Consider the following 57,671-nt stretch of genomic DNA (forward strand, 5'->3'; position numbering starts at 1 on the left):
TCCGAAAAACTAAGGTATAATATACCTTGGTTTAGAGGAGCCAGCCGCAGCATGGCCACTTTGTTAAGATCCACATTGAGAAAAGCAAATAAAACCCACTGCCACAGCGTCCAGGCCGCTTTCACTTGCGTGAAATGCTCTATGGACGCCTTCCTACATCCCATGTGGAAATTCCTCGATTTACTACGAAATTGAAAATAGGCCGTTAAGAGTAATGGAACTTAAACATCACTCAAAAGTGTAAGGTTCCACCAAAAAAACCGAATAAATCCATTCGTTTATATTTGCAAAAACTTTGGAATGGAAATAATTCTTCAACCTTGGCCGTGGTATGTCACCGGGCCATTGATCACTTTCGTTATGCTATTGCTGTTCTACTTCGGCAAATCGTTCGGTATGTCATCGAACCTTAGAACCTTATGTAGTATCGGTGGGGCGGGTAAATATGCCGATTTCTTTAAGTTCGATTGGAAGGCCCAACGTTGGAATTTAGTGGTCGTCCTCGGGGCCATCTTAGGGGGATTTATTGCCGTGAATTTCCTATCCGATGGGTCTAGCATTGCGCTATCGCCCGATACGATCAACGATTTGGAAACCATGGGGTTCCATAATGCCGGTGCAGCCATTTTGCCCCCGGAAATATATGATTGGAGTGCGGTTTTTACCGTTAAGGGGATGTCTGTCTTGATAATCGCAGGCTTTTTGGTCGGCTTCGGTACCCGCTATGCCGGAGGTTGTACCTCGGGCCATGCCATTTCGGGATTGAGCAATCTGCAAAAACCTTCCTTAGTGGCCGTTATCGGCTTTTTTATCGGTGGTCTGATCATGACACACTTTATCTTACCCCTAATATTCAAGGCATCATGAAATTATTGAAATATCTTATCGTCGGTATGGTTTTCGGAATCATATTGGTAAAGTCCGAAGCGGTTTCCTGGTACCGTATTTATGAAATGTTCAAATTCCAGTCCTTTCACATGTACGGCATCATAGGATCGGCCGTATTCTTGGGGGTCATCGGGGTAGCATTGATGAAACGCAGTGGACTCAAAAACATAGAGGGACATAAAATAAACATCAACCCCAAGGAAAAGGGGTTTACCCGTTATCTTCTGGGAGGTAGTATTTTCGGATTGGGATGGGCCCTGGCAGGTGCATGTCCAGGACCCATGTACATTTTGGTGGGAGCAGGCGTCTTCAGCATGCTCATTGTAATCGCTGCGGCCCTCCTTGGCACCTTCGTTTACGGGGTGATCAAGGATAAGCTACCGCATTAGATCATCCCATGATCACTTGTACCGAATGTTCTTTTCCAGCCTCTAATATGGGAACTATTTTCGAATCGATTTCCGAACCGTTCACCAAGATGCGTTTTACGCCTTTACTGATATGCTCGGGATTCTGTACTTCGATATTATAGGTGGCCCCACGATATTCCCGTGTCATTTTGAATCCGTCCCATTTTGAAGGGATACAGGGATCAATGACCAATCCGTCATAATCGGTTTTTACACCGAGGATGTATTGGGTGATCGCAAAGAAGTTCCACGAAGCTGTTCCCGACAACCAGGAATTTTTAGCCTCCCCGGGTTTGGATGCTTCCTTACCTGCGATCATTTGGCAATATACATAGGGCTCCACACGATGCAGTTCGGAAATATCCTCTAAGAAACTGGGGGCAATTTTGGTGTAGTATTCATAGGCTTGGTCTCCTCGGCCCAAAACGGTTTCCCCGATCATGATCCATGGGTTGTTATGACAGAAGATGCCCCCGTTTTCCTTATAACCGGCGGGATAGGTCGAAATCTCCCCATATTCAATATAGTATTTGGTGAAAGCGGGACTGTTCAATACGATTCCGTATTCACAGTCCAAATGCTCTTTTACCGCATTCAACGACTTTTCTACCATCCCTTCTTCCTGTCCGATTCCGGCCATGGTACACCATCCTTGTGATTCGATAAAGATCTTGCCTTCCTCGTTTTCGTTGGATCCTATTTTTTTACCGTAATAATCATAGGCCCTTAGGTACCAATCACCGTCCCAACCATCTTTCTTAACGGCTTCGATCATGGCATCTACATGCTTTTCGGCTTCTTGGGCCTCGGCATCCTTCCCTATGCGTTTGCACAGTTTTACATATTCCTTTCCGTAAACCACGAAAAGTCCGGCAATCATAAGTGATTCCGCTGTACTTCCCTTTTTATTACCTGTGGTCTGGAAAGATTCGTTGGGATCTTCAGAAAAACAATTCAGGTTTAAACAATCGTTCCAATCGGCACGCCCGATAAGCGGTAAGCCGTGTGGTCCCAAATTGTTCACCACATGGTAGAAAGAAGCTTTTAAATGGTCGAAATGCGGTTTGGCGCGTGATGCATCATTATCAAAAGGCACCATTTCATCCAATAGGGAAAAATCCCCTGTTTCCTTAATATATTCGGTAGTGGATAAGATCAACCATAAAGGATCGTCGTTAAAATCGCCCCCAATGGCCGAATTCCCTTTTTTGGTCAAGGGTTGGTATTGGTGGTAGCACGAACCGTCCTCGAACTGTGTAGATGCGATATCAAAGATACGTTCCCTGGCACGTTCAGGAATTTGGTGTACAAAGCCGATCAAATCCTGGTTGGAGTCCCTAAAGCCCATACCACGACCGATTCCCGATTCAAAGAAGGAAGCCGAGCGCGACATATTGAAGGTGACCATACATTGGTATTGGTTCCAGATATTCACCATACGATCCAAGCGATCATCCCCGGAATCTATATTGATCTTGCCTAGAAGTCGGTCCCAATAGGCACGCAATTCCCCATAGGCCGCATCGATTTTTTCAACCGTATCGAATTTTTCCATCATTTCCTTGGCAGGTTTCTTATTGATGACCGCCTTGCTTTCCCATTTGTCTTCGGGAGCTACCTCAACATAGCCCAACATAAAGATAAAATCGCGGGATTCGCCCGGTTGCAATTCCACCTCAATATAGTGCGATGCGATAGGCGACCAACCATGGGCCACGGTGTTCTTTGGAGTTCCGTCGTTAACGACATCGGGATTATCAAACCCGTTATACAATCCCAAAAACGATTCGCGATCGGTATCATACCCATCTATAGGGGCGTTCACGTTATAAAAAGCATAGTGGTTACGTCTTTCCTTGAATTCGGTCTTGTGGTAAATGGTTGAATCCTGGATTTCTACTTCCCCGGTGGAAAAGTTACGTTGGAAGTTCGTCATATCGTCCTCGGCATTCCACAGGCACCATTCGATAAATGAGAACAGTTTCAGTTTTTTGATTTCCGAAGAAGTGTTCTTCAAGGATACTTTTTGAAGCTCTCCCCAAAATCCCAAAGGAATAAATTGAAGAATCTGTGCCTCTACCCCATTCTTTGAACTATTGAATTTGGTATAGCTCATCCCATGACGGCATTCATAGCTATCCAAAGGTGTTTTCATGGGTTTCCAACCAGGTGACCAAGTGGTATTCCCGTCTTTAATGTAAAAATATTTCCCCCCATCATCGATAGGTACATTATTATATCTGTATCGTGTTAACCGCCTAAATTTGGCATCCTTATAAAAAGTATATCCACCACCGGTATTGGAAGTCAAGGAAAAGAAATCCTCATTACCCAAATAATTGATCCATGGGTAAGGGGTCTGTGGGTTCGTAATCACATACTCCCTGTTCGCATCGTCAAAATGACCGTATTTCATATGTTTATATTAAAGTTAATGACTGTGTTTCTGTTCTACCTCGAGATAATATCCCCCTTATCGCTTTTGTAATGAAACATTACGATTCGGGCGATTGGCCCGTTAAATTATTGTTCTATTATTTTTTCTTCTTGAAGTCTTCTGTTTTGAAGCTCCAGGGTAATCTCATCCAGCTTTTTCTGGGTCAAGGGGTATAAGAGCATTAATCCTGCTGCCAGCACGGTGATCAATGCAGGCACCCAACTCATCAACATGATAATACCGGGAATGGCCCCTTCAATAGAACTGGCATCTTGTCCGCTATAATGAAATGCACCCAAGATCATACCGATAATCGCCCCGGCAATACCACCACCGAATTTGGTAGCGAACGAGCCTGCGGAATAGATAAGTCCCGTTGCCCTTCGCCCATTTTTGAACTCGGAATAATCCGCGGCATCGCCCAACATGGCAAAAAACAAGGTCGGGAAGATGGCAGCAGCGAATTCGGAGATAATACCAATAGTAAATATCGCGGTAATATCTTCGGGTCCGCAAAAGAACAATAGGGCATTTACCCCACCGGAAAACAGTAAGGCATAAATAAACAGGTTGCGTTTACCGAATTTCTTGCCCAAGGGAGATGTTGCCATGGCCCCAAGTACCGAGGCGATCATAAGACCGATCAAGAAAGAGGCACCCAAAAGTTGATTATTCAAATAATGCGTAAAGTAAATAATGACAATCCCTTGTTTTATGGAATTATAGACGTTGAACAACAGTCCGATCACCAATAACACCAACCATGGTTTGTTGGCTATAAGATCCTTGAAATCCTGTTTCAGGTTGTTTTTTTGTTCTTTGGGTGGTTGTATTCTCTCTTTGGTGGAATAGAAGGTCAGGAACATTAAAATGGCCAAAAAGACCGACATGAGGTACATAGAATTACTATACCCTCTTTTTTGGTCGATGATGGTGATCTTGTCCTTGGTCAGGTTTTGTTCCCCCTCAACAATAAAAGTATAGTCCTCATTGGCCTTCATAGAGAAACTTTTACCATGGGTAGGTGCATTTTCCCCAGAGACCATTTGCCTATCGTCCCATGTGAAATTGGCGATTCCATCTTCCGTTTTTATGTTCACGTTCTCAACATCGGTATGGGTTGAAACAACAACCTTGTATGTATCATCTTCCAGTTGATCAATGGAGATGGTAGGATCAACGTTGCCATAATAAGCAACCAAGAACAATAAGGCCCCTTGGACCAACATGCCACCACCGAAAGCACCGACCATACGATAAGACCCCAAACTGGTACGCTCCTTGTCATCCCCGGTCATAACGGCCATCAGAGCTCCGTAAGGAACATTGTTCGCCGTATAGATCAAGGTAAAAAAGATATAGGTAATATAGGCATAGACGATCTTACCGGTCTCGCCCAAATCCGGACTTGTGAACAAGAGGGACAGGATAGCGGCCAATGGAATGGCCGTCCATAAAATCCAAGGACGGAATTTGCCATATTTAGAGGTCGTACGGTCCCCGATAATCCCCATAAGCACATCGCTGATACCATCGCTAAAACGGGCCACCAGCATTAACACCCCAACGGTAACAGGGCTCAATCCGAACACATCGGTATAAAAAATGAACAGGAAAGTGGCTACTCCACGCCATGCGATATTCGCGGCGCCATCCCCTAAGGCATACCCTATTTTTTCCTTAATGGAAATTCTCTCAAATGTAGCCATGCTCTTTTTGAATTGATTAAGTGATAAAAATAATCAATCGTGAAAGCCCCTACTAATGCAAAATAATCTTTTAGTGCGCTAAAATGTAAGCACTTTGGATAAAAGGCGTGATAAGACCAAGAAAGTATATAAAACCCTCTGTCTTAGTTTTTTGAAGTATTTTTTTCTATACGATCTCTGCACTTAAACCTGCCTGAAGCAACCGACTACAACGCGGTTCAAGATCTTTATATTCACCGGTTTTTACGGTGCATTTCCCATTATAGTGAACAATCAAAGAGCATTGTTCTGCCTGTTCGGGTGTGTGCTCACAAACATCGATCAAGGTATCGATAACGTGATCGAACGTATTTACCTCGTCATTAAAAAGTACAATTTCGTTTTGCTTTACTGTTTCTTCTTCTAGCAGTAATTCTTCCGAAATTTTTTCTTTAGTGCTCATAATTCAAATTTTTAATATCGGAATAACACTCCCTAAAGTACATATTTTACGGCAACCCAATTATTTTTTTGAAGATTTTTTTCAAAATTGAGTCCGTATTCACTGCACTTTTTGGAGATTAAGGGAATATCTTCCTTATAAAATCCACTTAAAAACAGCTGCCCTCCCTTAGTCAGGCATTTTGCATATTCCGGAATATCGGCAAGTAGTATGTTCCTATTTATATTGGCGATGATCACATCGTACTTTTGGTCTTTCAACAAAGAGGCATCACCCTCATACACTTTGATTTGCTTACAATTATTGCGCTCCACATTCTCTATGGCGTTCAGATAACACCAATTATCGATATCTATGGCATCTACGGACATTGCCCCCCTCATTTCGGCAAGAATGGCCAAAACCCCTGTACCACTGCCCATATCAAGAACCGTTTTTCCTTTGAAATCATGCGCTAGAATAAATTGCAGCATCATATGGGTGGTTTCATGATGGCCCGTACCGAAACTCATTTTTGGCTCAATGACTATATCATACGTTACATCGGATTTTTCATGAAACGGCGCACGTACCTCACATTCATTGTCAACGGTAATCGGGTTGAAATTGCGTTCCCAAGTGGCGTTCCAATTTTCTTGTTCTATCTCTTTGAAACCATATGAAATACTAAAGTCCGGATTTGTAAGTATCCCGACTTCTTGCAACATATCGGCTTGCCAATCCTCTTTTTGAATATAGGCCTGGATACCGGTTTCGTGCTCTACGAAACTCTCAAAACCGATTGCACCCAATTCGGCGATCAATATATCCGATGTGGGTTGCAAAGGGGCAATCTCAAAATTATATTCAATATAAACGGTGTTTGACATAGGTACGGATTTATAGGAACAGAATGCCCCTTAAAAACAAATTTAAGGGGCATATAAAATGGTATTTTTAAAAACTTAGATCGCTTTAACGATAGCAATGAAATCATCGGCTACCAATGCAGCACCACCGATCAAACCACCATCAACATCTGGTTTGGAGAAAATTTCCTCAGCGTTGGAAGGCTTAACACTACCACCATAAAGAATGGAAACATTATCGGCGATATTCTGATCAAAGGCCGCAGCAATGGTCTTACGAACAAAAGCATGCATTTCTTGCGCCTGCTCAGGTGAAGCTGTTTCACCCGTACCAATGGCCCAAACAGGTTCGTAAGCCAAAATAATGCTGCTCCAAGCACTGGCATCCAGTCCAAAAAGTGCATTTTTCAATTGGCTTTCAACAACCTTGAAATGGTTGTCCGATTTACGATCGGCCAATTCCTCACCAAAGCAGAACATTACTTTCATGTTCTTGGCCAAGGCTGCTTTTACTTTTTTCTCAAGGATCTCATCGGTTTCCCCGAAATAGGCCCTACGCTCTGAATGACCCAATATAACGGTATTGATACCGATGTTCAATAACATATCGGCTGAAATTTCACCCGTATAGGCACCACTTTCGGCAAAATGCATGTTTTGGGCGATAACCTCTATGGTTGAATCCTCCAACTGGTTTACGGCACTAGCCAAATTTACGAAAGTCGGGGCTACCATTACCTTCGCAGTAGTGTCCGGTAATTTCGCCGAAACCTCTGCCAAAAGGGCTTCGGTCTCTTCCATGTTCTTATTCATTTTCCAGTTTCCTGCTACTATTTTACTTCTCATGACTTACTGTTTCTTAATTGTTCTACAATCGCTTTATCACTTGCCTTTATGGCTTTATATAATTTAATATTACCTTCTGCGTCCAGGACCATATATCTTGGAATCCAATCCAAATCAATATCTTGGAACAATTCCGATTTCCATCCATCGTTCGCCCAATAATGTGACCCTTCCGTTATTTTAAATCTTTCTATTCCCTTTTTCCAGCTTGCTTCATTCTTATCCAAGGAAATGAATACGACCGCAACATCGGGAAATTCTTTTTGTAAATCTTTTACCGTTGGCATACCTACTACACAATCTTTACACCAAGAGGCCCAAATGTCCAAAAGCACGGTTTTGCCTTTATTCGCTTCTATTATGGACTGAAAAGAGACCTCATCCCCTTTCAAATCCAAAAAAACATCGTTCAATGCGGCCTTCGAAAAAGTATGTTCCTGGGCCTGCATCGCCATAAACGAAAACAGGGCCAAAAGCACGTACAGTTTGTTTATTTTCTTTCTTATCGTTGTTGCTGTCATGTATCTATATCCGTATTAAAATACCAAATCGTCCATATCGTTAAAATGCACTTTCTGGGTAATGGTTCCTTTTTCCAAAGTAAGTAATCCCGGATTGGAGCGTACTACGGTTTTCAATGCCGTCTCATCTGTAAAATAAAACTCGGTATCCAAGTTATATTTTTTTATTAGGGCTGCGGTTTCTTCCGGACTTGAAGCCGACATGCCAATTACCTTATAACCCTTATCCTTTGCTTTGGGTATCAACTGGGCCAGTGCGGTAAACGCTTCCAAATCGCTGTTATCCAAGTTATAGGAAATAATCATCATCAATTTAGGTTCTGCCAATAACTCAGGTGCGTAATCTACCCCTTCTTGTTCTATCGTGAAATCATGTATCGGTGGTTCATATCCTTTTACGATTTCCGTGGTTTCAACATCAATGAACTCCCCATCGACTGAAGGATAATCCCCATTGGTAACCACAACCTCTTCTTCTTCGTTCACATTGAATTTCCAAGCATACTCAAAAACAGGTTTCTGCGCATCCTCGGGCATTACCATACCTTCTTGAATATTGGCGCCGATCTTATACGGCCTATAATCGATTACCGGAAGATGGTTCAGAACATGGTAGGCAAAGAGGACACAAAACACCAAGGCCAAAGCCGTAATGACCCTTCTCGAATTGGGCCCGAAAATGGGTTTTATAAATCTTTTCCCTAGAATCAGTATAACGATGAAGACCAAGAGCACCATATCCTTTGTAAAAGAACCCCATGGTGACAAGTTCACGGCATCGCCAAAACAACCACAATCGGTCACTTTATTGAAATACGCCGAATAGAAGGTTAAAAACCCGAAAAATACGATCATCAAAAACAAACTCCATAAAGTAAACCTGATCCTGAACCCCAACAATAACATTACGCCCAATAAGATTTCCAAGACCACAACAAGAAGTGCGAAACCAAGGGCATATGGCAATAAAAAAGTGAGGTTAAGAACGGCCTCACTAAAATATTCCTCCAATTTAAAGGTAAAACCTACAGGGTCGTTGAGTTTTACAAAACCACTGAAAATGAATAAAAACCCGACGAACAATCTACTAAAACCAACTAAATATTTCATTTTGAACCTTCTTTTAAATGAATCATGGCGAAAACGGCATAATTTACCATGTCCTGATAATTGGCATCGATACCTTCACTGACCAAGGTTGCCCCTTTGTTATCCTCGATCTGTTTAACACGTAAAAGTTTTTGAAGGATAAGATCGGTCAAGGAACTTACACGCATATCTCGCCAAGCCTCCCCGTAGTCGTGATTCTTATCTTCCATCAAGGATTTAGTGATCTTTGTATGCTTATCGTACAACTCCACAGCTTCCTTCTCGGATAAATCGGGCTGGTCCACAACACCTTTTTCCAACTGGATCAAGGCCATAATCGAATAGTTGATGATCCCGATAAACTCGGAACGCTCATCCTCGTCAACCTTTCGCACTTCATTTTCCTGAAGCCCACGAATACGTTGTGCCTTTATGAAAATCTGATCGGTCAAGGAAGGTAATCTAAGAATACGCCAAGCACTGCCGTAATCTTTCATCTTTTTCTGGAATAAATCCCTACATATCTTTATTACGGCGTCGTATTGTTCGGAAGTTTGCTGCATGTATTATCACTAATTTGCGTAAATTTCGCCTAAAATATTTGAAACATCAAAGTTCGTGTTTTAAAGTTGGTTTATCAAACTTTATAGCGGCAACTTTGCCACTAATCTTTGTAGTATGACCTTGAATTGCAATGGAAAGCTTATAGATTTATCCACACCCAAAATAATGGGCATACTTAACCTTACACCCGATTCATTTTATGATGGGGGAAAATACAGGAATGAAAAGGAAATTTTGGGCCAGGTCGAAAAAATGCTGAACGACGGAGCTACTTTTATAGATATTGGCGCATATAGCTCCAGACCGGGAGCAGATGCAGTACCCTTGGAAGAAGAATTGTCAAGGATCGTCCCCATAATACAAAAGGTAACGAAGACCTTTCCTGATATCATAGTATCCGTTGACACCTTCCGCAGTGAAGTCGCAAAAAACTGTTTAGGTGAAGGCGCAGCTATTATCAATGATATTTCAGCAGGCCAATTAGATGGTAAAATGTTTCAAACAGTTGCAGAACATGGAGCCCCGTACATTATGATGCATATGAAAGGTACGCCCCAAAACATGCAACGGCATACCGATTACGTGAATTTAGTAAAGGAAATGTTATCGTATTTTTCAGAACGGATCGCTAAGGCGAGGGAATTCCACATCAACGATATCATCATTGATCCAGGATTCGGATTCAGCAAAACGCTAGAGCAGAATTACCACCTGTTAAAAAAAATGGACCTCTTACGGATATTGGAACTACCCCTCTTGGTTGGGCTCAGTAGAAAATCGATGATATACAAAGTACTTGCAAACACACCACAAGAAGCCTTGAACGGCACAACAGCACTACATATGGTTGCCCTGCAAAAAGGGGCTCAAATACTTAGGGTGCACGATGTGGCAGCGGCTGTGGAGTGTGTTAAATTGAACGAACAACTGAACTAAACCCTTGAAAGGATTTTTGTTCGTCAAATTTTGCTAATTTTACAAAAAAGGCTAGGATTGGATTTTTTGAATTTTCTCGACTTTAAGATTACCGATATTCTCGACATTATCTTAGTCGCCGTACTTCTTTATTATATCTACAAACTCGTTCGGGGTTCTGTAGCCATAAATATTTTCATAGGTATCGTTATTATTTGGGGTTTTTGGAAACTCACCGAATTGCTGGATATGGAAATGATCAGTAGTATGGTCGGCGGCTTTATGCAAGTGGGTCTTATAGCACTTATCATCGTTTTTCAACAAGAGATCCGAAAATTCCTTCTTATGATCGGGTCAACAAATTTTGCCAACAAACGAAACTTTATACGTCGCTTTCGTTTTTTAAAACCTGACGGAGATACGACCAGTACCGATATAAACGCCATCCTGGAAGCATGTGAGATCATGGGGCGGTCCAAGACCGGTGCCATTATCGTTATAAAACGGAACAATTCGCTCGATTTCATAAAGTCATCTGGGGACACGATGCACGCAGAGGTAAACCAACCCCTATTACGAAGTATTTTCTTTAAAAACAGTCCCTTACATGATGGTGCCGCCGTTATTGAAGATAATTATATTGTAGCTACCCGTGTCATACTTCCCGTATCGAACGAACGCAGTATTCCTTTACGGTTCGGGCTTCGCCATAGGGCCGCCGTAGGAATAACAGAAAGAACGGATGCCCTTGCACTTGTGGTCAGTGAGGAAACAGGAAACATTTCCTATATCAAAAATGGGGAATTCGCCCTTTTTAATGATATTACCGAATTGGGCAATATGATAAAGGAAGACCTGACCTAAGCCGCTTCCTCTTCCATAAACTGGGCTTCATACAGCTTGTTATAATAGCCGCCTTTCTTAAGCAGTTCATTATGGGTGCCGGACTCAACGATTTTACCGGCTTCCATGACCAAGATCTTATCGGCCTTTTTAATGGTCGCCAAACGATGGGCAATAATTATGGATGTTCTACCCTCGGTAATCTTATCGGTGGCACGCTGGATCAAGCGTTCGGAGTAACTATCGACAGATGATGTTGCCTCGTCTAAGATCAAGATACTGGGATTACTCACAAATGCCCTTAGAAAGGCTATCAATTGACGTTGCCCACTGGATAACATGGAGCCCCTTTCCTTTACATTGAACTCATAACCACCCGGTAGACTTTCAATAAACTCATGTACACCTATCTGAATGGCCGCCTCCTCAACATCCTTTAGGTCAACATTTTCATTTTTCAAGGTGATGTTGTTTACGATGGTATCGGCAAAAAGAAAAACATCTTGCAGTACTACGGCAATATGTGAACGTAGTGCTGCCAATTTATAATCCTTACTATCAATACCATCAATCAAGATCTGACCCGAATTGATCTCGTAAAAGCGGTTCAATAAATTTATGATGGTTGATTTACCGGCTCCTGTTGCACCAACTATGGCAATGGTCTCACCTGCCTTGGCATCGAATGAAATACCATGAAGCACTTCCTCTCCTTTTAGATAACCGAAATGAACATCGGTAAACTTAATATCTCCCCTAACTTGGGTATCTCCATACGTTCCGGAATCATCCATTTTACTATCAGTGTCCAAAATCAAAAATACCCTATTGGCCGCTACCATTCCCATTTGTAAGGTATTGAACTTATCCGCAATTTGCCGTAATGGCCTAAAAAGCATCTCAATACAAAGAATATAAGCAAATATAGTACCCGCTTCACTATCCGAAATATTTGCGACGTTCATGAGTCCGCCATACCAAACGACCAAACCAATGGCCAAAGAACCTACGATTTCTGCAATGGGAAAGAATATGGAGTTGTACCAAACCGTTTTCAACCAGGCCTGCTTATGCTTTTCGTTGATTTCCCGAAATTTATCACTCTCAATCTTTTCCCGCGTAAACAATTGTACGATTTTCATTCCCGCGATCCTTTCCTGTACAAAAGAATTCAGGTTAGCCACCTGCGCCCTTACTTCGATAAATGCAACCTTCATCGCCTTTTGAAACAATCTCGTGGCATAAAGGATGACCGGTAATAATGAAAAAACGATCAAGGCCAATTTCCAGTTCAAATAAACCATCAATGCGGCAGCGGCCAGCATTTTCAACAAATCGGCAATGATAACGAAAAAACCTTGGCTAAAGATTTCCCCTATACGCTGCATATCAGCCACTGCCCTTGTGACCAATACCCCTAGTGAGGAGTTGTCAAAATAAGTCATTTTAAATCCCAACATATGTCGAAACAAACGAATACGAACATCCTTGATCACGGATTCCCCCAACCAATTCGCATAGTAATTAAAGAGCAATTGAAAAGTAACCTGCGCTAGCAACACCAATAACATGATCACCGACAGATTAAGTAATTTGTCGGCCTTGGCAGGAATAATGGCCTCATCGATCAACATTCGTAATAAATAAGGGGTCATTACCGCAAAAACAGAAAGTAAAATAGCGGAAAGTGCTACCCCATAAAAGGTTAGCCTATAAGGTTTCGTAAACGTCATTAAACGCTTGAACAAACCGGTATCAAATGCTTTTCCTGATTCTTTACTCATATTTTTTCGTATGGCTCTGGGTATATAATCTTGGTCAAATATAATCCTTTTGCAGGCACTGAAGCCCCTGCCTTTGACCTGTCCTTACCGTTTAAAACTTCATTCACATGCCCCAAACCAGTTTTCCCGATACCTACATCAAGAAGCGTTCCCACTACGGCCCTAACCATATTGCGAAGAAAACGATCTGCGGTTATCGTAAATACCAATTTATCGGACTCCACGGCCCATTCCGCTTTTTTTACATCGCACAAATAGGTATGCACATCGGTATTCGATTTTGAAAAACACTCAAAATCATCATGGTCCAATAATAATTTGGCCGCTTGGTTCATTGCATTGACATCCAAAGGATGTTTTACATAATAGGCCGAATGCATATGAAAAGGGTCTTTTTGTTGAACGATCCAATATTCATAGGTGCGTTCAATGGCATCAAACCTGGCATGGGCATTTTTTTCTACTGGAAACAATTTGGAAACAGCGATATCCTCCGGCAAAAAGGCATTCAATCGATAAACCAATACATCACTGTCCACTTCCCCATCAAAATCAAAATGGGCATACATTTGTTTGGCATGCACCCCGGCATCCGTTCTACCGGCACCGACCAAAGCTATTTTTTCACGCAACAATTTAGACATCGCTTCTTCAAAAACTTCTTGTACCGTAATGGCATTAGGTTGGTTTTGCCAACCATGGTACGACTTTCCGAAGTATGAAAAAACGATGAAATATCTCAAGTGAATCGCCTATTTTTGTGGAGTCCAAAGATACTTCGTTCCTTCTAAAAAGAGTTCCTAATCCCATATTTTTAAGCTTAATTTAAGTTTTATGACCAAAATACTTTTGCTTTCCGACACCCATAGCCATATTGATGATGCCATTTTAAAATATGTGCGGCAAGCTGATGAAGTATGGCATGCGGGGGATATCGGTAGTTTAAAAGTTACCGATCCAATTGCGGCATTGAAGCCTTTGAGAGGGGTTCATGGGAATATAGATGACCATATAATTCAAAAGGAATTCCCTTTGCACCAACGTTTCATGTGCGAGGAAGTTGATGTTTGGATCACCCATATCGGAGGCTACCCCCCCAAATACAACAGCTTGGTATCAAAAGAAATAAAAGCGAATCCGCCAAAAATTTTCATAAGCGGCCATTCTCATATTTTAAAGGTCATGATGGACAAGAAACTTGGGGTTCTACATATGAACCCAGGTGCATGTGGCAAACATGGTTTTCACCAAGTACGTACCATGTTGCGCTTTGTAATCGACGGAAAAGAAATCAAGGATCTGGAGGTAATAGAACTGGGAAAACGATAATACCGCAAATAATCCCGAACCCGGAATAACGGAAAATAAAAAACCCTGATGCTTCCATCAGGGTTTACGCACTAATACTACTAAGATGTTAGGCTTAACGCAAACGATCAACAGATTTTACAAGATCTTCATCCTTCTTAATAGCCCTATTGGCAAGGACCAAAAAAACGATAGAAAATACAGGAATCAACATCCCAATACCCTTCTCAGAAACCAAGGTCTCTCCGGATAAGTTTAGCGATCGGTAAACGAAAAATCCTAGTAAAAAAAGATTTAATATCATATTCAACCTGTTCAACACAAATTGATTTTGTCTCTTCTTATATAAAAAAATGGCTACCAAAGCCAATGCCCCCGTCAAATATAAAGCCACGGAGACCATAATGTCGTTTTGGGCAAAAAATTCCTTGCCATTGGCATCTAACCAAAGATAAACCAAAAAAGGAGCCACACCACCCAATAAGGCGACAAGGACTAGATAAATGGTCTGAATTCTTTGAATCATTGCTCTAAAAACGATTTTGAAGAGCAAAAATACATGTCTTTTGAAAAATATCCCTGTATTAATGAAAATAATTTGTAATATTGTTTCGTTATTCGTTATATCACTTACCAAAACGGGGATTCTTCCCCTTGTAAACCCAAATAACAATACACTTCTTAATTGTCTAAAGACGTATAATTTATATCACACTTAATGTTTGAGATTTCAGATTTAAAATCGAAAAAGCTTCCTGAACTCCAGGAAATAGCAAAAGGATTGAAAGTACCTAAGTTCAAATCCTTGAAAAAATTGGACCTTGTTTATCAAATTTTGGATGTGCAAGCCGCAAATCCAAAGGCTGCCGAAGGAATTGCTTCAGTTCCTACCGAAAGTAATGCTGTAGAGAAAAAACCTGCAGAGAAAAAACCAGTTGCACGCAAACCAGCGGATAGACCAAAAAGATCCCGCGTCGCAGCGGTCAAAAAAACGGAAGGGCCCCAATCGGAAAACACTAAACCAGAGGCCAACAAGGCTCCTGAGGCCGCTGAAGCCAGTGAAACCATTTCTAAAAAACCGCAGCCCGAAAACAAAAGACCCAACCCAAGGCCCAATACTGGCCAAAATACCAAAAAAGGTCCTCAACAACATAAAAACCAAAATACAAAAAAGCCTCCCCATCAAAAAGGTGGACAGGACAAACGCAACAGCAATTTTGATAAAGATTTAAAGAACAGGTACAAAGAGCCCGAATTTGAATTTGACAGTATCATTGCCAGCGAGGGAGTCCTTGACATTATGCAAGACGGCTATGGCTTCTTACGTTCTTCCGATTACAATTACCTATCATCCCCTGATGACATTTATGTATCACAATCACAAATTAGATTGTTCGGCCTTAAAACCGGGGATACTGTTTTAGGAAATGTACGTCCACCTAAAGAAGGTGAAAAATACTTTCCACTGATAAAGGTGAACAAAATCAATGGTATTGATCCACAAGTTGTACGCGACCGTGTATCTTTTGAACATTTGACCCCTTTGTTCCCGGATGAAAAATTTAATCTGTCTGATCGCCAGAGTAGTATTTCTACACGAATCATCGATTTGTTCTCCCCTATCGGGAAAGGACAAAGAGGTATGATCGTCTCCCAGCCCAAAACAGGTAAGACGATGCTTTTGAAAGATGTGGCCAACGCCATTGCCGCAAACCACCCAGAAGTTTACTTGATCGTTTTGCTAATTGATGAAAGACCTGAAGAGGTAACCGATATGCAACGTAACGTCCAGGGAGAAGTAATCGCTTCCACCTTTGATAAAGAGGCAACGGAACACGTACGTGTAGCGAACATCGTTTTGGAAAAAGCCAAACGTTTGGTTGAATGTGGCCATGATGTTGTTATCCTATTGGACTCAATTACCAGATTGGCAAGGGCGTACAATACGGTACAACCTGCTTCCGGTAAGGTATTGAGTGGTGGTGTAGACGCCAATGCACTTCATAAACCAAAACGTTTCTTTGGAGCTGCCCGTAATATTGAAGGCGGTGGTTCTTTATCTATCATTGCTACGGCCTTGACGGATACAGGTTCAAAAATGGATGAGGTTATTTTCGAGGAATTCAAAGGTACCGGTAACATGGAGCTTCAGTTAGATCGTAAAATCAGTAACCGAAGAATATTCCCTGCAATCGACCTTACATCATCCAGTACCCGTAGGGATGACCTACTATTGGACGAAAGCACGATTCAACGTATGTGGATCTTACGTAAATACCTTGCGGATATGAATCCTATAGAAGCCATGGAATTCATAGAACAACGCATTAAACAGACCAAGAACAACGAAGAGTTCTTAATGACGATGAACCAATAGTCCATCATAAAAACACAATACGTTTAAAATCCCATTGGCTGTTTGCCAATGGGATTTTTTTATGAATACATCCCAGCAACAAATCCCGTGCATCAAAAGAGAAAGTGCGGCATGTTGACGTTAGTTTAATTTTAATATCTTTATAAAGCAAAATTCGTTCTCCCCCAACCTTTTTGCATGGACATTTTACAACCTAAACCTTCTACATATGATTATTATCTACAAGTATCAGATGCGAATTCTTGCGCTTTCGGCATTGCTTTTAACCCTTGCAAGCTGTAATGAAAAAAAGAAACCAAAGCAAGAAAAAGACCTTATCAAAAAAGAGGTAAAAGCCCCTAAGGACATAATCTCATTAAATGAGGCAAGTTCTATTTATAACAACTATACCAAACATAGAATTTCGGTAATTGAGAATTATGAGCTGGAACAGAGAGCCCCTGAAAAGGAATTTATACCGGCAAGGTTCGTTGATTTCGATTACCAAACGATTAAAAACTACATTGCTTATGTAGACCAAGAAGCCTCAAAAGCCGGAGTGAAAGAAGTAACCAAACTTCGCCTATATTTTGCCAATTATCCGAATAAAGGGAAATTTGCAGATGGAAAAAAAGTGGTTCATCCCAGACAGAACTCCATATTTATGGTTCCAACCTTGGATAAAAACGGAGAGAATCACGGATTTTATATTGGTGAAGACGGTAAGGCCAAATTAATTAGTGATTGGAAACATAACAATAAAATGGAGATGGGAGCAAATTCTTTGAACCCAAATATAAAATCCCATGCAAGTATGATTCCTAGTTTTACCCTTAATTCCAGTTTATTGGCAGGTACGAGCCTGGTATTGAATCGCGGAAACGGTGGCCCGCCTCCTAAGTCAGAGTTTTAAATTATGTCTCAATTGTTGTTGGATTTATTTCATCGTAGTTATTTCCTCATTGTTTACGGAATTGCCTTAATGATTTCCGTAAAGACATATAGGAAGTATTTTGAAACGGTCTTCAAATATCTTCCACTGATTATTGCGTACACTTTTTTGAATGAGCTGCTTGGCTACTTTATAAAGTACTACCCGGATTTTTCACTCTTCAATGATATTAAATACAGTAACATCAATGAAATAATATATAATCTCTATGATATTGTATTTTTCCCTTATTTCTATTATGCCTATTGGAAACTTTCTACCAATAGCGAAAACAAGAAAAGGATTGCTTGGGCCTCCTCTTTCGCTATATTAGCCTACCTTATAAGTTGTATCTTTCAAAACCCTATGGACACTATGCTTTATTATGCTTATTTCGTAGCTTCTTTTGTTTTGGTTTATTGTATTGCAACAAATTTCATTGAAAAAAAGCAAAACAACATAGACGTGGTCAATACGTACAATCTTGTTTTTTGGATAAATATGGCACTCATTATATTTTATGCCATTTCCCCTTTTTTGTTGTTTATCGGTTATACCAAAATCGAAATATGGAACCAATTTCATTTTGCATTGATCTTGAAAATTTTAATTATAATCATGTACAGTATTTTGACCATAGGTCTTTTATTGAACAGAAAGCTCGCATTTAGGTGACACACACATGTTCAAGATTCTATTGAAATAGGATCATATTACGGCCCGTGGATTGCACCAGACCTTTAATCGTTATGAATTTTATTACCCATTGGAGTATTAATACTTTTAAAACCCATTGTTATGATCAAAATAAAAAAGTTATTATCGCCATGTATTACTCTTATCATTATCCTTTTCTCCTTCTCAAGTTGTGAAGAAAAAGACGAAAAGGAACCACCGACCGTATTGGCACCCGAACAAATTGTAGAAGTAGACCAAGCCAAAGAAATGTACGATCGTTATACCGATCGTCGCGTTCCTTTGATACAACACTACGAAGACTCTATAGATAGGGCCCTTTACGATTCAAAAATACTTCAGCACAAAAAAGCAAAATCAAAAACGATAGACTCCAATACGGATAAAAAGTTTGATGTGGCCCGTTATGTTTCTTACGATTACAAAACCATAAAACAATACTTGGCCTATATAGAACAAGAAGCGAAAAAGGCCAACGTTGAGATTTCTAGCCTGCGATTCTATTTTTCGAATTACCCGGACAAATCTTTTTTCGATAATAAAGATTCGGTCTTACATCCTAGACAGAACTCACTGTTGCTTTCACCGACCTTAAAAAAAGGGGACCGGGAATATTTATTTTATATCGGAGGTACTAAAACCGAGGAGCAAGCCATATTACTTACAGATAATTTCGGCGAAATAAATAACCAGGAAATAGGCGCCACTGACCGCATGGGAGATAAAGCACATGCCTCTATTCTTCCAAACCTAACAAATACCACGACAAACCCCGCTTTAAATACATCTTTCTATTCAGGAACAAGTTTAACCATGAACAAAGGAACGGGCGCCCCACCGCCATGGAACGAAAATTAAGCCCTCTTAAACATGGTCGATTTTTTAAAAGACAACTATTTCATTCTCCTCTATGGAGTTACATTGATCATAGCATTACTTCGCTACAAACGGTATTATAGTAGTATTGTGAAGTACTTTCCTATAATCATTATTTATACGATAGTATCTGAAGTACTAGGATACTTTATTCGGGATTTCGAAGATTTTCAGATTGTCTATGAAAATAAATACCAATATGCCAACTACATCATTTTCAACGTATATGACTTGGTATTTTTCTTCTATTTCTATTTTCTATTTTGGAAAACGATGAAAAACAAAGAACATAAAGCTATTATAAAATATGGTTCTTTGGTTTACCTTGTATCCGCATTGATCAATCCTTTTTTTCAAAATGTATATATCTACCCACAACTTTATGCTTCAACAATAGGGTCTATTGTACTGATTATAGCCGTTTATTTATATTTTCGTCAGAATTGGAACCAAAAAGGGAAAAAACATGATTTGATCTTGTGGATCGGTGGGGGACTATTGGTTTTCAATATCTTTTTCCCGATAATTTCAATAATTTCATTTTTTGATTACCCCAGTTATGAAAAATTCAAGCTAAGACAAGTACATTATGTTCTGATTGTAGCGATGTATATGTGTTTTATAATGGGCTTTATTTTTATGAAACCATATAGACCCGTTGAAAATTCTTGAAATTTGAAATAAATGGCCTTGACCCTCGATGCTTTTTTGTCGGAATATTATTTTTTGCTCTTTTGCGCCATGGCCTTATCAGTGTCGGTCTATACATATCGATGGTATTACCATAGTGTTTTAAAATACTTGCCTATATTGATAGGCTATACCTTTCTTACCGAAATACTTGGGCTGATAATTTTCGAGTTCGAAAATATACAGATAGTCTTAAGGGATGGGTATTCTAATTACAACAACTTGATTTACAATGTTTTTGATATCTTGTTCTTTCTATACTTCTATTATATTTTTTGGAAGACCTTTACAGATCGGAAAATGAAGTCAATTGTACTTATAGGTGGATTATTGTTTATACTTACCAGCCTGATCAATCCTTTTTTTCAGGATTTTATACTTTATGCCCAATTATGGGCATCATCAATAGGCTCACTTGTATTGATACTATGTATTTTGTTATTCTATACCCAAACAAAAACAAGCACATCAAAAAACAATAAATTTTCGGTACTGCTAAGATGGATCAGTCTAGGTTTACTGGTCTTTTACATTTTCTACCCCATCATTCTAATTATAGGTCATTTAGATTATTCACTGTATCAAAAATTGCATATAAGACAGCTACAACACTTTTTGATTGCCGTGATGTATCTTGGCTTTATTTTAGGTTTCTTACGAATGCGCAGGTACCCGACGAAAAATATATAAACAAAAAAAAGCCCAGATGGTCTACCATCTGGGCTTTTTAAATAGATTGGATAATAAAGTCTACAAAGCAGCAACGTGCTTTGCCAACTTACTCTTTAAGTTCGCCGCTTTATTCGTATGTATGATATTACGCTTTGCAAGCCTATCGATCATACTAACTACTTCCGGATACATTTTCACAGCATCTTCCTTGTTCTCTTCACCACGTAATTTTTTAATTGCATTACGGGTTGTTTTGTGTTGATACCTGTTACGTAAACGAACAGCTTCATTTCTTCTGATTCTCTTTAATGCTGACTTGTGATTTGCCATCTTCTCTTTAAATTATGTTTTTAAGACAATTGTCTTTTTACTTGGTAGTCCGTAGGGGAATCGAACCCCTGTTACCAGGATGAAAACCTGGCGTCCTAACCCCTAGACGAACGGACCTTAATATTAGGAAAAAACTCGATTATCGCTTTTACCCCAATTCTTTTCAAATAACCTTGTAGTCCGTAGGGGAATCGAACCCCTGTTACCAGGATGAAAACCTGGCGTCCTAACCCCTAGACGAACGGACCATTACTCTGCACAAAATGCGGATGCAAAAATACAATTATTTTTAACTATCGCAACACCTGCACATATTTTTTTTACATAATCTCAAATATATGTATTTCTTCATTAAAAAATACATGCTATGGTAAACTTAAATACGGGTAAACGAGTTGCTTAAAAATACATGCAATTAATAAGCCTTGGCAAATAGTACCCTTCTGGCAGATGGCTCACCTGTAACCATACATCGGCCTTCTGTCTTATCACCTTCAATCGGTATACAACGAATTGTTGCCTTGGTCTCTTCTTTCACTTTATCTTCCGTGGCGGTTGTGCCATCCCAATGGGCAGAAATGAAACCTCCTTTTTCTTCCAATACTTTTTTGAACTCTTCATAGGTTTCTACCTCGGTAATATGCTCCTCTCGGTAATCCAAGGCCTTGGTATAGATATTATTCTGAATGTCATCCATCAGGAATTCGATTTTGGCTATTACCTCATCCATAGGAACTGTTTCCTTTTCAAGCGTATCGCGCCTAGCCACCTCATAGGTTCCGTTTTCCATATCGCGTTGGCCAATGGCCAAACGAACGGGAACCCCTTTCAATTCATATTCATTGAACTTGAACCCTGGTTTATAGGTATCCCTATTATCATATTTGACCGAAATACCCTTGGCCCTTAACTCCTTCACCAATGGATTTACCCTTTCCGATATGGCATCCAACTGATCAAGCCCTTTGTATATAGGAACGATAACCACTTGAATAGGTGCTAATTTAGGTGGTAATACCAGTCCGTTGTCATCACTGTGCGTCATGACCAAAGCCCCCATTAAACGAGTGGAAACACCCCATGAAGTTGCCCAAACAAATTCCTGTTTACCTTCTTTGGATGCGAATTTCACATCAAAGGCCTTGGCAAAATTCTGTCCAAGAAAATGCGATGTCCCTGCCTGCAAAGCCTTTCCATCTTGCATCAAAGCCTCGATACAATACGTTTCCACAGCGCCGGCAAAACGTTCACTTTCTGTTTTCAAGCCTTTTACTACCGGTACGGCCATATGATCTTGGGCAAATTCGGCATAAACATTCATCATACGTTCAGCTTCTTCAACAGCCTCTTTTTCCGTCTCATGGGCCGTATGCCCCTCTTGCCATAAAAATTCCGCCGTTCTTAAAAAGAGACGTGTACGCATTTCCCAACGAACCACGTTAGCCCATTGATTGATCAATAAGGGCAGATCCCTATAGGATTGTATCCACTTTCTATATGTGTCCCAAATAATGGTCTCGGATGTAGGCCTTACGATTAATTCTTCTTCTAATTTAGCATCCTCATCTACGATAATACCGCTGCCATCTTCCGCATTTTTCAGTCTATAATGGGTAACAACCGCACATTCCTTGGCAAAACCCTCAACGTGACTGGCTTCTTTACTTAAATATGATTTTGGAATGAACAAAGGAAAATACGCATTTTCATGTCCGGTCTCCTTGAACATTTTGTCCAATGCCGCCTGCATTTTTTCCCAGATGGCAAAACCGTATGGCTTTATGACCATACACCCTCTAACCCCGGAATTTTCAGCTAAATCAGCCTTAACAACGAGTTCATTATACCATTTGGAATAGTCCTCACTTCTCTTAGTCAATTTTTTACCCATTACACGTAGTTTGGCACAAATCTTGTGTTATTATTATCAAAATAGTTCGGTAAAACTAACTATTTTTAACATGTTCAACAATAAAAATCGATACCATGATACATTCTCTACCACTCTCAAGAATCCGCAGTGCGTCCCTTCTTGTCCTTTTGGGCATTTTGGCAGTTTCCTGTGGTTCGTACCAGCAAGCCTCTTATTATGATAATGATGGCATTTATGAAGATGAAGATGTTAGGGTGGTCGAAAGAGCTCCACAACAAGTTCAACAACGAAAAAACAACGACCCATATCAAGATTACTTTGGGCAAAAAGCCGATGAATATGGTGAAATACTCGACAGCGAAGTGTTTACCGATATCGATGGGTATTCCAGTGAATCGGAATATGACAGCATTCCTCAAAGCGAAGCCTTAACCGATTATTATCAACCCGAAAATGACTACGCAGGTTATGGTGGCTGGGGTGACAATTCTACAGATGTAAGTATCAATATTTACGGCAACAATTGGAATACTTGGGGTTATGGTGGATTCTATGGTAATTATGGCTGGGGATGGAATGACCCATGGCTGTGGAACAACTGGGGCTATGGTGGATATTACGGATGGGGAGGATTTTATAACCCATGGGGTTGGAACAACTGGGGTTGGGGTTGGAACAACTGGGGCTGGGGAGGCCGTTACGGTTATGGATGGAATTCCCCTTACTACCGTTACGGATATGGTTACGGTTATGGATATAACAATAGGCCTTATTCAAGATATAGGAATTATGCATTGAACAGGAGTAGAAGGGGCTATTACAATACCAACTCCATTGCAAACAACAATTCTGCCCGCAGTTTAAGAGCAAGATCAAATGTAAATACACGCGGTACGTCTCCAAGATACAGGAGCAGTAGTACAACAGCTAGGACAAGTGGTGTTCGAAGCAGTACAGGAACACGAAGTTCCAGCACATACAGAAGCAGTTCAACAGCACGAAGAACCGTTGGTGTAGACCAAAACAGGGCATACCGCACCAGTAGGAGCACAAGGGCCACACCACGATATAACTCATCTTCTAGGAGCAGTAGCAGCAGATACTATAACAGTTCTAGCCCAAGAAGCAGCACTTCAAGAGCCACAACACCAAGAACCTCTACATATAGAAGTTCAGGTAGTCGTACAGGAACGTCACGTACGTATAGAAGCTCTGGAAGCAGTACAAGAAGTTCACAATCGTACCGAAGCTCAGCTCCAAGATCAAGTAGTTACAGGTCGTCCGGTAGTTCTAGTGGCCGAAGCAGCAGCTATAAATCATCGGGCAGTAGTTCCCGAAGCAGCAGCAGCTATAGAAGTTCTGGCTCTTCAAGTTCTTCCAGATCATCATCCGGGCGTTCATCCAGTTCATCACGTAGTAGTAGTGGAAGAAGAAATTAATGCTGACATTTATTATACCGAGATAAAAAACCATATACGATGAAAAGATATTTAACTTTCATAGTGCTACTGGCCTGCACGGTTGCAAGTGCACAGAATTTAAACGATGTATTACGATACAGTCAGGAAAACCTGCAAGGGACTGCCCGTTTTCAAGGTATGGGTGGTGCTTTCGGGGCTTTGGGAGGCGACCTCTCGGCCTTGAACATCAATCCTGCCGGATCTGCCGTTTTCAATAATAGCCAGTTTACCGTTTCAGGATCTAATTACCATACGGATAACACCGCAACATATTTCGGTACCGGCAGAAGTGCAAATGAAAACAATTTCAACCTGAACCAAGTGGGAGGTGTTTTCGTTTTTAAAAGCAGGAATGATTCCGATTGGAAAAAAATGGCCCTTGCCATTAATTATGATATGGTACAGAGTTTTGATGACGAGTATAGGATATCAGGCACAAGTGACCAAGGTATAGATAACTACTTTTTGAATTATGCTGATGGTGTAGTACCATTTAACTCTATATTAATACAAGATGGGGAATATATAGAAAATGCATATTTGGATATTGGCGCATATCAAGGATTTACCGATCAACAGGCGTTTTTAGGGTATTATGGCGGTATTATTGATCCCGTGGGTGAAGATGATACTACTACCGACTATATTAGAAATGCTTCATATAGTAACGTTAATCAAGATTATGCTAGATACACTTCTGGTTACAACAGTAAATTCAATTTAAATTTCGCCACCCAATACCAAAATAACCTTTACTTAGGTGCTTCCTTGAATTTCCATACGGTTTTCTATGATCAATTCGACGAAATCAGGGAAACCGGTTATGATTCGGGATCTGCCATTCAACGAACGGATTTTTCAAACTTTTTACATACAGAAGGCTCTGGATTCTCATTTAATTTGGGGGCAATTGCCAAAGTAAACCAGAATATCCGGGTCGGTGGTAGCTACCAGTCCCCTACTTGGTATCGATTAACCGATGATTTATCGCAACGGATCAATTCTGATTTGGCGGATAGTGAAATCAACTTTATCAACCATGACATCATTAATCTTTTTGAAGAATATACCATTAAGACGCCAGCTAAATTAACAGGTAGTGTGGCTTTAATTTTCGGTAGGGACGGACTTCTTAGTTTTGATTACGACTACCAAGACATGTCCCAAGCCGAATTGCGCCCTACCAGCGATTCCAGTTTTTCAACGGTAAATTCAGAAATCGCCAATAACCTCGACGGGGTTTCCTCTTTTAGGCTGGGTGGTGAATATCGCATAGAACGTGTTAGCCTTAGAGCTGGCTACCGTTTTGAACAGAGTCCGTATGCCGACGGCAACAATATCGGTGATTTAAATGCTTACTCAGGAGGTATTGGTTATAATTTCGGAGGCAGTCGTTTAGACCTTGCTTATAATAGGACCGAACGTGATTATAATCTACAGTTGTTCGATACCGGCTTACCCACCCCGGCCCTTATCAACAAACAAAATACAAATATCACCTTAAGTTACACTTTGAATTTTTAGCCAAGCATAAATTAAGACACTATCAAACAAAAATGCCCTGACGTAACGTCAGGGCATTTTTTATATCCGTATAAAAGCGTTTTATCTTTTCAATGTAAAATGCGTACGCAAGGTCCTAGCCACAATAACACCTTCCTCATCCCGTGAATAATCCATTTTAAACCAATAATCGGATGAAGGCATGGGTTTACCATTAAAAGTTCCGTCCCATCCTATGGTCGACGCATCTAACTGTTTTATCAATTTACCATAACGATCGAATATATGTACAACCGGGTCTATAAGTGTCTCTATCCCCTTAACATTCCAATAATCATTATACGTATCGTTATTTGGCGTAAAGAATTTAGGATAACCTACAACTAAAAAATCAATCGGTTCGGTAGTTCCACAACCATTTACATCATTTATAATCACCGAATTAATTCCTGGGGGTACGTCATTGAAAACAGGGTTTTCTTGAAATTCACCACCGTTTATCGCATATTCATAGTCACCGTCACCAATAACAACGATCTCTACATTATTACTATCGGCCAAATCATCAAGTATGATTACTTCATCCAAAACTGGGGTGCCATAATAAGTAATCAATATATCATCGGTTATGACCGTTGCCAAAGAGGTTTGGATTTCAACGAAATAACGTCCGGAATTAGGGCTTGTAACCGTTAGTTCCGTTTCCGAAGGGCCATCTGCCAAAGTAGCATCCACCACACCATCATCTTCATAATCCACAGTCCATGTCACATTGGTGATATCTGGCCCAGCCGGGGAATTAAGGGCACTCAAGGTTATATCCGGATCACCCTCACAGGCAACGATATCCAATCCCAAAAATTCATCCCGAAGGGTACAGTCCAGTGCGTTGTCTTGATCTGCATACACAGAACTACCCGTAAAGGTCAATGAAAACTGTTCGGGATCACCATCAAAATTTGTATTGAAATTATTGATAAGAATATAATAGATTTCACCTGGAATCACATCCAACCATTCATCATAGGTATTCTGGCTACCTTTTACAAAGGGTCCTCCGGCAACGCCGTTTTCGGGATTAACCCCTATACCCGTAAAATTGGTATTGTTTACTTCGTAGTTACATCGAATTGGTTGGGCCGTACCATTACTGATACTTGCACAATCAACATCAGGACCATAAACGGCAAAATCCCACTCAGCAGTAGGTGTTCCCGTTCCTCCAATGGGCAAAGCTTCGATATCAAAACCGACTTGACCACCGGTACCGGCCCTAAAAACAAACCATGAAGTGTTGTTTTCAATATTGGCAGAACTGACACTTCCTTTTTCCAAACAACCACTTTGCCGAATCACATCGGGATCAAAATCATCGATATCACCACTACCATCCACAAAAGGCATTATAGGTTCCCCATCCGCACAAACGGGAATGGCGCTTCTACAATCCGGGGAGTTTTGGGCGTTTAAACCCGTATAAGACAGGAATAAACCACAGAAAACAAAAATGAGTGTTCGCATAGAAAATGGGGCTAACATTGTACCAGTAACAACTAGTATAACTCTAGCACCCCTATTTTATTATATTTTGACGGAATTTTATGTCGTTAATCGATAAAATACAGGGATATTATCATTTAACAAGCATCTACCTTTTAAGAGAAAAGTGATTATTGATATATTTTGCGAAGGACCGTTCCCCACTAGAATCCGTATAACTCAATTTAAACCAATAATCAGATGAGGGCAGTGCTTTCCCATTGTATGTACCATCCCACCCTATGGTATTTGCATTAAGCACTTTCACCAATTTACCAAAGCGGTCGTAGATACTCACAATAGGGTTTTCTAGTTCCGAAATCTCCAATATATTCCAATAATCGTTTTTACCATCGCCGTTTGGAGTAAAGAATTTCTGAAATCCGACCACAACAATCTCCTCGGAAACCATTCCACAGCCATTAATATCATTAATGGTTATCGTATGCGGACCAGGTAAAACATCGACAAAAACATTAGATGTTTGAAAATCCCCCTCATCTAACTGAAACTCTATATTTTCAGTGACATTCGTTAAAACTGTTACTTTATTATTGGCTTGCAAATCTTCGATCAACACATTGGTTATTACAGGTGTTACCGACCTAGCAACTACAATAGTCCTAGAATCACTACAGGACAATCCTCCCTGTGAATTAGTTGCCGTTAGCAAATAAGTCCCTTCTTGAGAAACCTCAAGACTGGATGAAGTCTCCCCTGTATCCCACAAATAGGTATAGTTTGGGTCTGGAGGTGTGGTTTCCCCTATAACGATACTTGGGTTTCCATCACACAGAAAAACCTCTGTATCAAAATCCATCACAGGGGATTCAAGATTGGTCAACTGAAAATATTGTGACGCATCGTAACATTTGGGATTGCTTAAAGAGGTGACCCGCACATAAATGGTCTGTGAACTATTATCTGTTTCCAAGGATTTAGGCAAAAAATCAATGCCATTAACGGCATCAGCCAAGGTCGTGTGGTAACTCACAATAAACGCTGAAGGATCCTGGGTTCCCAAAACCTCAACATCCTTTTGTGAAAGGTCATAGGTCGTTGCCCCTGAGCATGATGAATCGTCGGCTACGGGAAACGCAACAGGATTGGCCGAAAAGCTCACTTGCACATCACTGACAATTGTGCTACCGTCTGAAAGTGCAGCATTGACCCTATATGTACCATTAGAAACTACCTCTAGCAAAGAACCATGTTCACCTACAATAGCCTTGAAACCACTACCTACATCTTGAAACCAATCGTAGTTAACCGCCGTTGCGGCAGAAGCGTCCAAAGTAATGATATCATTTTCACAGGCAGCCACGGGAGGCCCCAATAAGTTACTGATTATGGAACAATCCAAAGCATCATAAGGATTCGTTACAAAAATACTACCGGAAAACTGGATTGAAAACCCTGAATTGTTATTACTGAAATTATTGATCATTAAATAGTAGTCCTCCCCCGCTTCTACCTGGAGCCAATCCTCATACTGGAGATTTGCTACGGAACCGGTTGGATCCTCCCCCACGCCCATAAAGGAATCTTCATCTTTATTATCAAAAAAATTACAACGAACGGGTTCACCCAAAGCATTACAATCATTCGTTTTATACAAGGCAAAATCCCAGTCTTCCGAATCATCAAAGCCAATATTAAAACCCAACTGGCCCGAGGCCCCAGTCCTAAAACGATACCAAGCAGAATTCGATTCTATAGCCCCAGTAGTAGTTGCTTCAAGGCATCCGGTCTTTCTGGCCCCATTAAAATCATCGACCCCAAATCCTTGAGTACCCCCATTTATAGGAGTACTATTACAAATAGGCACGGCGTTGCCACAATCGGGAGCTACCTGCGCCAAAGCACAGGAAATCCCCAACATGAAGGTTAAACAAATCCAAATACCCTTATGCTTCATACATCGTTTAAGCTACTAGAACATAAAAATAACCGGCAATTTCCCTTAACACTAATTTATGTTGTGTATTAGGTCTATACAACTATAAAGTGCCATATAATGTATATCTTTGCCGTTCTTTAAAGTTTTTTAAATGAAAATTGACAGCACATTGGAAGAGCAATATGAGGAAATGGGAAACGACCATGTTTCTTCTGCCGAGGACACTCCACTACGTGAGGATGCGTTTGTATTGAGTGATGATGAAAAGATGGAAAGAATAAGGACCAACGTACGAGAGATAATGCTCACTTTAGGCCTTGATCTGGAAGACGATAGTCTAATGGGCACCCCTAACCGGGTAGCCAAAATGTTTGTAAAGGAAATTTTCAGTGGGCTAGACCCGAAGAAAAAACCCAACTCCTCTACCTTTGACAATAAATATAAGTATGGTGAAATGTTGGTTGAAAAGAACATTACACTGTATTCTACTTGTGAACACCATTTATTGCCCATAGTCGGTAGGGCGCATGTAGCCTACATCAGTAATGGCAATGTTGTTGGACTTTCAAAAATGAACCGTATTGTAGACTATTATGCAAAACGGCCGCAAGTACAGGAACGTCTTACCATTCAGATAGTTCGGGAACTCCAAAGGGTTTTGAATACTGAAGACGTGGCCTGCGTTATCGATGCCAAACATTTATGTGTAAATTCCAGAGGAATCAGGGATATAGAAAGTAGTACCGTAACCGCGGAATACGGAGGTAAATTCAAAAACGAAGCCCTTCGAAGCGAATTTTTGGAATACTTGAATCTAGAAACAAAGTTTTAATCTTCTTTCGCCAAAATGCAATTGTACCAGGAACAAACCCTAAAGATCACCAATTCACTTAGTGGTAAAAAGGAAATATTCAAACCCATAAACGAAGGTCATGTAGGCATGTATGTCTGTGGCCCAACGGTTTATAGTAATGTACATTTGGGCAACTGCCGAACTTTTATGTCCTTCGACATGATTTTCAGGTATTTGCGTCATTTAGGCTATAAGGTCCGCTATGTTCGTAACATTACCGACGCAGGTCATTTGGTAGATGATGCGGATGAAGGTGAGGATAAGATTGCAAAAAAGGCAAGATTGGAGAAAATTGAACCGATGGAAGTCGTACAACGTTATACCGTTGACTTTCATTACATCTTGGATCAATTCAATTTTTTACCACCAAGTATCGAACCCACGGCAACCGGCCACATTATAGAACAGTTGGAAATCATAAAAGAAATCCTTGAAAAAGGATATGCCTATGAGATCAACGGTTCCGTTTATTTTGATGTGAAAAAATTCAATGACACATTTGAATATGGAAAATTGAGTGGCAGGAAATTGGAAGACATGATTGCCAATACCCGGGAATTGGCCGCACAGAGCGAGAAAAAAAATCCTCAGGATTTTGCCCTTTGGAAAAAAGCCGAGCCGCAACATATTATGCGCTGGCCTTCCCCATGGGGAGACGGTTTTCCAGGATGGCATTTGGAATGTACGGCAATGAGCACAAAATATCTTGGGGAAACCTTCGATATCCATGGTGGTGGAATGGATTTGAAATTCCCACATCACGAATGCGAAATTGCCCAGGCCGAAGCCAGTAATGGCCATTCTCCCGTCAACTATTGGTTACATGCCAATATGCTGACCATGAACGGAAAGAAAATGGCAAAATCCACGGGGAACAATATACTACCTGGGGAAATTTTCTCAGGGGAAAACACCATATTAAGTAAACCTTTCTCGCCCTCCGTAGTCCGGTTTTTCATGATGCAGGCCCACTATACCAGTATTTTGGACTTAAGCAATGATGCGCTATTAGCCTCCGAGAAAGGATACCATAGATTAATGGATGCTTTTGACAACCTTAAGAATCTTGAAACCGACACAATATCCGATTTCGATGTTCCCGGATGGAGACAGAAATGTTATGACGCCATGAATGACGATTTTAATACCCCTATTCTAATCGCTCATTTATTCGAGGGGGTAAAACACATCAATCTTATCAAAGAAGGAAAAGAAAAGATAACCTCAACTGACAAAGACCTTTTACAACAAACCATGAGCGATTTCATATTTGATGTATTGGGCTTGGAACATAAAACGGAAAGTAACCAAGATTCGAACAAACTACAAGGTGTTGTTGAATTATTGATCGAACTACGAAACGAAGCCCGAAGCAATAGGGATTTTGCGACTTCCGATAAAATACGTGACCAGTTGTCGGCCATGGGAATTCAGTTGAAAGACGGTAAAGAAGGGACTACGTTCAGCGTATCCTGAACACTTAACAAGGAATAAATCCGATTTCATAAGGATATGGCATCGAAAATTACTTTAAAAAAAATTCTGATTGCCCCTTTTATATTATTGGTGAGATTTTACCAATATGCCATATCCCCTTATACTCCGGCAACATGCCGATACTCCCCTACCTGTTCCCAATACACCGTAGAAGCCTTACAAAAGCATGGTTTGTTCAAAGGTGGATGGCTGGCATTAAAACGAATCTTCAGTTGTCACCCATGGGGCGGTAAAGGTTACGACCCCGTACCATAAAAAGACAAATCCCAAAATCAAGTTCCAAGTACCAATATGAAAACCCTGAATTACCTTCTCCTTCTGAGAACAACCTAATAAAGTGACTCGATTTATTTTGAGTACTTAATTGAAAACAATTAGAACTCTCATAACAAAAATGGAAAAAATTTTATATGATAATATCAGTCTTATATCTATTTTCTAAAAGCGTAGCGGTCTAGCCCATCTATTTTATTATCTTAGCCTTTCAAATTTTACATATGCACTTTTTAGGCCTCATTTGGAATCCGAACGATACTTTGTTCAAAATCGGTTTCCTTCAGATAAAATATTACAATTTATTATGGATTATCGCCTTTGCAGTGGGGTGGTTCATCATGAAACGTATTTTCTCCAACGAAAAAAAGTCCGTTGAACAGCTTGATTCGCTTTTCATACATACCGTTTTGGCCACAATGCTCGGTGCGCGTTTAGGGCACGTTTTTTTCTACGATTGGCCATATTATAAAAATCATATAGCGGAAATACTTTTACCCATTCGAGAAAGTGCAGGCAGCACCCTGTTCGGGATCATAAATGGTTATGAATTTACTGGTTTCACAGGATTGGCAAGCCATGGGGCTGCAATAGGGGTTATCATAGGTATGTACTTGTACACGAGAAAATTTCCTGAATTCAAATTACTTTGGATTTTGGACCGATTGGTAATACCCGTATCCATCGGAGCTTTTTTTGTTCGTTTGGGCAACTTTTTCAATTCAGAGATCAATGGCAAAGTTACTGATGAATCCTTCATTTTCGCCACCAAGTTCATTCGGGATTCCGATGACATGCACCCGCAGAAAGCCATGGCCGTTACCAAAGAAAAAACGGTGAATGCCGCTTATGACGCCATTGCACATAAAGCTGAATTTGCGGAGTACCTAAATCAGATTCCGTATAGACATCCTGCCCAATTGTACGAAGGGGTGTGTTATATTTTCCTCTTTATCCTATTATACTTCCTTTATTGGAAAACCGATAAAAAGGATAAATTGGGATATCTTTTTGGACTGTTCCTGGTTATACTATGGACCATAAGGTTCTTTGTAGAATTTGTTAAGAAAAGTCAGGGTGGTTTTGAAGAAACACTAGGCCTATTATCCACAGGGCAATGGTTAAGCATTCCTTTCATTATAATCGGTCTTTATTTTATGTTGAGACCTAGTGCCAAAAATTCATAGTCGATATTCAACCTGGTCTTTACAAACATTGTATGATGAAAAAACATAGCCTCTTATTACTGCTTTTCTTAAGTATCTCGGTATTTTTCGTTTCCTGCAAGGAAGAAACCAAAAAAACCATTAAAACAGAAAAAATCTCTTTTACCAAAGAGGGTACGTTGACCATTTACAAAGCGCAGACCGATTCTGTCCTAACCAATTTGGACATAGAAATCGCCGAAACGGATTATGAGACCGAAACCGGTCTCATGTACCGAAAAAGTATGGCCAAAAACCATGGAATGTTATTTATATTTCCTGATGTGAGACAACATTACTTTCATATGAAAAACACCGAAATCGGTTTGGATATCATATTTATCGGTGAGAATATGAAGATTGCCAGTTTTCAGGAAAATGCCCAACCTTTTGACGAAAAAACCTTGCCATCCCAGGTGCCCGTAAAATATGCATTGGAAATCAATGCCGGTCTTGCGGAAGAATGGTTATTAGAGGTTGGCGATAGGGTCGAGTTCACGAAAGATTAAACTAATGGATTATCTTTTGCATGGAGAGAAATCTGAAAGACTTACCTATAGAAAGTTATTACCTTCCGATTTTGACCATTGGCTCCCATTCTATTCAGACCCATCAAGTTTTCAATATTGGTCCGAAGAAATAAAGAACCCCGTGCAGGCCTGTGAAAATTGGTTTGAGAAAGCCTTCTATCGTTACAGGAACAATCTAGGAGGCATGAACGCGCTTATCCTAAAAGATAATGGAACTTTTATTGGGCAATGCGGCCTCCTTACACAAACCGTTGATGATATTGAAGAGCTAGAAATCGGGTATTCTTTACTCCGACCTTTTAGAAACATGGGCTATGCGACCGAGGCCGCAATAAAATGCAAATCTTTCGCCTTTGAGCATAACTTGGCCAAGTCATTGATATCGATCATTCATATAGATAACAAGCCATCCCAACAAGTAGCACTTAAAAACGGCATGTTATTGGACAAGACAACCACCTACAAAGACAATCCCGTTCATATATACAGGGTAATCGTAGAAAAAGCTTAATTGCTTCGATATTTAAAGAATAATCCAGCCATTGATCAACCGGTATTTCGATTGGCGCCTGCTATGGCATTGATAGTCAACATCAGTTCTATCTGGGTCTTTTGGGCCGCTTCCGGGTTTTCAGTTTTTTCTACCCTCCATTTGCCTAAAAGCTCTATCTGCTTTTTATGCAACCTATCCATCAAAGGAGCCCTTAGGTGATTGGAATAGTAAAGATCCTTTCTCCTTTCCTCTATTGGTTTACCCGTAAGGTCATCCATATAAAAATGCATCAATTTCAACTCTGCCAAGAATTTTGATAAAAACTTATTCTTTAATTCCGCATTGGGCACCAATTCCGAATACATTTCCATCGTTTTCTCATCGGTTGCAACAAGACTACTGTCAACATTCGTAAATACATATTTAAGAAATGCATCTGTTTCCAGGGCTTTTTTAAGCTCTTCATATTCTGATGGCTTTGTGGTCTTCAATTTTTCCAAGGCCGACCCCAATCCGTACCAACTCGTCATATGGTAGCTCGCCTGGCTCCAAGAAAACACCCAAGGTATGGCCCTTAAATCTGCCAAGGTATTGGCGCCGGTCCTTTTTGATGGCCTAGAACCGATTTTACTGGTTTCAATAGCATCTATAGGTGTGGCGGTCCTAAAATATTCTATAAAACCTTCAGAATTTATAAGATTTGCATATTGGTTTTTACTCTCTTGGGCCAACCACTCGATAATAGTTGCATTTTCATGATAGCTACGCTCACTATTATTATCCATTAATGTTTTAGTCAATGTATTTGCTACCAACAACTCCAAATTGAAGGCCGCATTCATCTTGTGCGCATATTTCTGGGCAATGGTCTCCCCTTGCTCTGTCAGTCGCATATTACCATTTGGCGATTTAAAAGGAAGTGCCTTGATAAAATAATGCGTAGGACCCGAACCCCTACTTATAGATCCACCCTTACCATGAAAGAACCGAATGTCTATATTATACTCTTCCCCTAACTGTGCTAATTTGTATTGGGCTTTGTACAACTGCCAATTACTGGACATGATACCTCCATCCTTATTACTGTCACTATAGCCTATCATGATCTGTTGCATAGGTCTAGACAGTCCTTGTTGCTCTTGTTGGTATTTTAGAGAACGCTGAACAATCGGGTTCAAAAAGTATTCCGCCAGAATAACGGGACCGTTCTTTAAATCTTCTATCGTTTCCAAAAGCGGCACCACGTGCATTTTAGAAACCAATCCATCGTCTGACATAAATGTGAGTCCGGCTTCCTTGGCCAAGAGATAAACGGTCATTAGATCAGAGAAAGAACGCGTCATACTTACGATAAACGACCCTATACAGTTAAAACCATAAGTTGCCGTATGCTCCTCAATGGTTCTATAACATTCCATAACCGCTTTGGCCTCCTTATCCAATGGGGTTTTAAAGTGTACAAACGGCCTGGCATGCTGTAGCTCCTTTAACAAAAAGGCAGTCCTCTTTTCTTCATTCCATTCACTAAAAGAACTTTGCTCCCAATGGGCCGCTTTCAGTAACTGCTCTATGGCCTTATCATGAAATGTACTGTTTTGACGTATATCCAATGCAGCAAGATGAAAACCGAAAACCTCGACAATACGCAAAGCGGAAGTCACATCTTCATATGCGACTGATTTAGCCCCATAACTTAACAATTCATTTTGCAACAACCCTAGATCGGATCTTAACTGGGAAGAATGTATATAGGCCCCTTTGGTATTGGATAATTTGGTCGCATGGCCACGTTCTGTGTCTACTGGCAATTTCGCCAACATCAAAGAAATAATTTGCCTAAACGCTTCCCCTGTATTTCTTCCCAAAACCCTATTTCCTCTTTCGTCTCCCAATTCAGAAACCATCTCTAGGACACGGGTTTGGTAAGGTTTGGAGCAACCCTCCAAAGGAATACTAAAACTAAGTCGCCTAACCAACTCGTTTAGTTTTCTGCTTATGACCACAAAAGCATTGAGCCGTAAGTGCAGTAAAGTATTCTGGGTTACATCTGCTGTCACCAAAGGATGGCCGTCACGATCACCACCCACCCAGTTACCAAAAGTAATCTTAGGATAGGCATGGCTGCTTTGTATTGCTCCCTTATTCATGTCCAATATCTGAGCAGCCTGTACTAATCGCTGATCAATGATGGGAATGACCTCGGGAAACACATTGACCAAATAATGTACAATATTTCTCAATTCCGATTCTACATCGGGTTTTTCCAAATATATCTCACCTGTCTTCCAAAGACGGTATAAACTAAGTTTTATGGTATTCCTGATATTGGCTTTCTCATACTGGGAATACATGGTATTCTCCATTTTCACCAAAAGAAGGTAAAGCTCACGATGATGTTCCAATACCGTAGCCCTCTTAGCCTCGGTAGGATGCGCAGTTAGAACCGGTTCAACTGAGATTTCCTTCAAAATAGGTATGATCTCGTTTTCCCCTATACCCGCTTCTTTTAAAGATTTAAGGTTTGAAGCCCATAGACCATTAACGCCTGCTAGATCGCTTTCTTCCAAAGCCCTTCGCTTCTGCACGGCATTATTGATCTCGACCATATTCACCAATTGAAATATCAAGGAATACAATTGAAGGGTTTTAGGGGTAATGGGTACTTCCTGAAGCTGCCCCTCATTGATCCATGGAATTGATTTCGCAATTTCACGTTCACCGTTCTCAACCAATACTTCGTGTAAGGCCTCTAGTAAAAACCTAAGCCCCTTAAAAGCCTTACCCATTTCCTTCTCTACGCTCTTAAGTGTTATTGCTTCTTCCATTTCGATTCAATTTTAATCAGCTTTTTCAAGCACTGAAAATACCTCATAATATTCGAAAAACAAAGAGCATCTACAATAGAAAACATAAAATAATATTTTGATGACAATTGAAGTTATTATTAAGGGGCACAACCTTTCCGACCGGCCAACAACCTTTTATATGCCTTCTTTTCAGCGTATCTTTGATTAAAATTTCCTTTTAGAAATGAAAAAAGCAAAACATTGGGCCGTTTTCATCACGAACGAATCCAGAACAACGGATTTCATCAATGAAATTCTGGATGGAAAAGCCACGAAATATTTCGACGGACTGAAAGGCTTACAAGGTGCCCTTTTTTCAAAAATTGCCTTAACGAAACTAATTGACGAGGAAAGTAGACACGGTGATAGCGGACTAACCCTTAACCGTCCGCAAAGCCTACAATCCATGTCGAGTGGAGAACAGAAAAAAGCCTTACTCCACCACCTATTGAAATCAAAACCGGATTATATAATCCTAGACAATCCTTTTGACAATCTTGACAAACAGTACCAGACAGTATTAAGGGAAGAGCTTACAAACATTGCCAAAGACATAATCCTAATCCAAATTATAAGTAGAAAGGAAGACCTCTTACCCTTCATTCCCAACTTTATTGAACTTGTTGGAAATTCAATTATGGAACTACCCAACATAAAATCAATAACCTCGGTACATCATCAAAAACTAACCGGAGATATTCCCCCTCCCATAAAAGAAGCAGAATATAACCAAGATAATTTGATTTCATTAAAAGGAATTAATGTCAGTTATAACAATAGACCCATTTTAAACAATATCACATGGAAAATAGATAAAGGTCAATTTTGGGAACTCAGTGGCGAAAACGGTAGTGGAAAGACCACGATTCTTTCTATGATCACTGGGGAAAATCCAAAAGGTTACGGACAGGAACTTTTTCTTTTTGGGCAAAAAAAAGGAAGTGGGGAGAGTATCTGGGACATTAAAAAGAACATAGGGTACTTTACACCATCAATGACCGACAAATTCACAGGCTACCACTCGTTGGAACATATGATGATCTCTGGCATTTTAGATTCCATAGGATTATATGTATTACCTACCGAGGCACAGTTAAGACTTGCCAAGGAATGGCTTCAACTCATAGGGATGTGGCATTTAAAAAATACCCTTTTTCATGATTTGACCCTAGGCCAAAAGCGATTGGTGATGACCACAAGGGCCATGATAAAACATCCCTTATTGTTGATATTGGATGAACCGACAGCAGGTCTTGATGATGAATCTGCAGCACTATTGGTTTCTTTAGTCAATAAAATGGCCAACGAAACCCAGACTACCATCATATTTGTATCCCATCGTGAAGAAGCGGGTTTAAAACCACAGTATAAGTTTGTACTAAAAAGTAGTGACGAAGGCTCTTCAGGTAAAGTTGTTATTCCTTAACAATACACTTTTTTGGATAGACAACTGACGTTAATTTATTATTTTTCAACATATTACGCATTTGAAAAATAATTGAAATGCCTGTAGAATTAACCCCCCGACTACAAAAGGACCATTTAAAAATAGTACTAACTGGCCAAAGAACCTTAGGGCAAGAAGGTCAGGAAGGCATACGAATATGGACAGAGATTACCCGTCTGTGCGAGGTAAGTAATATGAATCGGATATTGGTTCGTTCAAAGATAGAAGGTCGTATACCACCAAGCAGCATGTTCGAAGTAGCCGAGGCCATAGATAAACTTTCTTTTGGCAAAGATTTTAAAATTGCCGGTGTAGGATCAAATCAAATCGAATATGCCAATTTATCTTTTTTTGAGAACTGCGCTTCCCGCCTGAATTATAAAATAAAATTATTCCTATCAGAATCTGAAGCCTTAAAATGGTTATTGAAAAAATCATGTTAAGCATATAGGTTCTTAAACTACGATCAGTGTAGTTTTTTTCTATGGTTTCCTTGTAAATAAAAACACATTATTTCAATTAATAGTTGAAAATTCGCTTTAACTGAAGTAAATTTGAACTTTTATTTTTTGTCCGTTTCAATGATGGATACGCGAACTGTTTTTTAACAGGGCTCTTTGAATTATTTTAATGTTTGCATCTAGTTTATACGAGATGTTTAGGAGGTCATATGGAAATGAATAAACAAAGGAGCAATATAAACCCACTGTGTACTCTTATTATATTCTTTTGAAAGAAACTTAGGTTATTTCAACGCCTATCCATATTTCCCCAATTCCTTTTTAAACCTGACAACTTTATTAAATATCATTATCCGTCAGTTTTGTACAAGAAACTGGAACATTAACTAATTCTGACTTTTAATGAAGATTGACAATGCATGGATTCAAATAAACCAAATCATATCAAAAACAACTGATTATGCCTATTACATTACGCTTAAAAGTACATGACGACTTTGTTGAAGCCGAATTTACCGGAACGCGGGATATCGATAATGAATTAGAGGAAACCCTCAACGCATGGTCAGAAATACCCCCGTTATGCAAAAAGCATGGATTAAATAAAATAATGGCGGTCACCCATTTAGACAAAAGGCTTAAACTTGACCATTCCTTTGCTCTTGCCGACAAACTCGTCGCAATAGGGTTTATGCCCGATTATAAACTTACTGCTGTTATCCCAAACGACAAGCTGCGCCTGGAATACGAGGTTTTGGCCACGTTTATCCGCAACTTTGGCTATGAGTGCGAAATATTCGCAACAGAGAAGGAGGCTAAAAAATGGTTGTTACACTCCTAAAAGATATAAAAAAAGGCCGCTGATCAGCGGCCTTTTTTTTTGCTTCTTTCAAATATTTCTTATGCCTTTTCCTCAGGACCACTAATCTTATTCTTTAAGGTATCGAACATTACGGGAGTTGCAATGAATACAGATGAGTACGTACCTACTACAACACCAACGATCATCGCGAACATAAAGCCTCGTAAAGATTCGCCCCCAAATATGAATATGGCCAATAACACTACCAATGTAGTTAACGAAGTATTCAAGGTACGACCTAAAGTACTATTTACTGCATTGTTGATATTGACACCACCATGCCAGCCACGCTCTCCGGTTATTTCACGAATACGGTCAAAAACAACCACGGTATCATTCAATGAGTAACCGATAACCGTTAGTATTGCCGCTATAAAAGCTTGATCAATTTCCATATTGAACGGCATTATCTTTCCGGTCAAAGAGAAGATACCCAACACGATCATAACATCATGGAATACCGCTACGACCGCTCCTAAAGAAAATTGCCATTTTCTAAAACGCAATAGGATATATAGGAACACCACAGCTAAAGACCCGATAATGGCCAAAAACGCATTCTTTTTAATATCATCCGCAATAGTAGGCCCTACTTTCACAGATTGCATAATACCTACGGCCTTATCCTCGCTCCCTAGAATAAAATCATCTTTCGACAATCCATCAGGAAGATATTTTTGAAGCGACGTATACAATTTAGTCTGAATCTCATCATCAACCTCCACACCTTCGACATCAACCTTATAAGGTGTTGTGATTTTTATCTGATTGGCCTCTCCATAAGTTTTAACATTGGTACCACTTCCGAAAACGGTATTAAGTTCAGAGGCAATCTCAGAAGGACTAACCTCATGCTCAAAACGTACTTGGTACGAACGTCCACCGATAAAGTCTACACCTTGTTGTAACCCTTGTCCAAAGAACAAGGAAAATATACTTACGGCGACCAAAATCAATGAGATCACATATGCTATTTTTCTCTTGCTCAAGAAATCGATGTTCAAATTTTTGAACAAGTTCTTCGTAAGTCCGGTTGAAAAATCCAAAGTTCTTCCTTTTCCACTTAAATACCAATCCACTAAGAGTCTAGTAATGAATATTGCGGTGAACAATGAAGTAACGATACCTATTAATAAGGTCGTTGCAAAACCTTTTATCGGACCAGTACCGAACAAGAATAAAATCAAGGCCGTTAAACCTGTGGTGATATTCGCATCCAAAATAGAAGAAAGTGCATTACCGAAACCATCGGCAACCGCTTGGGACCTTCCTTTGCCCCTATCCAATTCTTCTTTGATCCGTTCAAAGATCAGTACGTTCGCATCTACCGACATACCAATGGTCAAAACAATACCGGCAATACCAGGTAACGTAAGAACAGCACTTAAACTAGTTAAAACACCGAATATCAAAAGAATGTTCAACAACAATGCGATATCGGCGAAAAGACCTGCTTTACCATAGTAAAACACCATCCACACCAATACGATAGCCATTGCGATCAAGAAAGACATAAAACCGCTATTGATGGCCTCATGACCCAATGAAGGACCAACAACATTGGATTGAATGATCTCAGCTTTTGCCGGTAATTTACCAGCTCGCAATACATTAGCGATATCCTTTGTTTCCTCTACGGTAAAACTACCTGTGATTTCGGTACCACCACCGGAAATACCACCAACAACCGAACAACCCGGAGCTGTATATACTTTATTGTCAAGAACAACGGCAATGCCCGTGTTGTTGATATTCGCATCACTTGTTAACTTCTGCCACTCTTTTGCACCTCTTGAGTTCATACTCATCGATACCGCAGGCTTGTTGAATTCATCATAGGTATCGCGAGCATCACTTACCACATCACCACTTATCCTAGGTGAACCACTTCTATTTGATTTCAAAGCATACAGATCAAGCACTTCAACATCGTCGGAAGAAGGCCTTTCCCATAAGAACTTGGTAAATTGGATATCAGCTGGCAATAATCGTTGTATCTCCGGCATCCTAAGATATTCACCCACTTTGGCCGTATCTTTAACAGCGGCCCTGAACATGGCATGCGTACCTGGGTTAGCAGGAAGCAATATATCATACAATGGATTCACCTGAGTCGGAAGATCCAATGAATCGGTAACATCGGATAACAAGGAATCCAATTCTGATTCCTCTTTTACCGGTTCTTCGACCTTTTCCGTTTTAACAAGGGTTTTAAGCCTTTCGTTGGCAGCTACGATAAAGTTTCCAAAACTAGGATTGTTCTGTTCGTAGGTTTCCCAAAACTCCAATTGAGCGGTACTTGACAAAAGCTCTTGGGCCCTTGCAATATCCCTGGCCCCTGGCAATTCAACCAAGATCCTACCTGAATTACCTTCCCTTTGGATATTGGGTTGGGTTACCCCAAAACCATCAATACGTTCACGCAATACCTCAAAAGCGGAAACAATGGATTCATCTATTTTCCTACGGATAATGGGTTTAACCTCATCATCTGTCATTTGGAAGTTAATCTCATCGCTCAACGTCTTATTCGCGAAAATATCCGGTGAAGCCAATTTGGTATCTCCCTTGATATTGTCGAAAGCATCAAAAAAGAGATCTACATAGGTATCATCACTACTTTTCGATGCCAAATCGGCATCCGCCAAGGCTTTATTGAATATTGGACTCTTAGAATTATCCGCCAACCCTTTCAAAATATCCTTTACGGATATTTGCAGGGTAACATTGATCCCCCCTTTAAGGTCGAGACCTTTGTTCAATTCCTTCTTTTTGGCTTCATCATAAGAAGTAAACCCTAATATAGGATTGCTCCCTATAGAATCTAAATAACTGATTTCCAAAGCTTCCCTTTTAGAAAGATAATCTTCCTCAGCATTGGAAATTTTATTGGTCGCATATTCTTCAGCATCATTTTCAATCTTACTCGTAATGAAGGTATACGATAATTGATAGATACTAACAAGCCCGAATAAGAAGGCAAAAAGCTTTATAAGTCCTTTATTTTGCATTGGTTATGAATATTTTATGTGTGCTTTTCTCAACAGCCTGCAAATATATGATTTACCCTAAGAATTGGCAATATATTTGTAAGTTAATGTAAAAAACAAAGGCACCCTGATCAAATAAATCAGGATGCCTTTTGTAACATTATATTAAAGTGTTGTCTTAAACGTCTAAAAGTCCGTTAGTTTTCTTAACACCTTCTGCACTTTCTTTCATTTTAGTTTTTTCAGCATCTGAAAGAGGCACGTCAACGATTTTCTCAATACCATTCTTACCTAAAATAACCGGTACACCTATGCAAATATCAGAAAGACCATATTCACCGTCTAACATAGTGGAGCAAGGGAACATTTTTTTCTGATCACAAGCAATGGCCTGAACCAATGCGGATACTGCCGCACCAGGGGCATACCATGCACTAGTACCTAATAATTTGGTCAAGGTAGCACCACCAACCTTTGTATCCTCAACAACTTGTTGTAAACGATCTTCACTGATGAATTCAGATACTCTAACACTATTTCTAGTTGCTTGTGAAGCCAATGGGACCATTCCTGTATCACTATGACCACCTATAACCATACCATCGATATCGGATATAGGGGCTTCCAAAGCTTCAGCTAAACGATATTTAAAGCGTGCACTGTCCAAAGCACCACCCATACCTATAATTCTGTTTTTAGGCAATCCTGTTACTTTATGAGCCAAATATGTCATAGTATCCATAGGATTACTAACAACGATCAAAATAACATTTGGAGATTCTTTTACAAGGTTCTGTGCAACTGTTTTAACGATACCGGCATTTATTCCGATCAATTCCTCACGTGTCATTCCAGGTTTTCTTGGAATACCTGAAGTAATGACAGCGATATCACTACCTGCGGTTTTAGAGTAATCACTGGTGGATCCCGTGATTTTTGTATCAAATCCGTTTAAAGAAGCTGTTTGCATCAAGTCCATTGCCTTGCCTTCGGCATAGCCTTCCTTAATATCCAATATTACTACTTCAGAAGCAAAATCCTTAATGGCAATATACTCGGCACAACTAGCGCCTACAGCACCTGCACCTACTACGGTAACTTTCATATTATCTTGTTTTTATGTTGAAAATTTTAACGGTACAAAAGTACTGAATCGTGGGGAAAAAAATATGACAAAAATCAGTTTATATTTTTATTCATTTCCGACAAAGTGCACTCAAAATAGGGCAACTGTTAAAGGAATTTACCTTTCAACGAAGATATTCGAAATTTAGTGCAATTCATCGAATTTTAGCAATACCGATCACACCCTTTTCGTTCTATAATCATAAACCCCGAATCTATAATTACCTACAAATGAAGAAGCTATTTTCATTCTGTGCAATCGTTAGTATTATACTCGCTAGTAATTGCTCTAGAATACAAGAGAACAATGATCCTGTAATTGGAATTTGGTCAAGCGCATCTACCCTGACAGATGGTGACTCCGGAAAAGTATCAACTCGTTTTGAATGGATTTTCAACGATGCTTACCTTGGGCGCTATCACATCAAGGAAAATGGTACCGTCATTGCCAAGACCGATTTTAGATGGACAGAGGAAGACGGAGTATACACCATTACCTATCCTGGAATGGATGACAAGCCCGATGACAAGGTGACCATGAACGCAGTCACTGAAGAGCAAGCTACACTAGTAGATAGTAAAGGAGCTATACTTGCCATTAGGGAGTAAAAAACCTAATATGGATTAACATGAAAAAGCCCTGGCAAAATTTTTGCCAGGGCTTTTTTATTTTTAAACTAAGTGCTATCTAAAACCAAAATTGACACCTACAGATAAAGTATTGAATTCGGCCAATGCATAGTCGGCGTGCAACCTAAAGAATCCCAATTTCAATTTAGTTCCAATATTAGCCGTTACGCCATTGGCTTTTTTATCTATTGAAAAAGGATCTTCATAAGTTTGCTGAAAAGGTCCGGACTGCACAACATACGTACCAAGAACATCCGTTGTAGATTTTCCCGTAATATAGCCTAGACCGCCATAAAAATTGATAATAGGGAGCTTGGTGGATACCACGGCCTGAAAGACCCAAGTATTCACATCAACCTCCAATTTTTGGTCTTGACCAGCAACTATGTTTGAATTCGTAAAGTCATATGACCCATCTAAATGGGTATAACCGATTACCGCCGATATGGCAATAGGCAAAATCTTATCTGCCGGCAAATGTTTTGTAAGCTCATGCTGTATTCCAACGCCGTACATTCCAATTTCATAATCATCGGTACTTATCTTTGGCAAGAACCTCGCCTTGATTTCGGTACCTTTTATGAGTCCGACACTTGCTTGCACAAAACCCGATGGCACAAAATTGATATTTTCTGAAGCTAAACCGGTCGGTAGCTCAAAGTCCTCCCTGAACAATCCGTTTTCATCTTCTACATAGACCATCACATTTTCAATATCACCTAAAGAGGTCGATACCAATTTTGACGTACTACCGTCAACAAATTTCAGATTGTCATAATCGGCCACATTCATTTCAAAGGTCTTTTTATCGTCCTTGTTCTTAAAACCGGCCATATTCCCGATTATTGATATTTCGAACCCGCCCAGCGGCTTCGCATCTGCGGTATTGTACCAACCACTGGAAAGGCTATACATGAAACCTTCAGAGGCCGGAGCTATATAATCGGTTGTAAATCTTTCGGCATCATCGAGACCTGCCGCCAACACCTCATTGATATTGGATTGGGCCATGGCTTGGAAACCACATGCCACTGCTAATAGGGATAATATTCGTTTCATTTGTCTGAATTTTCCCTAAAACTAAAAATCCTGACGTGACCGTCAGGATTTTTGTTGTGTAACTACCGTTTCTTATGCATCAATGTTCGCATATACGGCATTTTTCTCTATAAATTCCCTCCTCGGAGGAACCTCATCCCCCATTAACATGGAGAAGACCCTATCCGATTCAGTGGCATTATCTATATTGATCTGACGTAATGTCCTAAATTCGGGATTCATAGTGGTATCCCACAATTGCTCCGCATTCATCTCACCCAGACCTTTATATCTTTGTATACCTACACTGCCATTGAAACTTGCCGCAATTTCGTCACGCTCCTCATCTGACCAAGCATAACGTTTTTTGCTTCCTTTTTTAACCAAGTACAATGGAGGAGTCGCAATATAAACATGCCCCCCTTCAATCAACTCACGCATATAACGGAAGAAGAAGGTTAAAATAAGGGTTTCAATGTGGCTACCATCAACATCGGCATCACACATGATCACTACCTTATGGTAACGCAACTTCTCAAGGTTCAATGCTTTGCTATCTTCTTCTGTTCCTATGGTTACCCCTAGGGCCGTATAAATATTCTTGATTTCCTCATTTTCAAAAACCTTGTGCTGCATGGCTTTCTCAACATTCAGAATCTTACCTCGTAATGGTAAAATGGCCTGGAAATTACGATCACGACCCATTTTGGCCGTACCGCCCGCCGAATCACCCTCAACAAGATATATCTCACAGTTTTCAGGATCTTGATCGGAGCAATCGGATAATTTACCCGGTAAACCTCCGCCTGACATAACATTCTTACGTTGCACCATTTCACGTGCTTTGGAAGCAGCATGTCTGGCCTGCGCCGCCAAAATTACTTTTTGCACAATGATCTTGGCATCGTCAGGGTGCTCTTCCAAGTAATCGGTCAACATTTCAGATACCGACTGGCTTACAGCCGAGGATACTTCCCTGTTACCCAATTTGGTTTTTGTTTGACCTTCGAACTGAGGCTCAGCCACCTTTACCGATACGATTGCAGTTAAACCTTCTCGAAAGTCATCCCCTTGGATCTCAAACTTCAACTTATCCAACATTCCAGAGGCATCGGCGTATTTCTTCAAGGTCGTTGTAAGACCCCTTCGAAATCCTGATAAATGTGTTCCTCCCTCATGAGTATTGATATTATTCACATACGAATGAAGGTTTTCGGTATAAGAGGTATTATAAACCATGGCAACTTCAACGGGAATTCCGTTTTTCTCACCTTCCATGGAAATTACTGTCTGAATCAAAGACTCCCTATTACCATCCAAAAACCTAACAAACTCTTTTAACCCCTCATCGGAATAGAACTTTTCGGAAACATACTCGCCTTTTTCATCTTTCTGTCTTTTGTCGGTAATGGTAATGGTTACCCCCTTGTTCAAATAAGAAAGCTCACGCATTCTATTGGACAAAGTTTCGTAACTATATTCTATGGTTTGGGTAAAAATGGTCACATCGGGATGAAAAGTAACCTCCGTACCCCGTTCCGTAGTCTCACCTACACTTTTAACAGGATAAACGGCCTTACCCCTTTCATATTCCTGTTCCCAGATTTTACCGTCCCTATAAACGGTAGCTTTCAAATGGTCAGATAATGCGTTGACACAAGATACACCCACCCCGTGCAAACCACCGGATACTTTATAGGAATCTTTATCGAATTTACCACCGGCACCGATTTTGGTCATAACCACCTCTAGGGCAGAAACACCTTCTTTCTTATGCATATCAACCGGAATACCTCGACCATTATCCCGTGTTGTAATTGAATTGTCTTCATTAATCGTCACATTGATGGTGTCACAATGGCCACCCATGGCCTCATCAATGGAGTTATCCACAACCTCATACACCAAATGATGCAATCCTCGAACACCTACATCCCCAATATACATTGAAGGACGCATTCGAACATGTTCCATTCCCTCAAGGGCCTGGATACTATCGGCTGAATAATTCTTTTTATTTGCTTCTTCGCTCATAAATTAAGTTGTTGTAATCATTATAATTTTAGCAATCTTACAAATATAACCAATACCCTATGATATAAGGGCTTTTGACCCATGTTATACAATGAAGTTATCAACAAAAATTGTGGAAAATATAGCACTGGTAATTTGTTTTTTTAGCAAGAAACAATATCCCGGATTCACCTTCCCGATTTTAGGACAAAAAAAAGAAGCATCAAATCAATGATACTTCCTTTTAACTAATCCAATCAAAAACCGAACCTGCCCTATATGGACAGGTCGATTATTGTCCATGTAAATCTTTTTCAATTACTTTTTATATGCGTCATCATGCACATTGGCGACCGCCCTACCGGATGGGTCGTTCATGTTCTTAAAGGCTTCATCCCATTCCAAGGCAATTTTTGTACTACAGGCCACTGAAGGCTCTTGGGGTACGCATAGTGCAGCTGCATCCGATGGGAAATGTTGTTCAAAAATGGAACGGTAATAGAATTCCTCTTTTGTGGTCGGCGTCTGCAATGGGAACCTGAATTTAGCATTTGCCAATTGTTCATCGGTAACTTCAGTTGCCACGACTTCTTTCAAAGTATCGATCCAACTATAACCAACTCCGTCAGAGAATTGTTCTTTTTGCCTCCAAGCAACACTTTCGGGCAACATATCTTCAAAAGCCTTACGAACTACCCATTTCTCCATTCGTTCCCCGTTGATCATCTTATCTTTTGGGTTGATACGCATGGCCACATCCATAAATTCCTTATCCAAGAAAGGCACTCGCCCTTCTATGCCCCATGCCGCCAAAGATTTGTTGGCCCTAAGGCAATCGTACATATGTAGTTTATCCAGCTTACGAACGGTCTCCTCATGAAAATCTTTTGGACTCGGTGCTTTATGGAAATACAGATAACCACCGAACAACTCATCGGCACCTTCACCTGACAATACCATTTTTATCCCCATAGACTTGATTACCCTTGCCATAAGATACATTGGGGTCGAAGCCCTAATCGTTGTTATATCATAGGTCTCCAAGTTGTACACCACATCTTTGATAGCATCTAGGCCTTCCTGGATCGTGAATTTTATTTCATGGTGCACCGTACCTATATGATCGGCAACTTTTTGAGCCGCAGCCAAATCGGGTGAACCCTCCAAACCAACGGAAAAGGAATGTAATTGAGGCCACCAGGCATCGGTAGTATCATCTGACTCGATACGTTTCTGTGCATATTTTTTCGCTATGGCAGAAGTTACCGAAGAATCCAAACCACCTGAAAGCAGAACACCATAAGGTACATCTGACATCAACTGTCTATGAACCGCAGCTTCCAAAGCTTCCTTTATCTCTTGAATACTGGTCTCGTTCTCTTTTACGGCATCATACTCCATCCAATCACGGGTATACCATTTCTTTAATTCCCCATCACTACTATGTAAATAATGTCCGGGAGGAAACAATTCTATTTTAGTGCAAGTCCCTTCCAAAGCTTTTAGCTCAGAAGCCACATAGAACGTTCCGTTCTGATCCCAACCCATATATAGAGGAATAATACCCATGTGATCACGGGCCACAAAATATTCATCTTTCTCTGAATCATAGATGGCAAAACCGAATATACCGTTCATCTCATCAATAAAATCAACACCTTTTTCTTGGTATAATGCCAAAATTACTTCACAATCCGATTCTGTTCGAAAATCATATTTACCTTCGAACTGCTTACGTAGCTCCCTATGGTTATATATTTCGCCATTGGCGGCAAGCACTAACTTATTATCAGGACTGAACAACGGTTGTTTCCCGGATGCCGGATCAACAATTGACAATCTTTCATGGGCCAAAACGGCTTTTTCATCCGCATAAATACCACTCCAATCAGGCCCTCTATGCCTGATCTTCTTGGACATTTCCAATAATTGAGGCCTTAAAACTTCTGTACTTTCCTTTACATCAAAGGCACAAACAATTCCACACATAATTAAATATTTATATCAAATTAGAGGCAAATATCAATTTAAACTTTCAATTAAAAAACATAATAAACAATAATGATTTCATTTTTAAACTTAAAACATAAATACAACTACATTTTGATATCTTTTTTAGGTAAAACCAAAAATATTAGACCATTTTGTAAGTTGGGATAATTTTAACGACTTTATATATTCCAATAAATAGAGAACTTTTTAGATTTGAAAAAACTAAACCTTAAACGAGTTCAGGTCAAAAAACAAAGACAAATTATGATTATGAAAAAACTAGCAACACTATCTTTATTAATGCTCGCCATGGTATTCACGAACGATCTATCTGCCCAGAAATTCAGTGGTTTGGACAAAAGTCCGATGGATATGACTTCGTTCCCATCAAGTTATAAAATTGCGGACAAATCCGTTCGTGTTACTTACAGCCGTCCTCAATTGAAAGGCAGATCCGTATCTGAACTTGCCCCAGCCGGTGAAGTTTGGAGAACAGGGGCCAATGAAGCCGTTGAAATCACATTTTACAAAGATGCCAATGTTGGAGGTACCGATGTAAAAGCAGGAACTTATTCTTTGTTCACGATTCCCGGAAAAGGGGAATGGACAATTATCCTAAACAGTAAATTGAACCAATGGGGTGCATATTCTTATGATAAAAGTGCCGATGTTGCTAGGGTTATGGCTACCGTTAGTTCGGAAAGCGAATCTTTAGATGCTTTCTCTATAGCCTTTAAGGAGGTAGAAGGTGGAGCCCATTTGGTTATGGGATGGGGAACCGTTAGGGTCGCTTTGCCGATTATGATGTAAAACCCATTGAATCGAAATAAAAAAAACCGAAGCGATTTGCTTCGGTTTTTTTGTTTTTAATGAACTCGTTTCCCTGCTATATAAGTTTGTTCCGCTTCTATTTTAGGGACATCCTCAATAGGAACTTCCATAAGGTTATCGCTATACAGGGTAAAATCGGCAAATTTACCAACTTCTATACTGCCCTTTTCATCTTCCTCAAAATTGGAATACGCAGCCCAAATGGTCATCCCCTTCAATGTTTCTTCCCTTGTCAAAGCATCTTTCATTTGATAACCACCTTCAGGGTAGTTATCCAAATCCTTCCTTGCCACAGCAGCGTAGAAAGTTAGGAACGGACTTACTTTCTCCACAGGAAAATCGGTTCCTAAAGCCACCGTACCCGCTTTCTCTAACAACGCCTTATAGGCATAAGCCCCTTTTTCACGTTCTTCCCCGATACGGTCACCTGCCCAATACATATCACTGGTTGCATGGGTCGGTTGTACTGAAGGGATAATCCCTTTCTTGAAATAGTCAAAATATTCAGGTGATATTATCTGTGCGTGTTCCACCTTCCAACGTCTATCTTTTTTACCTGTCAAGGCTCTTTTATACGCCCTTAATACCACCACATTGGCAGAATCACCTATGGCATGTGTATTCATTTGGTATTCAGTGGCCGCGATTCTATCGGCCAAAGCCTCAATAGCATCAACCGGAGTTACCATAGCCCCAAAATGACCGGGCTTATCGGAATAAGGTTCTCGCATGGCAGCCCCTCTTGAACCTAAAGCGCCATCCCCATAAACTTTTACCGAACGTACGTTCAATCGCTCTGTTTTTATAGGCTCACGACTTAAAAAATAATCCAGATTACCCGGGGATGCACTTACCATTGCATATACCCGAATGGATAAATCACCCGTTTGCTGAAGGCTATCGATCAACTCAATGGTAGAACGGCCAAGTCCGGCATCATTCACTGTGGTCAGTCCATAATCCAAACAAATGCGTTCGGCATCTTTTAGGGCTTGGATTTGTGCTTTCCTATCCATAGGCGGAATTACCGCATAGACCATATCCATGGGATTATCGACCAAAACACCTGTTAACTTTCCGTCTTTCTTAACTATTTCACCCCCTTTAACCTTTGTTCTCTTTTTAATCCCTGCCATATCCAGTGCTTTCTGGTTGACCAAAAGTGCATGCCCATCTATTCTGGTCAGTGCTACCGGTGTATCAGGAAAGAGGACATCCAATTTATCTTTAGTGGGAAATTCCTTTACCTCCCAATCATTTTGATCCCATCCTCTGCCCAAAATAAAGTCTTTCGGATTTTGTTCTTGAAACTCCTTTACCTTTTCCAAAATTTCTTCATAACTATTGGTTCCCATCAAATCGACCACTTGTTGATTTCGACCCAAACCATAAAAATGGCAATGGGCATCTATAAGTCCGGGAGTAACGGTTTTTCCTTGTGCGTCAACAACAGCTTCCGAAGTATATTTTCCTTGGATTTCATCCGATGTGCCAACTGCCACGAACTTACCGTCGTTTATGGCAAATGCCTCTGCTTTGGAAAAATCGGCATCCACGGTATAGGTGTTTGAGTTGATTACGATCAAATCAACATTTTCCTTTTTTTGGCCGCAGGCCACAAACATTGATATAAAGAAGGGTAATAGATATTTCATAGGCATAATTTGATTGGTTTGAATTTATCGGATTACGTTATTTTCAAATTTAAGTAAAATGTGCAGATCTTTCACACTTCCTTTAAAATCAGCAATCTGAAATCAATTACACCAAAGTTTCCTCGAATTAAAACCTATTGGAATTACATAACGTATATCCTAATTAGGAACTCTTTACTTTTTCTTGGTTTTTGAACCGTTTTTCTCCTTCACCTTTACATAGATCAGTTTATTTCGACCTCGGGAATCCTCACGACGCTCCAATTCGAAATTACTGATCGCACCCATTAAAGGTGTCAACTTTTGGAATCCATAGTTACGGGAATCGAAATTAGGATGTCGTTTTTGAAGCAAACTTCCCACATCGCCCAAAAAGGCCCAACCATCGTCATCCGCTACATCATCAATGGTAGAAGCAATTAAACGGATATCTTTCGGTGTAATCTTGTCCACAGAACTATCGGGAGCACTCTTACTTTTGTTTGCATCTGAAATTTCCTCGGATTGTGCCCTTAATATCTCAATATAAATGAACCTATCGCATGCCACGATAAAAGGATTCGGGGTTTTCTTTTCCCCCATACCTATCACCTGCATACCCGCTTCCCGCAACCTGGTGGCCAAACGGGTAAAATCGCTATCACTACTTACAATACAAAATCCATTAACCTTCCCGGAATACAAAATATCCATGGCATCAATGATCATGGCCGAATCGGTTGCATTCTTACCTGTAGTATAACCGTATTGTTGAATGGGTGTAATGGCATTTTCCAACAAAACGTTCTTCCACTTACCTAACCGTGGATTGGTCCAATCACCATAAATTCGTTTGATCGTAGGGTTACCGTATTTGGCTATCTCCTGCATCATTTCCTTGACATAGGCCGACGGTATATTATCCCCATCTATCAAAACTGCTATATTTACATCCATTGTAATTTAATTTATTCTTTGTTATATAAAGGTTCGTTTTCCGAGTCCTTTTTTGATTTCTTTACTTTAATTGAATCGTTATTTCTACTCTTGGCCTATTATTTAGGCCGGATTGGAATCCATATTTCCTCTTCGGAATCCGGATGGTTGTTCCTATATTTTTCGCCCAACAATTCAAAATGTGGCCGATCATCCAGAACGAAGTCCGATTTGGGCAACCATGTAGCGTAAATGTATTCGAAAATTCCGTTATCCGAAGAACCTTTATGGTCAAATACGGCATACATACCACCCTGTAACACAAAAGTTTCCCATTGACCAGGTACATTGTCAAAATCCGCAACTTCAGCAGTTGCCCATTTTTCAAATTCAAGTGCAGGATCAAAACTATCAAAATAGTTCTTAGGATACACCTGCAACGAAATTTTGTCGTTCCCAATTATGTTTCGAACTTCTTTAACGTTCGACATAAAGTTACCCCAAAGTTCTCCTGTCCTGTTGTTCACCAAGGACATTTTCAAGTGTTTGCCCACCAACTTTTTCTCTTGTAACTCGGTAATTCTTGGTTTCAACATAAACTCCTATTCCTTAAATAAATCAATGGTATAATCTAACAATTGTATCCCCCCTGAATCTCCGTGACCGGGAATAACAACTTCAACATCGGGATATTTTGCTTTCAATCTTTCCACGGTATTTGACCATTCCTTTGTATTGGCATCATTCAAATTCCCTTTCCCGGCTCCGTCGGACTTTATCAAACAACCTCCGAACATCACTTTATCGCTCGCCAGATAACCAATGATATTATCCCTTGTATGGCCTTCCCCCAGAAATTCACTTATAACCTTCTTTCCTCCGATCATAAGTTCTAAATGAGATTCAAATCCGTTCTGTGGTACGGGTTCACCCCTATCTTCTGCCATATCCTTTGTAAGGTTCGTAGTATAAGAAGTAATATTTTTACGGTGGAATGCTTCCAATCCGCCCAAACAATCATCATGAAAATGGGTGGCCACCACCGCTTTGACCTCAGCGCCTTCTTGGTTCTCTATCCAATTTATCAATTCATCAGAGGCCACAATATTTGTTGGAGTATCAAAAACAACGGCTTCGCCCTTATGTATAACGACCATTCCGTTACATGGTACCTTTCCGTAATCCTGGGTTTCCAAATATGAAACGTGTACGAAAGTATATGCCGTTAATTTTTCAACTCTCAAATTCTCCGATTCGTAAACAGGTTTATCGGTTTCTTGGGACCTGCATCCAACAAAAACAATAAAAAACGCTAGAGGAAGGATTCTTCTGATTCTCATAAGTAGACCAACTTAACTTTTTACATCTAAACATAGCAAGTTAAAGAATAAAAAAACAAAAGCGCCTTTACCATAGGTGAACTTTCCTTACTCATAAACACACCGAATCCCTATTGTGGGTTGTTTGCCTTTAAAGACCCAATGGTCAGAAAGGTCAAGAATGCCAAACCTACATAGCCCAATAAACTGTATGAATCCAATGTATCGTACCATAAGCTAAAAACAGAGGGAGCCAATGCACTCGCTAAAACGATCAACCCCATAATCTTCCCTGTTATGGCCCCAAGATGGTTACGCCCATAAAATCGAGGCCAAGCAATGGCATTCAGTACGGCAAAAAAACCGCCCATGGTTCCGATCCCTGCTATTAACAGATAAATACCAAACGAAGAGGATAGTATCATAAGTCCCATTGAAGCGAGTATACCACCCACTATCATAAGAAATAAATACAGTTTCAGTGAAAGGTAATCACTTAAATAATTAAATATCGTGGAAATACTGACCGCCACTACTGAAGCAGGTAAAAATATGGAAATGGCCACTGACTTAGGATAGCCTTCACTGGCGAAAATGGAAACTACATGAAAGGTAAGCCCCGTAATAAAGAAACTATTGAAAGACAGCATTAAGGCATACATCCAAAATGCCCTTGTGCCTTTCGCCTCTTGTAAGGTATATTGTTTCTTTTCTTCCTTAGTTACTTCTGTTGTTTTTTCCGGCTTACCAACACCATCTGGTAAAAGGCCGTGTTCTTCCGGTCTATTTTTATAAAATTGAAGTATGACCACGCTAAATACCAAAAGCCCGAGGGCCATTATGCGCCACGCCCCTTCCCAATTATAATCCTCTATCAAAAAATTGACCCATAAAGGGGATGATGAGAAACCAAAGGAAATGGCAATACTACTGAAAGCGTTTACCTTGCCCCTGTTTTTATCGAACCAAATCATTATAACGTTCCGCGAGGCCATGGTCAATACCCCTTGACCTGAAAAACGGATCAAAAAGAAGAGTAATGTCATTATCGTAAAAGGGATCAACCATGAATCCAAAACCAAGATATCCTTTACGAGATTACTCATTTTCAGCGACAAAGAGCAAAGTACCAAAGCGACCGCCAACGTAAGGGCTGCAAAGAAAGCCGTATATCTTGCCCCATACTTATCAAACCAAATACCGGCCCTACCTATGAGCAAAGAACTGAGAATAGTACCGATCATATAGGCATTACTGAACTGATTTCTTGAAAGCCCCAAGGCATCTTTTACGGGGTCGGTAAAAACCGACACCCCAATGGTCTGACCGGGAATACTGAAGTAAATACCCAATGTACCTACTACAAGTATCACATAACCATAAAAAAAAGGGCTTTTAGCAGGATTTACAAGTGAAAAACGATTAACCTTATCCATAGCGAAAATTCAAAGGGCGAAATTACGTGTTTTGTATTAAACAACAGGATTGAAACCGTTTTTTACATCAGTTTAACTTCTATTGGAAATTATTGAGGTTTTATTCTCAGATGCGACTTGATTTTTATGTGTTTCCTTCATCTTTAAATTACCCGTTACACAAAAAAACCCGACGATTCCGTCAGGTTTTTTTTCACTAATCTTAGAATTCCGTATAAGGGATCACGAATCTATTGACCCATTCGTATCACTTTTTGCATCATATCGTAAGTCTGCCTTAATTCTTCCTCATCCATAGCCTGCATTTCCGGATCATCGGCTGTTGCCATTTTTTTCCAATCTTCATACGACATACTTTTCATACGATCCATATCTGCCTTCATTTCATCCATATCAACATCAAAGGATTCATCGCCCATAAAACCCTCCGTTTCTATAACAGGAAAATCGGGCAAGTCAAAACTAGAATCGGGAAGACTTTGATTGAACTTTGCATGAGTTGCCTCTTTAACAGTCGTAATGCCCATTAAAGTACCTTCAGATTTCATCAACACCCCTTTATACAGCCATTGTTTTATCCCCATTAAATCCCAAATTTCACACTCATAGCCCAGAACCACCTCTGAACCTATAAGTTTACCTCCCATGCTTTCAAAAAGTTCTTTCCCTACCTTACCGGCATCGGCATCTTTTTGGAACATTTTGGTCATTCCCATGGCCATATCTTTGTTCTTGCGAATTTCCTTCCTTTTAAAATCCACGGCATAACCATCCTCATTATCCAACTTATTCATGGTGTGTGTAGACGAGGTTTCCGTGCTTGTTTTTCCAAAAATCGTTGAAGTCGTAGTCTGTGTAGATTCCTCCTCTAACAACTCAACCGCACCCCAATCCTTAAAATATAGACTTTCGGTACCGGAACCGGAAATCGTAGATTCCATGACTTTTCCCGAAATACTCGACTTATAGGCTATGCTACCAGATTCAATCCCATACCGTTTTAATTGTTTGTCCTGGGTATTTGCGCTAGCTAGCGCGCTATCGATTTTATTCTCGCCATTTCCTTTGCAGCCCACGGCCACAAAACATAACAAAAGGAGTATGCTTAATTTTTTCATTTCAAATAAGGTATTATTTATTGATAATTTCTTGTAATTCATAAACCGAATAATAATGATCATATGAATCAGATGCTTTTATGAGTTTGGCAATAACGGCAGGTTTGTCGTTAATAAGCCAAATTTTGAGTTGCTCCCCATTACTATTAAGGGCTTCAACAACCGTACAGGCAAAGGTTCCTAAACCAAGGTCAAGTTCTTCTTGGCCCAAGACCCGGTACATACTTTCATTTAACGGATATAAATCATTATCCCCATTTTCATCATTTTCAGTAAAGTCAACATCTTCTGGTGTACTAAATCTATCAAAACCGTAAAAAATATTATCTACCTTTAACCTTTGCTGCTCTTTTTCAACAAAGACATTTGCTTTGAGTATTTCAGTGTCGAAAGTATTCGATTCCTCATTCAACTTATTGTATGAATAGACCAACTGCTTAATTCCCGAAAGTTGATCAAGTAATAAATGCATGTCGTGCCATGGCAACTTTTCCACTTCGCTGTAATATTTATAATCCCCATCTTCCGTAAAAAAATCTTCTTCAGAAAATGCAAGTTGTTCAATGTTCATATCACTTTCGGCTATTGTTATGGGCTTAACTTTTTTAATGGCCTTATATACCTTTCCCTTGTTCCTCAATTCAAAACCAGCCTCGTTTATGGTCATTATTTCACTTTCCCCTCTTAACATAGCATCACTTCGGAAACCAAT

General features: G+C 40.1%; 51 protein-coding genes and 2 tRNA genes (1 of these 53 running past the window's edge). 23 read left to right on the top strand and 30 right to left on the bottom strand.

Going from position 1 to position 57,671, the window contains the following annotated elements:
- Positions 1 to 300 precede the first annotated feature (300 nt).
- Complete coding sequence (locus R3X28_RS18055; RefSeq protein WP_282054422.1) at positions 301 to 867, top strand: YeeE/YedE family protein; 567 nt, start codon at positions 301 to 303, stop codon at positions 865 to 867.
- Positions 864 to 1,277: a DUF6691 family protein gene (locus R3X28_RS18060; RefSeq protein ID WP_282054423.1), complete on the top strand. Its 414-nt coding sequence runs from the start codon at positions 864 to 866 to the stop codon at positions 1,275 to 1,277. The genes R3X28_RS18055 and R3X28_RS18060 overlap by 4 nt, the downstream gene beginning before the upstream one ends.
- A gap of 1 nt (position 1,278) precedes the next feature.
- Here the strand turns inward: R3X28_RS18060 and R3X28_RS18065 are convergent, their stop codons facing one another.
- The 8 genes from R3X28_RS18065 to R3X28_RS18100 all read right to left on the bottom strand — a co-directional run bounded on the left by R3X28_RS18065 (position 1,279) and on the right by R3X28_RS18100 (position 9,753).
- Complete coding sequence (locus tag R3X28_RS18065) at positions 1,279 to 3,714, bottom strand: GH36-type glycosyl hydrolase domain-containing protein (RefSeq protein ID WP_317666231.1); 2,436 nt, start codon at positions 3,712 to 3,714, stop codon at positions 1,279 to 1,281.
- A gap of 107 nt (positions 3,715 to 3,821) precedes the next feature.
- On the bottom strand, positions 3,822 to 5,444 hold the full coding sequence (locus R3X28_RS18070; protein WP_282054426.1) for an MFS transporter: 1,623 nt from the start codon (positions 5,442 to 5,444) through the stop codon (positions 3,822 to 3,824).
- A 166-nt stretch (positions 5,445 to 5,610) separates the two neighbouring features.
- On the bottom strand, positions 5,611 to 5,886 hold the full coding sequence (locus R3X28_RS18075) for an ATP-dependent Clp protease adaptor ClpS (RefSeq protein WP_154367515.1): 276 nt from the start codon (positions 5,884 to 5,886) through the stop codon (positions 5,611 to 5,613).
- A 32-nt stretch (positions 5,887 to 5,918) separates the two neighbouring features.
- Positions 5,919 to 6,755, bottom strand: a complete 837-nt coding sequence (prmA, locus tag R3X28_RS18080; RefSeq protein WP_317666234.1) for a 50S ribosomal protein L11 methyltransferase — start codon at positions 6,753 to 6,755, stop codon at positions 5,919 to 5,921.
- 75 nt (positions 6,756 to 6,830) lie between these two features.
- Complete coding sequence (gene tpiA / locus R3X28_RS18085) at positions 6,831 to 7,580, bottom strand: triose-phosphate isomerase (protein WP_154367511.1); 750 nt, start codon at positions 7,578 to 7,580, stop codon at positions 6,831 to 6,833.
- A complete protein-coding gene (locus R3X28_RS18090) occupies positions 7,577 to 8,101 on the bottom strand; it encodes a TlpA family protein disulfide reductase (RefSeq protein ID WP_282054430.1) in 525 nt (174 codons plus the stop codon). The genes tpiA and R3X28_RS18090 overlap by 4 nt, the downstream gene beginning before the upstream one ends.
- Before the next feature lie 15 nt (positions 8,102 to 8,116).
- The gene (locus tag R3X28_RS18095) at positions 8,117 to 9,211 is read right to left on the bottom strand and encodes a BT_3928 family protein (protein ID WP_317666237.1); all 1,095 of its coding nucleotides are present in this window, start codon (positions 9,209 to 9,211) and stop codon (positions 8,117 to 8,119) included.
- Positions 9,208 to 9,753 (bottom strand): DUF1599 domain-containing protein, encoded by a 546-nt coding sequence (locus R3X28_RS18100; RefSeq protein WP_317666239.1) that lies wholly within the window; start codon positions 9,751 to 9,753, stop codon positions 9,208 to 9,210. Before R3X28_RS18100 ends, R3X28_RS18095 begins: the two co-directional genes overlap by 4 nt.
- 115 nt (positions 9,754 to 9,868) lie before the next feature.
- On the opposite strand from R3X28_RS18100, the gene folP reads away from it, so the two are divergent.
- Both folP and cdaA read left to right on the top strand, forming a co-directional pair.
- A complete protein-coding gene (folP, locus tag R3X28_RS18105) occupies positions 9,869 to 10,690 on the top strand; it encodes a dihydropteroate synthase (RefSeq protein WP_317666241.1) in 822 nt (273 codons plus the stop codon).
- A gap of 57 nt (positions 10,691 to 10,747) precedes the next feature.
- Positions 10,748 to 11,533 (top strand): diadenylate cyclase CdaA, encoded by a 786-nt coding sequence (cdaA, locus tag R3X28_RS18110; RefSeq protein WP_282054435.1) that lies wholly within the window; start codon positions 10,748 to 10,750, stop codon positions 11,531 to 11,533.
- Here cdaA and R3X28_RS18115 read toward each other — a convergent pair.
- Positions 11,530 to 13,296: an ABC transporter ATP-binding protein gene (locus tag R3X28_RS18115; RefSeq protein ID WP_317666242.1), complete on the bottom strand. Its 1,767-nt coding sequence runs from the start codon at positions 13,294 to 13,296 to the stop codon at positions 11,530 to 11,532. The two genes, cdaA and R3X28_RS18115, sit on opposite strands and share 4 nt — an antisense overlap.
- Positions 13,293 to 14,039, bottom strand: a complete 747-nt coding sequence (gene truA / locus R3X28_RS18120; protein WP_317666244.1) for a tRNA pseudouridine(38-40) synthase TruA — start codon at positions 14,037 to 14,039, stop codon at positions 13,293 to 13,295. Before truA ends, R3X28_RS18115 begins: the two co-directional genes overlap by 4 nt.
- A gap of 91 nt (positions 14,040 to 14,130) precedes the next feature.
- Here truA and R3X28_RS18125 point away from each other — a divergent pair, with 91 nt between their 5' ends.
- A complete protein-coding gene (locus tag R3X28_RS18125) occupies positions 14,131 to 14,625 on the top strand; it encodes a metallophosphoesterase family protein (RefSeq protein WP_282054438.1) in 495 nt (164 codons plus the stop codon).
- Positions 14,626 to 14,719: 94 nt separating this feature from the next.
- Here R3X28_RS18125 and R3X28_RS18130 read toward each other — a convergent pair whose 3' ends face one another.
- A complete protein-coding gene (locus R3X28_RS18130) occupies positions 14,720 to 15,130 on the bottom strand; it encodes a DUF4293 domain-containing protein (protein WP_154367494.1) in 411 nt (136 codons plus the stop codon).
- Between the two features lie 192 nt (positions 15,131 to 15,322).
- On the opposite strand from R3X28_RS18130, the gene rho reads away from it, so the two are divergent.
- The 5 genes from rho (at position 15,323) to R3X28_RS18155 (ending at position 20,135) form a co-directional block, all read left to right on the top strand.
- Complete coding sequence (rho, locus tag R3X28_RS18135; protein WP_317666247.1) at positions 15,323 to 16,981, top strand: transcription termination factor Rho; 1,659 nt, start codon at positions 15,323 to 15,325, stop codon at positions 16,979 to 16,981.
- A 208-nt stretch (positions 16,982 to 17,189) separates the two neighbouring features.
- On the top strand, positions 17,190 to 17,873 hold the full coding sequence (locus tag R3X28_RS18140) for a hypothetical protein (RefSeq protein WP_317666249.1): 684 nt from the start codon (positions 17,190 to 17,192) through the stop codon (positions 17,871 to 17,873).
- Between the two features lie 3 nt (positions 17,874 to 17,876).
- Positions 17,877 to 18,566, top strand: coding sequence for a hypothetical protein (locus R3X28_RS18145; protein ID WP_317666251.1), 690 nt, complete (start codon positions 17,877 to 17,879; stop codon positions 18,564 to 18,566).
- Positions 18,567 to 18,689: 123 nt separating this feature from the next.
- Entirely contained in the window at positions 18,690 to 19,445 is a 756-nt protein-coding gene (locus tag R3X28_RS18150; RefSeq protein ID WP_317666253.1) for a hypothetical protein, read from the top strand.
- Between the two features lie 12 nt (positions 19,446 to 19,457).
- Positions 19,458 to 20,135 carry a hypothetical protein gene (locus tag R3X28_RS18155; RefSeq protein ID WP_154367483.1) on the top strand — a complete coding sequence of 226 codons (678 nt, stop codon included), beginning with the start codon at positions 19,458 to 19,460 and terminating at the stop codon, positions 20,133 to 20,135.
- Positions 20,136 to 20,903: 768 nt separating this feature from the next.
- On the opposite strand, the gene rpsT is transcribed toward R3X28_RS18155, so the two are convergent.
- From rpsT to proS, 4 genes are all read right to left on the bottom strand, one after another.
- Positions 20,904 to 21,155 (bottom strand): 30S ribosomal protein S20, encoded by a 252-nt coding sequence (gene rpsT / locus R3X28_RS18160; RefSeq protein WP_154367482.1) that lies wholly within the window; start codon positions 21,153 to 21,155, stop codon positions 20,904 to 20,906.
- Positions 21,156 to 21,197: 42 nt separating this feature from the next.
- Positions 21,198 to 21,272 (bottom strand) — tRNA-Glu (locus R3X28_RS18165).
- 59 nt (positions 21,273 to 21,331) lie between these two features.
- A tRNA-Glu gene (locus tag R3X28_RS18170) sits at positions 21,332 to 21,403 on the bottom strand.
- 167 nt (positions 21,404 to 21,570) lie between these two features.
- The gene (gene proS / locus R3X28_RS18175) at positions 21,571 to 23,046 is read right to left on the bottom strand and encodes a proline--tRNA ligase (protein WP_317666256.1); all 1,476 of its coding nucleotides are present in this window, start codon (positions 23,044 to 23,046) and stop codon (positions 21,571 to 21,573) included.
- Between the two features lie 95 nt (positions 23,047 to 23,141).
- Between proS and R3X28_RS18180 the strand changes: the two genes are divergently transcribed.
- Together R3X28_RS18180 and R3X28_RS18185 are read left to right on the top strand one after the other, a co-directional pair.
- Positions 23,142 to 24,467 (top strand): hypothetical protein, encoded by a 1,326-nt coding sequence (locus tag R3X28_RS18180; protein WP_317666258.1) that lies wholly within the window; start codon positions 23,142 to 23,144, stop codon positions 24,465 to 24,467.
- A 39-nt stretch (positions 24,468 to 24,506) separates the two neighbouring features.
- Entirely contained in the window at positions 24,507 to 26,012 is a 1,506-nt protein-coding gene (locus tag R3X28_RS18185) for an OmpP1/FadL family transporter (RefSeq protein ID WP_154367476.1), read from the top strand.
- 81 nt (positions 26,013 to 26,093) lie between these two features.
- On the opposite strand, the gene R3X28_RS18190 is transcribed toward R3X28_RS18185, so the two are convergent.
- Both R3X28_RS18190 and R3X28_RS18195 read right to left on the bottom strand, forming a co-directional pair.
- Entirely contained in the window at positions 26,094 to 27,512 is a 1,419-nt protein-coding gene (locus R3X28_RS18190; RefSeq protein WP_317666268.1) for a T9SS type B sorting domain-containing protein, read from the bottom strand.
- Positions 27,513 to 27,639: 127 nt separating this feature from the next.
- Positions 27,640 to 29,448, bottom strand: a complete 1,809-nt coding sequence (locus R3X28_RS18195; RefSeq protein ID WP_317666269.1) for a T9SS type B sorting domain-containing protein — start codon at positions 29,446 to 29,448, stop codon at positions 27,640 to 27,642.
- A gap of 133 nt (positions 29,449 to 29,581) precedes the next feature.
- On the opposite strand from R3X28_RS18195, the gene folE reads away from it, so the two are divergent.
- From folE to R3X28_RS18225, 6 genes are all read left to right on the top strand, one after another.
- A complete protein-coding gene (gene folE, locus R3X28_RS18200) occupies positions 29,582 to 30,262 on the top strand; it encodes a GTP cyclohydrolase I FolE (protein WP_154367470.1) in 681 nt (226 codons plus the stop codon).
- Between the two features lie 15 nt (positions 30,263 to 30,277).
- Entirely contained in the window at positions 30,278 to 31,759 is a 1,482-nt protein-coding gene (gene cysS, locus R3X28_RS18205; protein ID WP_282054448.1) for a cysteine--tRNA ligase, read from the top strand.
- 36 nt (positions 31,760 to 31,795) lie between these two features.
- Positions 31,796 to 32,035: a membrane protein insertion efficiency factor YidD gene (gene yidD, locus R3X28_RS18210; RefSeq protein ID WP_154367466.1), complete on the top strand. Its 240-nt coding sequence runs from the start codon at positions 31,796 to 31,798 to the stop codon at positions 32,033 to 32,035.
- A 242-nt stretch (positions 32,036 to 32,277) separates the two neighbouring features.
- Positions 32,278 to 33,240: a prolipoprotein diacylglyceryl transferase gene (gene lgt / locus R3X28_RS18215; RefSeq protein ID WP_154367464.1), complete on the top strand. Its 963-nt coding sequence runs from the start codon at positions 32,278 to 32,280 to the stop codon at positions 33,238 to 33,240.
- A 32-nt stretch (positions 33,241 to 33,272) separates the two neighbouring features.
- Positions 33,273 to 33,767 (top strand): DUF192 domain-containing protein, encoded by a 495-nt coding sequence (locus R3X28_RS18220; RefSeq protein ID WP_411556621.1) that lies wholly within the window; start codon positions 33,273 to 33,275, stop codon positions 33,765 to 33,767.
- Between the two features lie 4 nt (positions 33,768 to 33,771).
- Positions 33,772 to 34,299, top strand: coding sequence for a GNAT family N-acetyltransferase (locus R3X28_RS18225; protein ID WP_317666271.1), 528 nt, complete (start codon positions 33,772 to 33,774; stop codon positions 34,297 to 34,299).
- A 35-nt stretch (positions 34,300 to 34,334) separates the two neighbouring features.
- Here the strand turns inward: R3X28_RS18225 and R3X28_RS18230 are convergent, their stop codons facing one another.
- Positions 34,335 to 37,106: a phosphoenolpyruvate carboxylase gene (locus R3X28_RS18230; RefSeq protein ID WP_317666273.1), complete on the bottom strand. Its 2,772-nt coding sequence runs from the start codon at positions 37,104 to 37,106 to the stop codon at positions 34,335 to 34,337.
- Positions 37,107 to 37,311: 205 nt separating this feature from the next.
- On the opposite strand from R3X28_RS18230, the gene R3X28_RS18235 reads away from it, so the two are divergent.
- The 3 genes from R3X28_RS18235 to R3X28_RS18245 all read left to right on the top strand — a co-directional run bounded on the left by R3X28_RS18235 (position 37,312) and on the right by R3X28_RS18245 (position 39,876).
- Complete coding sequence (locus R3X28_RS18235; protein ID WP_317666275.1) at positions 37,312 to 38,553, top strand: ATP-binding cassette domain-containing protein; 1,242 nt, start codon at positions 37,312 to 37,314, stop codon at positions 38,551 to 38,553.
- Positions 38,554 to 38,630: 77 nt separating this feature from the next.
- Positions 38,631 to 39,017 (top strand): hypothetical protein, encoded by a 387-nt coding sequence (locus tag R3X28_RS18240; protein WP_317666277.1) that lies wholly within the window; start codon positions 38,631 to 38,633, stop codon positions 39,015 to 39,017.
- A 478-nt stretch (positions 39,018 to 39,495) separates the two neighbouring features.
- Entirely contained in the window at positions 39,496 to 39,876 is a 381-nt protein-coding gene (locus R3X28_RS18245; protein WP_154367452.1) for a hypothetical protein, read from the top strand.
- Positions 39,877 to 39,935: 59 nt separating this feature from the next.
- Here the strand turns inward: R3X28_RS18245 and secDF are convergent, their stop codons facing one another.
- Complete coding sequence (secDF, locus tag R3X28_RS18250) at positions 39,936 to 42,908, bottom strand: protein translocase subunit SecDF (RefSeq protein WP_317666280.1); 2,973 nt, start codon at positions 42,906 to 42,908, stop codon at positions 39,936 to 39,938.
- A 157-nt stretch (positions 42,909 to 43,065) separates the two neighbouring features.
- Positions 43,066 to 43,992: a malate dehydrogenase gene (gene mdh, locus R3X28_RS18255; protein ID WP_317666282.1), complete on the bottom strand. Its 927-nt coding sequence runs from the start codon at positions 43,990 to 43,992 to the stop codon at positions 43,066 to 43,068.
- Between the two features lie 251 nt (positions 43,993 to 44,243).
- On the opposite strand from mdh, the gene R3X28_RS18260 reads away from it, so the two are divergent.
- Positions 44,244 to 44,621, top strand: coding sequence for a hypothetical protein (locus tag R3X28_RS18260; RefSeq protein WP_154367446.1), 378 nt, complete (start codon positions 44,244 to 44,246; stop codon positions 44,619 to 44,621).
- Between the two features lie 75 nt (positions 44,622 to 44,696).
- Here the strand turns inward: R3X28_RS18260 and R3X28_RS18265 are convergent, their stop codons facing one another.
- The 3 genes from R3X28_RS18265 to asnB all read right to left on the bottom strand — a co-directional run bounded on the left by R3X28_RS18265 (position 44,697) and on the right by asnB (position 49,682).
- Complete coding sequence (locus R3X28_RS18265; protein ID WP_317666284.1) at positions 44,697 to 45,701, bottom strand: DUF6588 family protein; 1,005 nt, start codon at positions 45,699 to 45,701, stop codon at positions 44,697 to 44,699.
- A gap of 72 nt (positions 45,702 to 45,773) precedes the next feature.
- Positions 45,774 to 47,714 (bottom strand): DNA topoisomerase (ATP-hydrolyzing) subunit B, encoded by a 1,941-nt coding sequence (gyrB, locus tag R3X28_RS18270; RefSeq protein WP_282054456.1) that lies wholly within the window; start codon positions 47,712 to 47,714, stop codon positions 45,774 to 45,776.
- 297 nt (positions 47,715 to 48,011) lie between these two features.
- On the bottom strand, positions 48,012 to 49,682 hold the full coding sequence (gene asnB / locus R3X28_RS18275) for an asparagine synthase B (RefSeq protein ID WP_154367440.1): 1,671 nt from the start codon (positions 49,680 to 49,682) through the stop codon (positions 48,012 to 48,014).
- A gap of 273 nt (positions 49,683 to 49,955) precedes the next feature.
- Here asnB and R3X28_RS18280 point away from each other — a divergent pair, with 273 nt between their 5' ends.
- Entirely contained in the window at positions 49,956 to 50,495 is a 540-nt protein-coding gene (locus tag R3X28_RS18280; protein WP_282054458.1) for a DUF2911 domain-containing protein, read from the top strand.
- 56 nt (positions 50,496 to 50,551) lie between these two features.
- Here the strand turns inward: R3X28_RS18280 and R3X28_RS18285 are convergent, their stop codons facing one another.
- The 7 genes from R3X28_RS18285 to R3X28_RS18315 form a co-directional block, all read right to left on the bottom strand.
- Entirely contained in the window at positions 50,552 to 52,171 is a 1,620-nt protein-coding gene (locus R3X28_RS18285; RefSeq protein ID WP_317666286.1) for an amidohydrolase, read from the bottom strand.
- A 174-nt stretch (positions 52,172 to 52,345) separates the two neighbouring features.
- Entirely contained in the window at positions 52,346 to 53,107 is a 762-nt protein-coding gene (locus R3X28_RS18290; RefSeq protein ID WP_154367434.1) for an NYN domain-containing protein, read from the bottom strand.
- 98 nt (positions 53,108 to 53,205) lie between these two features.
- Positions 53,206 to 53,682, bottom strand: coding sequence for a GyrI-like domain-containing protein (locus R3X28_RS18295; RefSeq protein ID WP_317666288.1), 477 nt, complete (start codon positions 53,680 to 53,682; stop codon positions 53,206 to 53,208).
- A gap of 6 nt (positions 53,683 to 53,688) precedes the next feature.
- Entirely contained in the window at positions 53,689 to 54,426 is a 738-nt protein-coding gene (gene bla / locus R3X28_RS18300; RefSeq protein ID WP_317666290.1) for a subclass B1 metallo-beta-lactamase, read from the bottom strand.
- A gap of 110 nt (positions 54,427 to 54,536) precedes the next feature.
- The gene (locus R3X28_RS18305; protein ID WP_317666291.1) at positions 54,537 to 55,841 is read right to left on the bottom strand and encodes an MFS transporter; all 1,305 of its coding nucleotides are present in this window, start codon (positions 55,839 to 55,841) and stop codon (positions 54,537 to 54,539) included.
- A gap of 230 nt (positions 55,842 to 56,071) precedes the next feature.
- Positions 56,072 to 56,959 (bottom strand): hypothetical protein, encoded by an 888-nt coding sequence (locus R3X28_RS18310; RefSeq protein ID WP_317666292.1) that lies wholly within the window; start codon positions 56,957 to 56,959, stop codon positions 56,072 to 56,074.
- Between the two features lie 13 nt (positions 56,960 to 56,972).
- On the bottom strand, positions 56,973 to 57,671 hold the 3' portion of the coding sequence (locus tag R3X28_RS18315) for a hypothetical protein (protein WP_317666293.1). It continues 540 nt past the right edge of the window; the window shows 699 of its 1,239 coding nt (coding positions 541-1,239); the start codon falls outside the window, past its right edge — the gene reads right to left on this strand; the stop codon is at positions 56,973 to 56,975.

The organism is Maribacter sp. TH_r10 (genome assembly GCF_033101095.1).
Lineage (GTDB): Bacteria > Bacteroidota > Bacteroidia > Flavobacteriales > Flavobacteriaceae > Maribacter_A > Maribacter_A luteus.

What these genes read in the sequence shown, in the direction of transcription:
- R3X28_RS18055 (WP_282054422.1), top strand. Translation starts at nt 301, where the DNA reads ATGGAAATAATTCTTCAACCTTGGCCGTGGTATGTCACCGGGCCATTG.
- R3X28_RS18060 (WP_282054423.1), top strand. Translation starts at nt 864, where the DNA reads ATGAAATTATTGAAATATCTTATCGTCGGTATGGTTTTCGGAATCATA.
- R3X28_RS18065 (WP_317666231.1), bottom strand. Translation starts at nt 3,714, where the DNA reads ATGAAATACGGTCATTTTGACGATGCGAACAGGGAGTATGTGATTACG.
- R3X28_RS18070 (WP_282054426.1), bottom strand. Translation starts at nt 5,444, where the DNA reads ATGGCTACATTTGAGAGAATTTCCATTAAGGAAAAAATAGGGTATGCC.
- R3X28_RS18075 (WP_154367515.1), bottom strand. Translation starts at nt 5,886, where the DNA reads ATGAGCACTAAAGAAAAAATTTCGGAAGAATTACTGCTAGAAGAAGAA.
- prmA (WP_317666234.1), bottom strand. Translation starts at nt 6,755, where the DNA reads ATGTCAAACACCGTTTATATTGAATATAATTTTGAGATTGCCCCTTTG.
- tpiA (WP_154367511.1), bottom strand. Translation starts at nt 7,580, where the DNA reads ATGAGAAGTAAAATAGTAGCAGGAAACTGGAAAATGAATAAGAACATG.
- R3X28_RS18090 (WP_282054430.1), bottom strand. Translation starts at nt 8,101, where the DNA reads ATGACAGCAACAACGATAAGAAAGAAAATAAACAAACTGTACGTGCTT.
- R3X28_RS18095 (WP_317666237.1), bottom strand. Translation starts at nt 9,211, where the DNA reads ATGAAATATTTAGTTGGTTTTAGTAGATTGTTCGTCGGGTTTTTATTC.
- R3X28_RS18100 (WP_317666239.1), bottom strand. Translation starts at nt 9,753, where the DNA reads ATGCAGCAAACTTCCGAACAATACGACGCCGTAATAAAGATATGTAGG.
- folP (WP_317666241.1), top strand. Translation starts at nt 9,869, where the DNA reads ATGACCTTGAATTGCAATGGAAAGCTTATAGATTTATCCACACCCAAA.
- R3X28_RS18115 (WP_317666242.1), bottom strand. Translation starts at nt 13,296, where the DNA reads ATGAGTAAAGAATCAGGAAAAGCATTTGATACCGGTTTGTTCAAGCGT.
- R3X28_RS18125 (WP_282054438.1), top strand. Translation starts at nt 14,131, where the DNA reads ATGACCAAAATACTTTTGCTTTCCGACACCCATAGCCATATTGATGAT.
- R3X28_RS18130 (WP_154367494.1), bottom strand. Translation starts at nt 15,130, where the DNA reads ATGATTCAAAGAATTCAGACCATTTATCTAGTCCTTGTCGCCTTATTG.
- rho (WP_317666247.1), top strand. Translation starts at nt 15,323, where the DNA reads ATGTTTGAGATTTCAGATTTAAAATCGAAAAAGCTTCCTGAACTCCAG.
- R3X28_RS18140 (WP_317666249.1), top strand. Translation starts at nt 17,190, where the DNA reads ATGATTATTATCTACAAGTATCAGATGCGAATTCTTGCGCTTTCGGCA.
- R3X28_RS18145 (WP_317666251.1), top strand. Translation starts at nt 17,877, where the DNA reads ATGTCTCAATTGTTGTTGGATTTATTTCATCGTAGTTATTTCCTCATT.
- R3X28_RS18150 (WP_317666253.1), top strand. Translation starts at nt 18,690, where the DNA reads ATGATCAAAATAAAAAAGTTATTATCGCCATGTATTACTCTTATCATT.
- R3X28_RS18155 (WP_154367483.1), top strand. Translation starts at nt 19,458, where the DNA reads ATGGTCGATTTTTTAAAAGACAACTATTTCATTCTCCTCTATGGAGTT.
- rpsT (WP_154367482.1), bottom strand. Translation starts at nt 21,155, where the DNA reads ATGGCAAATCACAAGTCAGCATTAAAGAGAATCAGAAGAAATGAAGCT.
- proS (WP_317666256.1), bottom strand. Translation starts at nt 23,046, where the DNA reads ATGGGTAAAAAATTGACTAAGAGAAGTGAGGACTATTCCAAATGGTAT.
- R3X28_RS18180 (WP_317666258.1), top strand. Translation starts at nt 23,142, where the DNA reads ATGATACATTCTCTACCACTCTCAAGAATCCGCAGTGCGTCCCTTCTT.
- R3X28_RS18185 (WP_154367476.1), top strand. Translation starts at nt 24,507, where the DNA reads ATGAAAAGATATTTAACTTTCATAGTGCTACTGGCCTGCACGGTTGCA.
- R3X28_RS18190 (WP_317666268.1), bottom strand. Translation starts at nt 27,512, where the DNA reads ATGCGAACACTCATTTTTGTTTTCTGTGGTTTATTCCTGTCTTATACG.
- R3X28_RS18195 (WP_317666269.1), bottom strand. Translation starts at nt 29,448, where the DNA reads ATGAAGCATAAGGGTATTTGGATTTGTTTAACCTTCATGTTGGGGATT.
- folE (WP_154367470.1), top strand. Translation starts at nt 29,582, where the DNA reads ATGAAAATTGACAGCACATTGGAAGAGCAATATGAGGAAATGGGAAAC.
- cysS (WP_282054448.1), top strand. Translation starts at nt 30,278, where the DNA reads ATGCAATTGTACCAGGAACAAACCCTAAAGATCACCAATTCACTTAGT.
- yidD (WP_154367466.1), top strand. Translation starts at nt 31,796, where the DNA reads ATGGCATCGAAAATTACTTTAAAAAAAATTCTGATTGCCCCTTTTATA.
- lgt (WP_154367464.1), top strand. Translation starts at nt 32,278, where the DNA reads ATGCACTTTTTAGGCCTCATTTGGAATCCGAACGATACTTTGTTCAAA.
- R3X28_RS18220 (WP_411556621.1), top strand. Translation starts at nt 33,273, where the DNA reads ATGATGAAAAAACATAGCCTCTTATTACTGCTTTTCTTAAGTATCTCG.
- R3X28_RS18225 (WP_317666271.1), top strand. Translation starts at nt 33,772, where the DNA reads ATGGATTATCTTTTGCATGGAGAGAAATCTGAAAGACTTACCTATAGA.
- R3X28_RS18230 (WP_317666273.1), bottom strand. Translation starts at nt 37,106, where the DNA reads ATGGAAGAAGCAATAACACTTAAGAGCGTAGAGAAGGAAATGGGTAAG.
- R3X28_RS18235 (WP_317666275.1), top strand. Translation starts at nt 37,312, where the DNA reads ATGAAAAAAGCAAAACATTGGGCCGTTTTCATCACGAACGAATCCAGA.
- R3X28_RS18240 (WP_317666277.1), top strand. Translation starts at nt 38,631, where the DNA reads ATGCCTGTAGAATTAACCCCCCGACTACAAAAGGACCATTTAAAAATA.
- R3X28_RS18245 (WP_154367452.1), top strand. Translation starts at nt 39,496, where the DNA reads ATGCCTATTACATTACGCTTAAAAGTACATGACGACTTTGTTGAAGCC.
- secDF (WP_317666280.1), bottom strand. Translation starts at nt 42,908, where the DNA reads ATGCAAAATAAAGGACTTATAAAGCTTTTTGCCTTCTTATTCGGGCTT.
- mdh (WP_317666282.1), bottom strand. Translation starts at nt 43,992, where the DNA reads ATGAAAGTTACCGTAGTAGGTGCAGGTGCTGTAGGCGCTAGTTGTGCC.
- R3X28_RS18260 (WP_154367446.1), top strand. Translation starts at nt 44,244, where the DNA reads ATGAAGAAGCTATTTTCATTCTGTGCAATCGTTAGTATTATACTCGCT.
- R3X28_RS18265 (WP_317666284.1), bottom strand. Translation starts at nt 45,701, where the DNA reads ATGAAACGAATATTATCCCTATTAGCAGTGGCATGTGGTTTCCAAGCC.
- gyrB (WP_282054456.1), bottom strand. Translation starts at nt 47,714, where the DNA reads ATGAGCGAAGAAGCAAATAAAAAGAATTATTCAGCCGATAGTATCCAG.
- asnB (WP_154367440.1), bottom strand. Translation starts at nt 49,682, where the DNA reads ATGTGTGGAATTGTTTGTGCCTTTGATGTAAAGGAAAGTACAGAAGTT.
- R3X28_RS18280 (WP_282054458.1), top strand. Translation starts at nt 49,956, where the DNA reads ATGAAAAAACTAGCAACACTATCTTTATTAATGCTCGCCATGGTATTC.
- R3X28_RS18285 (WP_317666286.1), bottom strand. Translation starts at nt 52,171, where the DNA reads ATGAAATATCTATTACCCTTCTTTATATCAATGTTTGTGGCCTGCGGC.
- R3X28_RS18290 (WP_154367434.1), bottom strand. Translation starts at nt 53,107, where the DNA reads ATGGATGTAAATATAGCAGTTTTGATAGATGGGGATAATATACCGTCG.
- R3X28_RS18295 (WP_317666288.1), bottom strand. Translation starts at nt 53,682, where the DNA reads ATGTTGAAACCAAGAATTACCGAGTTACAAGAGAAAAAGTTGGTGGGC.
- bla (WP_317666290.1), bottom strand. Translation starts at nt 54,426, where the DNA reads ATGAGAATCAGAAGAATCCTTCCTCTAGCGTTTTTTATTGTTTTTGTT.
- R3X28_RS18305 (WP_317666291.1), bottom strand. Translation starts at nt 55,841, where the DNA reads ATGGATAAGGTTAATCGTTTTTCACTTGTAAATCCTGCTAAAAGCCCT.
- R3X28_RS18310 (WP_317666292.1), bottom strand. Translation starts at nt 56,959, where the DNA reads ATGAAAAAATTAAGCATACTCCTTTTGTTATGTTTTGTGGCCGTGGGC.